The sequence below is a fragment of the Vreelandella sp. H-I2 genome, from assembly GCF_052959335.1.
The window spans coordinates 1-56942 of sequence record NZ_JBRAMC010000006.1 but is presented as its reverse complement, the minus strand read 5'-3'; the positions used below and the strand labels follow the sequence as shown (position 1 = coordinate 56942).

57 protein-coding genes and 1 pseudogene (1 of these 58 running past the window's edge) are annotated in these 56942 nt (G+C 52.1%); 19 read left to right on the top strand and 39 right to left on the bottom strand.

Annotation, left to right across the window (positions count from 1 at the left end; translation table 11 throughout):
* Positions 1–1934: the 5' portion of an adenosylcobalamin-dependent ribonucleoside-diphosphate reductase gene (locus ACUVOF_RS15385; protein ID WP_447045202.1), read on the bottom strand. 178 nt of this gene lie to the left of the window's left edge; 1934 of the gene's 2112 nt are visible here — the first part of the coding sequence; it begins with the start codon at positions 1932–1934; its stop codon lies beyond the left edge, outside the window.
* A gap of 209 nt (positions 1935–2143) precedes the next feature.
* On the opposite strand from ACUVOF_RS15385, the gene ACUVOF_RS15380 reads away from it, so the two are divergent.
* Positions 2144–2722, top strand: coding sequence for a hypothetical protein (locus ACUVOF_RS15380; protein WP_447045201.1), 579 nt, complete (start codon positions 2144–2146; stop codon positions 2720–2722).
* Positions 2723–2765: 43 nt separating this feature from the next.
* Here the strand turns inward: ACUVOF_RS15380 and ACUVOF_RS15375 are convergent, their stop codons facing one another.
* The 26 genes from ACUVOF_RS15375 to ACUVOF_RS15250 form a co-directional block, all read right to left on the bottom strand.
* Complete coding sequence (locus ACUVOF_RS15375; protein ID WP_447045200.1) at positions 2766–3443, bottom strand: OmpA/MotB family protein; 678 nt, start codon at positions 3441–3443, stop codon at positions 2766–2768.
* 5 nt (positions 3444–3448) lie between these two features.
* A complete protein-coding gene (locus ACUVOF_RS15370) occupies positions 3449–4270 on the bottom strand; it encodes a motility protein A (RefSeq protein ID WP_113271052.1) in 822 nt (273 codons plus the stop codon).
* A 40-nt stretch (positions 4271–4310) separates the two neighbouring features.
* Entirely contained in the window at positions 4311–5012 is a 702-nt protein-coding gene (locus ACUVOF_RS15365; RefSeq protein WP_447045199.1) for an RNA polymerase sigma factor FliA, read from the bottom strand.
* A 27-nt stretch (positions 5013–5039) separates the two neighbouring features.
* A complete protein-coding gene (locus tag ACUVOF_RS15360) occupies positions 5040–5468 on the bottom strand; it encodes a flagellar protein FlhE (RefSeq protein WP_447045198.1) in 429 nt (142 codons plus the stop codon).
* A gap of 25 nt (positions 5469–5493) precedes the next feature.
* Positions 5494–6060: a hypothetical protein gene (locus tag ACUVOF_RS15355; protein WP_447045197.1), complete on the bottom strand. Its 567-nt coding sequence runs from the start codon at positions 6058–6060 to the stop codon at positions 5494–5496.
* Positions 6057–8240, bottom strand: a complete 2184-nt coding sequence (flhF, locus tag ACUVOF_RS15350; RefSeq protein ID WP_447045196.1) for a flagellar biosynthesis protein FlhF — start codon at positions 8238–8240, stop codon at positions 6057–6059. The genes ACUVOF_RS15355 and flhF overlap by 4 nt, the downstream gene beginning before the upstream one ends.
* Positions 8241–8299: 59 nt before the next feature.
* Positions 8300–10387 (bottom strand): flagellar biosynthesis protein FlhA, encoded by a 2088-nt coding sequence (gene flhA / locus ACUVOF_RS15345; RefSeq protein WP_447045195.1) that lies wholly within the window; start codon positions 10385–10387, stop codon positions 8300–8302.
* Entirely contained in the window at positions 10384–11550 is a 1167-nt protein-coding gene (gene flhB, locus ACUVOF_RS15340) for a flagellar biosynthesis protein FlhB (protein ID WP_447045194.1), read from the bottom strand. The genes flhA and flhB overlap by 4 nt, the downstream gene beginning before the upstream one ends.
* A gap of 104 nt (positions 11551–11654) precedes the next feature.
* Positions 11655–12350, bottom strand: coding sequence for a protein phosphatase CheZ (cheZ, locus tag ACUVOF_RS15335; RefSeq protein ID WP_447045193.1), 696 nt, complete (start codon positions 12348–12350; stop codon positions 11655–11657).
* Between the two features lie 41 nt (positions 12351–12391).
* Positions 12392–12781, bottom strand: coding sequence for a chemotaxis response regulator CheY (gene cheY / locus ACUVOF_RS15330; protein ID WP_447045192.1), 390 nt, complete (start codon positions 12779–12781; stop codon positions 12392–12394).
* Positions 12782–12854: 73 nt separating this feature from the next.
* Positions 12855–14555, bottom strand: a complete 1701-nt coding sequence (locus ACUVOF_RS15325) for a methyl-accepting chemotaxis protein (RefSeq protein ID WP_447045191.1) — start codon at positions 14553–14555, stop codon at positions 12855–12857.
* Between the two features lie 81 nt (positions 14556–14636).
* Complete coding sequence (locus tag ACUVOF_RS15320) at positions 14637–15698, bottom strand: protein-glutamate methylesterase/protein-glutamine glutaminase (RefSeq protein ID WP_447045190.1); 1062 nt, start codon at positions 15696–15698, stop codon at positions 14637–14639.
* 91 nt (positions 15699–15789) lie between these two features.
* Positions 15790–16662, bottom strand: a complete 873-nt coding sequence (locus ACUVOF_RS15315; protein ID WP_447045189.1) for a CheR family methyltransferase — start codon at positions 16660–16662, stop codon at positions 15790–15792.
* Positions 16659–18830, bottom strand: a complete 2172-nt coding sequence (locus tag ACUVOF_RS15310) for a methyl-accepting chemotaxis protein (RefSeq protein WP_447045188.1) — start codon at positions 18828–18830, stop codon at positions 16659–16661. Before ACUVOF_RS15310 ends, ACUVOF_RS15315 begins: the two co-directional genes overlap by 4 nt.
* Before the next feature lie 57 nt (positions 18831–18887).
* On the bottom strand, positions 18888–20153 hold the full coding sequence (locus ACUVOF_RS15305) for a methyl-accepting chemotaxis protein (protein WP_447045187.1): 1266 nt from the start codon (positions 20151–20153) through the stop codon (positions 18888–18890).
* Between the two features lie 132 nt (positions 20154–20285).
* Positions 20286–20783 (bottom strand): chemotaxis protein CheW, encoded by a 498-nt coding sequence (cheW, locus tag ACUVOF_RS15300; RefSeq protein WP_113271039.1) that lies wholly within the window; start codon positions 20781–20783, stop codon positions 20286–20288.
* A complete protein-coding gene (gene cheA / locus ACUVOF_RS15295) occupies positions 20780–22867 on the bottom strand; it encodes a chemotaxis protein CheA (protein WP_447045186.1) in 2088 nt (695 codons plus the stop codon). The genes cheW and cheA overlap by 4 nt, the downstream gene beginning before the upstream one ends.
* Positions 22868–22909: 42 nt before the next feature.
* Positions 22910–23857 carry a flagellar motor protein MotB gene (gene motB / locus ACUVOF_RS15290; RefSeq protein ID WP_113271037.1) on the bottom strand — a complete coding sequence of 316 codons (948 nt, stop codon included), beginning with the start codon at positions 23855–23857 and terminating at the stop codon, positions 22910–22912.
* Positions 23854–24723, bottom strand: coding sequence for a flagellar motor stator protein MotA (motA, locus tag ACUVOF_RS15285; protein ID WP_113271036.1), 870 nt, complete (start codon positions 24721–24723; stop codon positions 23854–23856). The genes motB and motA overlap by 4 nt, the downstream gene beginning before the upstream one ends.
* Positions 24724–24975: 252 nt before the next feature.
* The gene (gene flhC / locus ACUVOF_RS15280; RefSeq protein WP_447045185.1) at positions 24976–25518 is read right to left on the bottom strand and encodes a flagellar transcriptional regulator FlhC; all 543 of its coding nucleotides are present in this window, start codon (positions 25516–25518) and stop codon (positions 24976–24978) included.
* Entirely contained in the window at positions 25515–25847 is a 333-nt protein-coding gene (flhD, locus tag ACUVOF_RS15275) for a flagellar transcriptional regulator FlhD (RefSeq protein ID WP_447045184.1), read from the bottom strand. Before flhD ends, flhC begins: the two co-directional genes overlap by 4 nt.
* Positions 25848–25953: 106 nt before the next feature.
* Positions 25954–26247 (bottom strand): EscU/YscU/HrcU family type III secretion system export apparatus switch protein, encoded by a 294-nt coding sequence (locus ACUVOF_RS15270; protein ID WP_447045183.1) that lies wholly within the window; start codon positions 26245–26247, stop codon positions 25954–25956.
* On the bottom strand, positions 26231–27520 hold the full coding sequence (gene fliK / locus ACUVOF_RS15265) for a flagellar hook-length control protein FliK (RefSeq protein ID WP_447045182.1): 1290 nt from the start codon (positions 27518–27520) through the stop codon (positions 26231–26233). Before fliK ends, ACUVOF_RS15270 begins: the two co-directional genes overlap by 17 nt.
* Complete coding sequence (locus ACUVOF_RS15260; protein WP_447045181.1) at positions 27517–27921, bottom strand: flagellar protein FliT; 405 nt, start codon at positions 27919–27921, stop codon at positions 27517–27519. The genes fliK and ACUVOF_RS15260 overlap by 4 nt, the downstream gene beginning before the upstream one ends.
* A 7-nt stretch (positions 27922–27928) precedes the next feature.
* The gene (fliS, locus tag ACUVOF_RS15255) at positions 27929–28345 is read right to left on the bottom strand and encodes a flagellar export chaperone FliS (protein ID WP_447045180.1); all 417 of its coding nucleotides are present in this window, start codon (positions 28343–28345) and stop codon (positions 27929–27931) included.
* 211 nt (positions 28346–28556) lie between these two features.
* Positions 28557–30248 carry an HD domain-containing phosphohydrolase gene (locus tag ACUVOF_RS15250; protein ID WP_447045179.1) on the bottom strand — a complete coding sequence of 564 codons (1692 nt, stop codon included), beginning with the start codon at positions 30246–30248 and terminating at the stop codon, positions 28557–28559.
* Positions 30249–30592: 344 nt separating this feature from the next.
* Between ACUVOF_RS15250 and ACUVOF_RS15245 the strand changes: the two genes are divergently transcribed.
* Positions 30593–30958: a flagellar protein FlaG gene (locus ACUVOF_RS15245; RefSeq protein ID WP_447045178.1), complete on the top strand. Its 366-nt coding sequence runs from the start codon at positions 30593–30595 to the stop codon at positions 30956–30958.
* A gap of 45 nt (positions 30959–31003) precedes the next feature.
* Here ACUVOF_RS15245 and fliE read toward each other — a convergent pair whose 3' ends face one another.
* Positions 31004–31336 (bottom strand): flagellar hook-basal body complex protein FliE, encoded by a 333-nt coding sequence (fliE, locus tag ACUVOF_RS15240; RefSeq protein ID WP_447045177.1) that lies wholly within the window; start codon positions 31334–31336, stop codon positions 31004–31006.
* A gap of 255 nt (positions 31337–31591) precedes the next feature.
* On the opposite strand from fliE, the pseudogene fliF reads away from it, so the two are divergent.
* The 13 genes and pseudogenes from fliF (at position 31592) to fliR (ending at position 42916) form a co-directional block, all read left to right on the top strand.
* Positions 31592–33362: pseudogene (gene fliF / locus ACUVOF_RS15235) on the top strand (flagellar basal-body MS-ring/collar protein FliF).
* Positions 33355–34362: a flagellar motor switch protein FliG gene (gene fliG, locus ACUVOF_RS15230; protein WP_447045176.1), complete on the top strand. Its 1008-nt coding sequence runs from the start codon at positions 33355–33357 to the stop codon at positions 34360–34362. Before fliF ends, fliG begins: the two are co-directional and overlap by 8 nt.
* Positions 34355–35128, top strand: a complete 774-nt coding sequence (locus ACUVOF_RS15225; RefSeq protein ID WP_447045175.1) for a flagellar assembly protein FliH — start codon at positions 34355–34357, stop codon at positions 35126–35128. The genes fliG and ACUVOF_RS15225 overlap by 8 nt, the downstream gene beginning before the upstream one ends.
* Before the next feature lie 11 nt (positions 35129–35139).
* Positions 35140–36534: a flagellar protein export ATPase FliI gene (fliI, locus tag ACUVOF_RS15220; protein ID WP_447045174.1), complete on the top strand. Its 1395-nt coding sequence runs from the start codon at positions 35140–35142 to the stop codon at positions 36532–36534.
* Entirely contained in the window at positions 36531–36983 is a 453-nt protein-coding gene (fliJ, locus tag ACUVOF_RS15215) for a flagellar export protein FliJ (RefSeq protein WP_113271024.1), read from the top strand. Before fliI ends, fliJ begins: the two co-directional genes overlap by 4 nt.
* A gap of 19 nt (positions 36984–37002) precedes the next feature.
* The gene (locus ACUVOF_RS15210; RefSeq protein ID WP_447045173.1) at positions 37003–38328 is read left to right on the top strand and encodes a flagellar hook-length control protein FliK; all 1326 of its coding nucleotides are present in this window, start codon (positions 37003–37005) and stop codon (positions 38326–38328) included.
* 161 nt (positions 38329–38489) lie between these two features.
* Complete coding sequence (gene fliL / locus ACUVOF_RS15205; protein WP_113271022.1) at positions 38490–38966, top strand: flagellar basal body-associated protein FliL; 477 nt, start codon at positions 38490–38492, stop codon at positions 38964–38966.
* 21 nt (positions 38967–38987) lie between these two features.
* Entirely contained in the window at positions 38988–40043 is a 1056-nt protein-coding gene (fliM, locus tag ACUVOF_RS15200; protein ID WP_113271021.1) for a flagellar motor switch protein FliM, read from the top strand.
* On the top strand, positions 40040–40561 hold the full coding sequence (gene fliN / locus ACUVOF_RS15195; protein ID WP_447045172.1) for a flagellar motor switch protein FliN: 522 nt from the start codon (positions 40040–40042) through the stop codon (positions 40559–40561). Before fliM ends, fliN begins: the two co-directional genes overlap by 4 nt.
* On the top strand, positions 40558–41001 hold the full coding sequence (gene fliO, locus ACUVOF_RS15190; RefSeq protein ID WP_447045171.1) for a flagellar biosynthetic protein FliO: 444 nt from the start codon (positions 40558–40560) through the stop codon (positions 40999–41001). The genes fliN and fliO overlap by 4 nt, the downstream gene beginning before the upstream one ends.
* 8 nt (positions 41002–41009) lie before the next feature.
* On the top strand, positions 41010–41780 hold the full coding sequence (gene fliP / locus ACUVOF_RS15185) for a flagellar type III secretion system pore protein FliP (RefSeq protein ID WP_447045170.1): 771 nt from the start codon (positions 41010–41012) through the stop codon (positions 41778–41780).
* Positions 41781–41850: 70 nt separating this feature from the next.
* Positions 41851–42120 carry a flagellar biosynthesis protein FliQ gene (gene fliQ / locus ACUVOF_RS15180; protein ID WP_447045169.1) on the top strand — a complete coding sequence of 90 codons (270 nt, stop codon included), beginning with the start codon at positions 41851–41853 and terminating at the stop codon, positions 42118–42120.
* 4 nt (positions 42121–42124) lie between these two features.
* The gene (gene fliR, locus ACUVOF_RS15175; RefSeq protein WP_447045168.1) at positions 42125–42916 is read left to right on the top strand and encodes a flagellar biosynthetic protein FliR; all 792 of its coding nucleotides are present in this window, start codon (positions 42125–42127) and stop codon (positions 42914–42916) included.
* A 63-nt stretch (positions 42917–42979) separates the two neighbouring features.
* Here fliR and flgL read toward each other — a convergent pair whose 3' ends face one another.
* From flgL to flgB, 11 genes are all read right to left on the bottom strand, one after another.
* On the bottom strand, positions 42980–44245 hold the full coding sequence (gene flgL, locus ACUVOF_RS15170; protein ID WP_447045167.1) for a flagellar hook-associated protein FlgL: 1266 nt from the start codon (positions 44243–44245) through the stop codon (positions 42980–42982).
* Positions 44246–44261: 16 nt separating this feature from the next.
* Positions 44262–46208: a flagellar hook-associated protein FlgK gene (flgK, locus tag ACUVOF_RS15165; protein WP_447045166.1), complete on the bottom strand. Its 1947-nt coding sequence runs from the start codon at positions 46206–46208 to the stop codon at positions 44262–44264.
* Positions 46209–46281: 73 nt separating this feature from the next.
* Positions 46282–47310 carry a flagellar assembly peptidoglycan hydrolase FlgJ gene (gene flgJ, locus ACUVOF_RS15160; protein WP_447045165.1) on the bottom strand — a complete coding sequence of 343 codons (1029 nt, stop codon included), beginning with the start codon at positions 47308–47310 and terminating at the stop codon, positions 46282–46284.
* Entirely contained in the window at positions 47310–48377 is a 1068-nt protein-coding gene (locus ACUVOF_RS15155) for a flagellar basal body P-ring protein FlgI (RefSeq protein ID WP_235975975.1), read from the bottom strand. The genes flgJ and ACUVOF_RS15155 overlap by 1 nt, the downstream gene beginning before the upstream one ends.
* A 168-nt stretch (positions 48378–48545) precedes the next feature.
* Positions 48546–49235, bottom strand: a complete 690-nt coding sequence (locus ACUVOF_RS15150; protein WP_447045164.1) for a flagellar basal body L-ring protein FlgH — start codon at positions 49233–49235, stop codon at positions 48546–48548.
* Positions 49236–49271: 36 nt separating this feature from the next.
* Positions 49272–50054: a flagellar basal-body rod protein FlgG gene (gene flgG / locus ACUVOF_RS15145; protein ID WP_113271012.1), complete on the bottom strand. Its 783-nt coding sequence runs from the start codon at positions 50052–50054 to the stop codon at positions 49272–49274.
* Between the two features lie 50 nt (positions 50055–50104).
* Positions 50105–50863, bottom strand: a complete 759-nt coding sequence (locus tag ACUVOF_RS15140) for a flagellar basal body rod protein FlgF (protein ID WP_447045163.1) — start codon at positions 50861–50863, stop codon at positions 50105–50107.
* A gap of 31 nt (positions 50864–50894) precedes the next feature.
* Entirely contained in the window at positions 50895–52598 is a 1704-nt protein-coding gene (locus ACUVOF_RS15135; RefSeq protein ID WP_447045162.1) for a flagellar hook protein FlgE, read from the bottom strand.
* Between the two features lie 52 nt (positions 52599–52650).
* Positions 52651–53340, bottom strand: coding sequence for a flagellar hook assembly protein FlgD (locus ACUVOF_RS15130; RefSeq protein WP_447045161.1), 690 nt, complete (start codon positions 53338–53340; stop codon positions 52651–52653).
* A 3-nt stretch (positions 53341–53343) separates the two neighbouring features.
* Positions 53344–53754, bottom strand: a complete 411-nt coding sequence (gene flgC / locus ACUVOF_RS15125) for a flagellar basal body rod protein FlgC (protein ID WP_447045160.1) — start codon at positions 53752–53754, stop codon at positions 53344–53346.
* A gap of 32 nt (positions 53755–53786) precedes the next feature.
* Positions 53787–54221 (bottom strand): flagellar basal body rod protein FlgB, encoded by a 435-nt coding sequence (gene flgB / locus ACUVOF_RS15120; protein ID WP_447045159.1) that lies wholly within the window; start codon positions 54219–54221, stop codon positions 53787–53789.
* Positions 54222–54497: 276 nt separating this feature from the next.
* Between flgB and flgA the strand changes: the two genes are divergently transcribed.
* The 4 genes from flgA to ACUVOF_RS15100 all read left to right on the top strand — a co-directional run bounded on the left by flgA (position 54498) and on the right by ACUVOF_RS15100 (position 56782).
* Complete coding sequence (gene flgA / locus ACUVOF_RS15115; RefSeq protein WP_447045158.1) at positions 54498–55139, top strand: flagellar basal body P-ring formation chaperone FlgA; 642 nt, start codon at positions 54498–54500, stop codon at positions 55137–55139.
* A 96-nt stretch (positions 55140–55235) separates the two neighbouring features.
* Positions 55236–55502 (top strand): flagellar biosynthesis anti-sigma factor FlgM, encoded by a 267-nt coding sequence (gene flgM, locus ACUVOF_RS15110; RefSeq protein WP_447045157.1) that lies wholly within the window; start codon positions 55236–55238, stop codon positions 55500–55502.
* Between the two features lie 13 nt (positions 55503–55515).
* The gene (locus tag ACUVOF_RS15105; protein ID WP_447045156.1) at positions 55516–55965 is read left to right on the top strand and encodes a flagella synthesis protein FlgN; all 450 of its coding nucleotides are present in this window, start codon (positions 55516–55518) and stop codon (positions 55963–55965) included.
* 76 nt (positions 55966–56041) lie between these two features.
* Entirely contained in the window at positions 56042–56782 is a 741-nt protein-coding gene (locus tag ACUVOF_RS15100; protein WP_447045155.1) for an SDR family NAD(P)-dependent oxidoreductase, read from the top strand.
* Positions 56783–56942 lie beyond the last annotated feature (160 nt).

The following is a 56942-nucleotide window of genomic DNA, read 5'->3' as shown; positions in this document are numbered from 1 at the left end:
GCTTCGGGGTTAAAGCGGAAGGTAGTGCAGCCTTTTAAGCGGCTTTCATAGGCTTGTAAATAGAGGTTTTGAAACTGCTCAAAGGGAAATTCAGTGGGCACGTTGACTGTTTTCGAGATCGCCGAATCGACCCAGTGTTGGGCAGCAGCCTGAACGGCGACGTGCTGCTCGGGCGAGATCGCATCAGCGGTGACAAAATAATCAGGCAGATCGCTGTCGACAGCATCAGCTGCAATAAAGTGACGATAAGCGGCTAGCTCGAAAGAGACGACTTCTACCTGCTCTTTGGTTTTCTTACCCGACTGAATAATATTGCGGAAGTAGCGGTGCGAGAAAGAGGGCTCAATACCGTTGGAGGCGTTGTTACCCATTGACAGGCTAATCGTGCCGGTCGGCGCAATAGAGCTGTGGTGGGTAAAGCGTGCGCCGTGCTCGGCCAGTTGGGCGACTAGCTCGGGCTCAAGCTCGGCCACTTGCGCCATGTACTGGCTGTAACGGGCATGCAGAATACGCCCCGGCACTTGATCACCCACTTCGTAGCCATCTTTGGCCAGCTGCGGGCGCTCACGCAGCATTTTGGGGGTAATAGTATGTTCCTGCTCCAGTACCGGCGCCATGCCCTTCTCTTGAGAAAGCTCCAGTGCCTGCTTCCAGCCCTCAATCGCCAAATGGCGGCTTACTTCATCGGTAAACACCAGCGACTGCTTGGAACCGTAGGGGATTTTAAGCATGGTAAGCGTCGACCCTAAGCCCAAAAAACCCATGCCGTGGCGACGCTTGGCTTCTATTTCACGCTGCTGCTGGGGCAGCGGCAGCCCAGCAATCTCAACCACGTTGTCGAGCATACGGGTAAAGATAGCGACCACTTTTCGATAGCGCTCCCAGTCAAAGCGCGGCTCGGCGCCAAAGGGATCGATCACAAACTTGGTCAAGTTGACGGAACCCAGCAGGCAAGCGCCTTCCGGCGGCAGCGGCTGTTCACCACAGGGGTTGGTGGCGCGGATATCTTCGCAGAACCAATTATTGTTCATGCGGTTGACTTGGTCGATTAGGATAAAGCCGGGTTCGGCGTAGTCGTAGGTGGAAGACATGATGGTGTCCCACAGTTCGCGCGCTTTGATCACTTCTACAATGCGACAGGCGACGCGCCCTTCGGCATCCACCGTGTAGCCCTCTTCGACCACCGGCCAGTCGCGGTAGATCAGGTCTTCCGCTTTTACGTCCTCTTTTTCACCGGGGTGCAGCGGGAAGGCCAACGGCCAATCAGTATTGTTTTTAACCGCTTCCATAAACTCATCGGTGATTAACAGCGACAGATTAAACTGACGCAGGCGACCCGCTTCGCGCTTAGCCTGGATAAATTCGCGCACATCCGGATGACCTACATCAAAGGTGCCCATCTGTGCACCGCGACGACCACCGGCAGAGGCCACGGTAAAACACATCTTGTCGTAGATATCCATAAACGCCAGCGGGCCGTTCGTGCCTGCGCCAGCGCCAAATACAAACGCCCCCTTATGGCGCAGCGTTGAGAAGTCGTAGCCGATACCGGCTCCCGACTTCAACGTCATGCCCGCATCGACCACCGAGTCGAGAATATCGCGCATGGAATCACGAATCGTGCGCGACACGGTGCAGTTGATCAGACTTACCGCCGGTTTGTAGGCCTCTGCACCCGCATTAGAAAGAATACGGCCTGCAGGAATGGCGCCGTTTTCAAGCGCCCAGCGGAATTTCGGTAACCATTCTTCCGCTTTGTCACCTTCCACCGCTGCGAGGGCGCGTGCAACACGTTCAAACGTAGCACCGACATCCTGATCGACTGGTTGGCTATGACGGTCCTTGAGACGATATTTGGCATCCCAGATTTCCTGCGAGGGGGCCTGCATCGGAACGTCATTAGAGGTCTTCATAGCCTTAGCAGCGGTACTCATGTCGCAAAACTCCTTCACAGCGGGGTGAATATAGCGCTCAAAGAGAGCGATTATACGTGCCATCGGCGTGAAGTATAGCCTTGACTTCACACTACATAAGGGCCTTTTTTCATTCTTTTCTACCATATATAGAAAAATCAGCGCGTTACTCTTTTGCTGGGCCTCCACACGCTATAGGCTAGTGTTTTTTTGGCTAACTGGCTTCAAGTATGCTCACAACTCACTCCCAACGCCTCGCCACGCTAACATGCATTGCCATGGTGACAGCCTTGTTGGCAGCCACCATGCCCGCGGCTAATGCGGCCACGTTCAATACGGACGAGATAGACACGCATGACCATTGGCAATCGTTAACGCTCTCGCTGGGCGGCGACCAGCACTATCGTGCGGTAGAAGTTCACAGTTATTCAGACGCCACGCTTAGCCTCAATGCGACTCAAGGCGTATGCGATTTACCCTGGCTGGAGATGCGCGTCACCCTTGAACAGCAGCAGGGTGAAAGCCGCGCAGTTAACCTAGTGCCCGCCCGGCTGCGTGTTGATGAGCAGCCGGTGATTGATACCATGGCAGAGTTTATTACCGAACGGGGTGACAATGGCTTTTATGCCCACTTCTACCTAAGCGACCTGGAATCCCTGATGGCCGACATGCGCCAAGGCGAGCAGCTGTTTCTCGGTTTTGACCAGGAAGAGCGCGAGCCGTGGTATATGACCTTTAGCCTGCAAGGCGCCGACGCTGCGATTTCACGGATGCTGGGGCAGTGTGAAAATAATGGGTCGGCGGCTTAGCAGCAAAAATAACGTATAGCGTAGAAACTCAGACGCGCCTTGGTTACCTATTCCCCTCGGCCTGCTGCCTTAGCAGTAGCTCGACGCGCCGATTTGCAGCGCGGCCATCTGCGGTTGCGTTCGGTTCCATGGGTTGGGTATCCGCATAGCCGACGGCTCGCATACGTGAAATATTGAACCCCTGGCGCTCTAAATGGCGCACGACAGCGATAGCCCGCGCTGATGAAAGTTCCCAATTAGAGGGGAAGCGCACTGTCGAAATGGGCACGCTGTCGGTATGGCCTTCTACCGAAATCTGCCCATCAAAACTGGCGAGTACATCCAAAAGGCTTTCAACCACCCCCTGCCCTCGAGGCGTTAACACCGCTTGGCCGCTGGGGAATAACAGGCTGGTATCAATCCGCAGCGTGACCCCTTCACGCCCCTGCGAAACGCTGACACCAGGAATATTGAGCCCAGCAAACTGGGGCTGCAACCCTTCATGGCGGGGCTGTATACCAGTGGCCAAAGAGGCTAACGGCAACGACGTTATAGCGCTTGCCGACTGCATGTAAGCAGTATCAGCCGCTTCTCCTCCACCCGGCGGCGTCAGAGAGAGCAGTAGTACAAAGAGCGTGATTAACAGCGTCAGTACATCTAAATAACTGGTTAGCCAACCATCATCGCCATCGCCTGGCGATGGCGTCATTTCCAGCGCATGGCGCGTATCACGGTCTAACATGCTGGCTATCCCTTGGCCGCCGAACTCACCGACGAATCAGGCCTTGGCTTGACACTATTGTCGCGAATTTCATCGTGGTAGTTTGCGACAAAAGAGTTGAGGGTCTCTTCAATAAACGACGGCAGGCGGCGCTTGGTAATCAGCGAAATACCTTCCAGTACCATGTTCATGGTAATTAAGCGCTCTTCAGTGCGGCGCTCTAACTTCACTGCAATCGGCTTAAACACTAAGTTGGCGAGTAAAATGCCATAGAAGGTGGTTAGCAGGGCGACTGCCATGCGTGGGCCAATCACCTGCAGGTCGCCCGCATCCATGACTTCCAGCATATTCACCAGCCCCACCAGGGTGCCGATCATGCCAAACGCTGGCGCGTAGGTAGCCATGGTACGAAATATTTGTGCTTCGGCATGCTCACGCGCTTTAAGACGAGCAATGCGCCAGCGCAGCATGTCAAAAATTTCGTCCTCTTTGGTATTGGCAATCACCAGTTGAATGCCGGTTCGTAAAAACGGATTACGCGTATGCTCCAGCTCGCGTTCTACCGCCCGCACGTCGCCTTTAAACCATAGCCGCGACATATCCACCAGTTCGCGGATATCGTCACGCATATAAGTATTTTCGCGCCGAAATACCAAGCCCACCAACCGCACAACACGCACGACTTCTTTCAGTGGGTAGCTGATAAAAGTTGCCGCCAAGGTACCGGTCACTACAATGGCCAGACCCGGCCAATTGATAAAGCTTTCGGGGGACTCTGCAGTGAAAAACAGCACACTGACCAACAGTAATATGCTGGCAAAGATGCCTATTAACGTCGAAGGATTCATCCACGGCTCCTTGCCGGTCACAAGTGAGTAAAAAGCGGTGTTATGCCGAGTCGTGTAAACGTGCGCGTAAACGACTTACGGCCTGACTGTGCAGTTGAGAAACGCGTGATTCCGTTACGCCCAATACAGCCCCTACTTCCTTGAGGTTGAGTTCTTCTTGGTAATACAGCGCCATTAGCAGCTTTTCACGTTCGGGTAGAGCCTCGATAGCTTCAATCAACGTTTGTCGCTGCTGACCATCTAGTAATTGCTCAAACGGCGAGCTGTTCAGCTCACTACTGACTGGCTCACCGCCCTCGGCAACCAGATCTTCATACGGTAACAACTGGCCGCTATTGGTATCATTGAGAAGTTGCTGATACTCATTCAACGGCATCTCAAGATGGAGAGCGATTTCGTGTTCTTCCGGTGCCCTCCCTAACTGTTGCTCCAGTTGGCGAACGGCACCGTCAACCGCACGCGCTGAGCGACGCACACTGCGCGGTAGCCAATCACGGGTGCGCAATTCATCCATCATTGCGCCCCGAATGCGCTGACTGGCAAACGTAGCGAAGGTTGCGCCTTGGGTAGCATCGAAACGTCCGAGTGCTTCCAACAGCCCCACCATGCCGGCCTGAATAAGGTCATCGAGCTCAATGCTGGCTGGCAAACGGACCTGAAGCGTCAAGGCCTGACGTCGCACCAGTGGCATGTATTGCGTCAACAGCTCGTTTTGTTTAATCCTGCCTTGTGCTGTGTACATCCTCTTCGCCTCGCGGCTATACAGCCTTCACTGATAGTTCACAATCATTTGCAACCCCTGCACACGAACAGGCCGCTGGCCTGGGCGTAAAGCGAAGCGAAAATGCAACGGCGCATTGGCTCTTTGTCCCGCTAGTGCGGTAGTAGAGCCACGCATACCTGTTAACGCAACGCACTGCTCAGGATGGCACAACCAGGCGTTTAACAGCGCACCAGGGGGAGATTGAAATTGCCACTGAATACGTCCGAGCTGACCTGATTGGAGGTTAATGCCGGCAGGCGGAGAAGCGTTCTGACTAGCACTTGCTCGATCACTCATGGCCACCATCATTCCAGGGATCTGGGCATTCCAACTGCCGGCTGCCGCCTGGGCACTTCCCGTTAACCCTATCAGTAGGCAGCCTACCAGCAGCAGCACAATTCGTAGCAATGTTCCTCTTACTACCCAGCTTAGCATGCTAAGCCTCCTCGGCGGAGTATGCTCATCGTGCAAGCACCAATAGTTCCATATTTAAGTAGTACTCAGCAGCTCCGCGCAAGTTATCGAGCAACCCCTGACGAGGCAAGTTTGGCTCGTGAAGCGCCAGCAAACGGCGTGGACCGCCCCGTTCATGCAGCTGACGCAAGGTACGGTACATAGCGGCAAAGGCGTCGGCGTCGCTATTGATCCACAGCGCCCAGCGGCTATATTGTTCACGTAATTGAGCCAGGTCGGCAGTTTCCGCCATGACGACACGAATATCCCAGTCATCAGGCGTACCCGCCCAGCTGCGTCCTTGCGTTGACCACTGCCCCAGTCGCGCTTTGACCTTGTTCACCTGGGCTGCACCATTGCCGGGTAGCCCCACCACAATAAGCGGAATTTTGGGTCTGGGCGGCGCTAATATCGTTGTCTCTTCAACCGTCTTTACCGTCGGCGATAATAAGGGGGAAGCGTGTTCGGAGACATGCTCTGCCGCCGCGACATCAACTGCATCCTCAGTCTGCTGCTGTTGGCGCTGCAGATTGGCCCACTTGCGTAACCCTGAGGCTTGGTCTTGACCACTCACGCCACACCCTCTCGACTAACACTGCCCATTTGACGAATCGCATCGCGGGCCATAAACGCGTATACCAGTGCATCAAGCATGCCGGTATCGCGACGACGACGGCTCGTGCCTGATAGGCTAAGTAGATCACCGCGCAGCGTTTGTGCCCCTTCATCATCAGCAACATCGAGGTGCCCGGCGACCGCCGCCACACCGCTGGCCATTAGCAGACGCACTTCGGCATTTAGATCACCACTGTCGGCTTCTTTTAACTGCTGCCAGGCGCGGCGCGTCAACGTTGATAAACCATCACTTTGTAGCTGTGTTAGCAATAGCGAGAGCACCTCTGTCCCTAATCGAGCCGGGGTAAGCCAATAGCGGCGCGTCACCACTTTCGCGCTTTCAGGGTCGCGAATTTCCCCATACCAAGCGAGCAGCGCATAGCCTGTCGCGTCTTCAACTTCAGCGTAGGCAGTCCAAAGTTGTACAGGTTGACCACGAAAGCGTACACCCACTTGGTGCGTCAGTACGCTGTCACTAAACAACTGACGAATGCTCTGGCGCTCATGATGAAAGAATACCCGATGACTGGGGGCCACTTGGCTGACCCAGGTCAAATGCTCGGCTTCCAGCCACGCCAACGCGTCGGGCTCGGGTAAACGTGGTAGTAAGTGTACCGCTACACCACTTGATTCAGTCAGCGCGGCTAAGCGCGGCTGCCAGCCCGCGGCATGGCGATGCTGTAGCCAGGGTAACGCCAGCCATGCGCCATCTATATCCAGGCCAATGTCGGGCATTGCCCAATCACAGCCGCGTTCGTTTCGCCGTGCTGACCACGCCATGCCCAAGGTAGTATTCGCCGCCGGATAACCGGCGAGCAAAGCATTCAAGCGCTCTTCCTGCACACGGCTCGGTAGTGAAGCCAAGTCCCAGATCGCCTCTAATTCTGAAAACCCAGCAATTCGTTGGCGTAACCGCGCCAGTAGCGACGACAAGCGACGCCCTTGCCCCAATACATCACGCGACCAGCGCGGCATTCCCATTGGCGCATCAACATGGTGGACGCGCTCACGGTTCGGCGTCGCCGTTTTCAGCGCTTGATCCACCAACGTATCAGCACTGGCAATCGCCATATCTTCCGGCACCTGCTGGCCATAAGACCCAAACAGCACGCGCATGCCATGGCGCATAACAATATCCAACACCGGCGCAAGGCGACCCGCCTCATCCTGCTTGGTGATAATACAATCGTCTAATTCTGCACCCGCGGCCCGCGCTGCCTGCCGATAACGTAACACGACCTCTTCGAGCGTCTCCGGCTGACTGGCCGCATTCAGCAGTAGTACTAGGCGCACTCGGGAGCGCCCCCCTTGAAGGTGGGCAATTTGCTCAATGACTCGCTGGTCACGCTGGCTCATGCCTACGGTATCAATAATCACCCACTGTTTGCCCTGCAAGCGACCCAGCAAATCGTCGATGGGCTGTTCGGCATCCAGTGCGTACATGGGCGTATCCAACAGTCGCGCATAGATGCGCAATTGCTCATGGGCGCCGATCCGGAAGCTATCGGTGGTAACCAGCGCCACTGGGCGCGTGCCGTGGCGCATCACAAAACGTGCCGCCAACTTAGCGGTAGTGGTGGTTTTCCCCACCCCTGTTGGCCCTACCAACGCGACGATGCCGGTTTGATCGAAGAAGCTTGGTTCATCGCTGAGCACGCAGAGACGTTCCATTAATTGTTGTCGCAGCCACTGCAGCGGCGCTTCACTATCCCCGCTTAACGCGGCTAGCGGTTCAGGCAATCCTGCAAGCAGTTCGTCAGCGAGCTCACTGCTAAAGCCAACGTTCCATAACAGCTGTCGCAGCCTTGCGGCCGTACCCGTTGGCGTTACCTGGCGTGCGACGGCGGCATTGGCTGACTGATTGGTTGCCAACAGCGCTCGCATATCCTGCATTTCACGCAGTAAGCGCTCACTCATTGCCTGCATCGGGTCTTGCGCCGGTGGGGAGACCGGCGATTCAGGAGGAGTAGGTTCAGGTGAAGGCTCAAAGTGGTCAATGGCTTCGTCCGCCATGGCCAAGATTTCAACGCCTCCTTCGGTACGCCGATTGGCCACAATCAGGGCATCTTCACCAAGCGTTTCGCGCACTTGGCGCATCACATCACGACTGTTGGCTCCCACGAAACGTCTAACACTCATGACTTACCCTTTGCCTATACTGGAAATGATCAACGCTAGCCTATCACGGCAGGGGGTTACTAACGTCCGCCCACCACGGTGGTCACTCTTAATGTACGATCATCAGGAATCTCTGCCTGGGACAGTACCGACATATGGCGTAGACGACGGCGTAAGAAGCGTGATAGCACCGCCCTTAACGAATGCTGCACGACCAGCACCGGTGGCTCGCCTGAGCTTTCGTGGCGCTCGAGCGCCTGTTGCGCCTGCGTCATAAGTGTCTCTGCCAGCCCAGGCTCCATCGCACCGTTGCCATTCATGGCCTGCACCAGCACCTGCTCCAACTGGGCATCCAGCCCCATCACATTGAGCGTCTCCTGGCCTGCAAACCACTGCTGGACAATCGCGCGGCCCAGGGCGACCCGCACCAGCGCCGTTAACTCATTAGGATCTTTTTGCTGCGCGGCAAACTCTGCCAGGGTATCCAGAATGGTGCGCATATCACGAATAGAGACATCTTCATCAAGCAGATTTTGCAGGATACGCTGCAATACCGTTAGCGAAATGGCTTTTGGAATCACTTCTTCGACCAGCGTTTTTTGATCATCGCCCAATTTATCGAGCAGCCTCTGAACTTCCTGGCGGCCCAACATTTCGGGTGAATGACGATGCAATAGATGGTTCAAGTGAGTGGCTATCACCGTACTGGCATCAACGACGGTGTAACCGTATACCTGGGCATGTTCACGCTGATTGGCGTCAATCCAAACAGCGGGCAAACCAAAGGCCGGATCCTGGGTTTGGGTGCCCTGCAGTTCGCCTGAGACCTGCCCCGGGTTAATCGCCAGCCATTTACCCGGCTGCGCCTCGGCACGGCCAATCTCAGCGCCTTTCATAGAGAGCACATAGGTGTTGGGCGGCAGCTCCAAATTATCGCGGATATGCACGACTGGCGGCAGGAAGCCCACTTCTTGCGCAAATTTTTTACGCACACTTTTAATCCGCCCGAGCAGCTCGCCTTTTTGACGCGAGTCGACCAGCGGTATTAAGCGATGGCCCACTTCCAGCCCAAGCGTATCGACCAGCTGCACATCTTCCCAACTCGCTTCGGGGGTTTCTTGTAAAGGTACAGGGGCCGCGTCAATTTCCTCTTTAACCAGTGCCTGATCTTTTTGGCGTATAATAAACCACGCCAAACCAGCCAATAGCGCAGTAAAAAGCAGAAATACCAAATTGGGCATGCCGGGCACCATGCCCAGTAGGCCCATCACTACGGCGGCTAATATTAGCACCTGAGGGTTAACGAACAGTTGGCTGAGCATTTGCTGGCCAATGTCTTCGTTCGTATCGGTACTCACCCGAGAGACCGTGACACCCGCTGCGGTTGAGATCACCAGGGCTGGAATTTGCGCCACCAGACCGTCACCGATCGCCAGCAGCATGTAGGTCTGCCCAGCCGCGGCAAAGCCCATATCATGCTGCAGCATGCCAATCATCAGCCCGCCGATGATATTGACCACCATAATCACCAAACCGGCAATGGCATCGCCACGGACAAACTTGCTTGCACCGTCCATCGAACCAAAGAAATCAGCCTCTTGAGCGACTTCTGCGCGGCGCTTTTTGGCGTCTTCTTCACCGATTAAGCCAGCATTCAGATCGGCGTCAATGGCCATCTGCTTACCGGGCATCGCATCCAGCGTAAAACGGGCACCTACCTCAGCAATACGGCCAGCACCTTTGGTGATAACCATAAAGTTGATAATGACCAAAATCAGGAAGACCACTAAGCCCACGGCGAAATTACCGCCGACCAAGAAGGCCCCAAACGCTTCAATGACTTTACCAGCCGACGCACCGCCTTGGTGTCCTTCCATTAGTACCACGCGGGTGGAGGCGACGTTGAGCGACAGGCGCAGCAGCGTTGTAAATAGCAAAACAGCGGGAAACGCCGCAAAGTCGAGCGGTTTTTGCGTAAACATGCTGACCATTAGCACCATAATGGCCAGAGCGATATTGAAGGTAAAAAGTAAATCCAGGGCGAAAGGGGGTAAGGGCACAATCATCATGCCCAAAATCATCAGGATGAGCAGAGGCCCGACTAGCAGCTTCATGCGCACATCACCCACCCAGCCGCGCTGACCTATTAGCTGACTTAAGCCTTTCATGGTTGCGCCTCATTACCACCGGCGCCATGCCCGGGGCTTTCCATATCCGGGGGAACCGGCAGATTATCGGGGGTTGGAGGCATCTCGCCTCCCTGGTGTGCTACTTGCTTGAGGCGGTAGGCCCAAGCCATTACTTCCGCCACTGCGGTATACAATTCGGCAGGCACCTCCGCCTCTAGGTCCACGTGATAATACAAGGCACGTGCCAATGGCGCAGCCTGCAATCTTGGCACCCCTGCCTCTTCGCCGATTTCACGAATGCGCGCGGCCACCGCATCGGCGCCTTTTGCTACCAGCCGCGGGGCACCCATGCTGCCTTCTTGGTAAGACAACGCTATCGCATAGTGAGTCGGGTTGGTAATAATGACATCTGCTTGAGGTACTTTACTCATCATCCTGCCACGCGCCATGGCCTGCTGCTGCTGGCGGATGCGCGCTTTCACTTGCGGGTCGCCTTCCGATTCTTTGTGCTCACGCTTGATCTCTTCCTGGCTCATGCGCAGCTTTTTGGCGTTGTCCCAGAGCTGGAAAGGAACGTCGATCAAAATGACCACAATCAGTACCAGCACCATCAGCCCGGCCGCTTGGGCAGCCATACGCAAAGCATTCGCCAATGCTTGCTGAATAGGCAGATCCATTAACGCCATAAATTTGCCAATGTTGTAATACAAAAAAATGGCAGCAACGCCCCCTACCAGCACCGACTTGGCAATCGCTTTTGCCAATTCAATCAATGCCTGGGTGGAGAGGATGCGTTTGACGCCCTTTATAGGATTTAACTTAGAAAACTTAGGCTGCATTGATTTCCCTGAGATCAGCCAACCTCCCAGCAGTCCGGGTGCCACTAACGCGATGACCGTTAACAGTAAAAAAAGTGGTGTCATGGCAAATAGCGTGCGCTGGCCAAGATCCAATGCATTGACCAGCATGGGCGTGCTTTCCATTGCCTGTCGACGCTCAAACAAAAACGCCTGCTCCATCACCGTGCCCAATTGGTCATAAAGCATGTTGCCCATACTCCACAGACCAATGACGCCGCCCAGCAGAAGTAAAAAGGTGTTTAACTCGCGGGAACGGGGCACCTGCCCCTCTTCACGGGCTTTTTCTTTCCGTCTGGGCGTGGCCTCTTCGGTCTTTTCCTGGTCGCTATCGTTATCTGCCATAGGGTCATCCGGCCAGGTAAGGCGAAGCTTATCACGTATTCAGCCGTCCATAGGGACGGCTGAATAGCGTGCTTGCATGCCCGTTGGGCGTTTAATAACGCGCTTTAAAAGCCTAATTCGTCCAATAAATCGTCTACCTGGTCTTGCCCGGAGACGGTATCGGGAACATTATCCTTCACTTGCGGCCCATTCAAAAGCTCTTCGTTACGCCGTGCACTGTCGCTTTTCCACTGATCCTCGGCCTTGCGCTGCAGTGTTTCTCGTGCATGCGCGCCCGGCGCGTTATCGATGAGCACCTGAACCAGTTGATGTTCGATCTCATGGATCACGTCCATCATCTTCTTAATCACCTGGCCGGTCAGGTCTTGAAAGTCCTGGGCCATCATGATTTCCATCAGCTCTTTGTTAGTCGCAGAAACCACATCGGGTACATCGCCGAGATAAGTGCGTGTCTCGACGACGAGCGCCTTGGCCTCATCCAGTTCTTTCGGCGCTTCAAACCATTCGGCCCAGCGCTTATCCAACGCTTCCGCCCGGTCTGACAACTGATCCTGCAGCGGCTGCGCACGATCTACGGCATTGAGCGCTCGATCTGCTGCCTGCTCCGTCATGGTGGCGACATAGTGCAAGCGGTCGCGTGCATCGGGGATGGCCTCGGCCGCCTTCTCAATCTCTTTATCAAGCCCCAGTTCACGCATGTTTTCGCGCAGCATGCGCGTCAACTTACCGATGCGATGAATTAAGTCTTCGGCGGCTTGTTCGGGCGATTGGGCAGAATCGGACTGCTCATTCTGGCTCATAATGTTGTCTCCTCGTTAACCAAGCACATAGGCCCAGTTGCTCACATACCCAGTTTGTCGAAGATCTTATTGAGCTTCTCTTCCAGGGTAGCGGCAGTGAACGGCTTGACGACATAGCCGTTAGCGCCCGCCTGAGCGGCCGCTATAATGTTCTCTTTCTTCGCTTCTGCGGTCACCATCAACACAGGAAGGTCTTTCAAGGCGTCATCCTGACGGATCTCCTTGAGCATCTCCAGGCCATCAAGGTTCGGCATGTTCCAATCGGAAACGACAAAGTCAAAATTGCCAGCACGCAGCTTATTAAGCGCATCCTGACCATCCTCTGCTTCATCCACGTTAGTGAAACCTAGTTCCTTAAGTAGACTACGTACGATCCGACGCATGGTGGGAAAGTCGTCTACAACCAGGAAACTCATGTTTTTATCTGCCATCGGTCATCCTCTATTCAGTACATAGCACAGGGGTAACTGGGAAATACACAGTCAGGGGGTTTAAAGCGTTTCTTTAAAACTCTTCCCACTCTTCTTGGTCGCTACGCTGCGGGGCAGGTCGACGGGCTTGCTGACCGGCCTTGGGCGCAGGCATCGCGTTGGTAGGTGTGTAAGTTGAGGACGCAGACGGTAGCGCCTGGTGTGCCGCAGCCTGCATACCCAACAGTTTGAACACGGCTACTGCCTGTTCCAATCGGTTAGCCTGTTCTTCAAGCGAGGCGGCGGCTGCAGAGGCTTCTTGCACCAATGCCGCGTTTTGCTGGGTGACTTGATCCATTTGGCCAACGGCCTGACTAACCTGCTCAATACCATCGCTCTGCTCTTGGGAGGCGGCGGAAATTTCATCCATGATATCGGTCACACGTCGAACGGCTGTGACCACATCCGACATCGTGGTGCCTGCCTGCTCGACCAGCGTAGAACCTTGCTGAATTTGCGTTACCGAGACATCAATCAGCGTTTTAATCTCTTTGGCAGCATCCGCACTGCGGCTGGCCAAATTACGCACTTCCCCAGCCACTACCGCAAAGCCTCGGCCTTGCTCGCCAGCGCGCGCGGCTTCTACCGAGGCGTTTAGCGCCAGAATATTGGTTTGAAAGGCAATTGAATCAATAACGCTGGTAATATCAGCTACTTTTTTCGAGCTGGTAGAAATGCCGTGCATGGTCTGAACCACTTGCGCGACCACTTCCCCGCCGCGCTCTGCCGTGGTTGAGGCATCTGCTGCCAATGTACTGGCTTGGCGGGCGTTATCGGCGTTCTGTTTTACCGTAGCGGTCATCTCTTCCATGCTAGCGGCGGTTTCTTGAATCGAAGCGGCCTGCTGTTCAGTGCGCGATGAAAGGTCGGCGTTACCGCTGGCAATTTCGCGGGTGCCGTGGTGAATTTCATTACTGCCTTCACGTACGCGGCTAACGATATTGGTAAGGTTCTGCTGCATGGTGCCCATGGCGCCAAACAGGCGGCCAATTTCATTTTTACCCGCTTCTGGTAGCGGATCGGTGAGATCGGCATCGGCAATCGCATCAAGGCGCTGAATGGCGCCTCTTAGCGGCGCAATCACGGTGCGGCGTAACCCTAGATAGATCACTAAGGTCATCAATAGCGCAAAGATCACCACTACCGCATTAATCATGGTAAACAGATCGCCGTCAGCTGCCGCGTCCTTACGAATAGCATCTACCCGCTGGAAACCGTAGTTCACAAACGCCGTCATGCTCGTCGCCAAACTGCTCAATGGCTCAACCAGCTCGTTGCGTAGGTCGTTGTAGGAGTCTAAATTCTTATTTTCAAACGTATTATACTGCTGTTTAACCAGCCCCATTACCATACGATAATCTTCAATCAGCGCGTTTGCCAACGGCTCGCCCTGCGGGGAGAAAGAGGCTGTGGCGAAGCGCTCAAACCGCCGCTCGGCACGCTCAATGCGATTATAAGCAACAGCAACCTGCTCATCAGATTGTTGGTACTCAAACACCATCAAGTAGTTTGAAGCGGTTTCCATCGCCAGCATCGCTTGGTTTAACAGCGAGTCGGCGCGGTTAATCTCGTTTAATTGTCTATCACTGATAAGACTGAGCGTCGCCAGATTATTTTGTGAATTACGATCGGCCACAACCGCCATGCCCGCAGTTAAAAAAATCAGGGCAACAAAACAGGCGAGCGCTGTGATCACAGCGGCGTGAATACTCAAATTACGCAGTAAACGGTTCATTGAAAATTCCCTTGCGAGCGTATTAGTTTTTATGTCAATTTTTTTATACAAACTTCGTATGTTAGTTCTTATAACTTTGCACTAAACACGTTGCGCACGACCGGAGGCTGCTATCAATGCCATCATGCGCGTGGGGATGTCATCTAATGCAACTACCTCTACTGCGCCCCCGACCGCGATGGCTTCACGGGGCATACCGAAGACCACACAAGATTGCTCATTCTGGGCAATGGTGGGCGCGCCCGCTTGGCGCATTTCAAGTAGCCCAACTGCGCCGTCTTTTCCCATGCCGGTAAGGATTACTCCGATGGAGTTCTTGCCTGCGTGTTGAGCCGCTGAATGAAACAGCACGTCTACCGAAGGGCGATGGCGGTTAACCGGTGGGCCGCTATCTAAACGAGCGACGTAGTTGGCGCCACTACGCGCTAACTTAAGGTGCTGATCGCCTGGGGCAATATAAGCGTGCCCGGGCAGAATTCGCTCGCCATCGGTCGCTTCTTTCACGGTAATCCGGCACAGCCGATCTAACCGTTCAGCAAATGAGCGGGTAAAACCACCGGGCATATGCTGGGTAATCAAAATCGCAGGGGCGTTAGCGGGCAAGGGTTCAAGCACCGCCCGTATCGCTTCGGTGCCACCGGTCGAGGCGCCAATAATAATCAGCTTCTCACTTGTTACTAACGGGGCTTTCAAAGCTGCAGGCGGCGGGGTGTTTTTATGCCGCGCCTGACGTGGTCGTGAACGCGCTGCGGCGCGCAGTTTTTCAGCAATCTCGCTCGCGTACTCCATCATGCCATTACGAATGCCAAGGCTCGGTTTGGCGACGAAATCCAGCGCGCCAAGCTCAAGCGCACGCAGGGTGATTTCTGAACCACTTTGGGTTAACGACGAAACCATTAACACCGGCATGGGACGCAAGCGCATCAAACGCTCAAGAAAGTCCAAACCATCCATACGCGGCATTTCGACGTCTAAAGTCAACACATCAGGGTTGTGCTGCTTGATCAAATCCCTGGCCGCAATTGGATCAGGCGCGACGGCGACGACTTCCATATCAGGCTGGGAGTTAATAATTTCTGTTAACAAATCGCGAATCAGCGCCGAATCATCGACACACAAAACTTTGATCTTGGCTGCGCTCAAAGCACGCCTCCTATTGCTATAGACGCCTGATGTGTGATTGCAACCGCCGGAGCAACAGCGCTTAAAGCGATCATAAAGACACGACATTTATTCATTTTTTAGCCAGGGTATAGACGGTCTGGCCACGCAGCTTGAACGCATCACTGATATACGAAAAATTTTCTGAGTGGCCTGCAAACAGCAACCCATCGGGCTTCATCAGTGGCGCAAATCGCTTAAGGATTTTGGACTGAGTATCTTTATCAAAATAAATCATGATATTCCGGCAGAAAACCGCATCAAAAGGGCCTTTAATCGGCCATTGCGGCGCCAGCAGGTTAAGCGGCATAAACTCGACTAAGGCTGACACTTCTGGCCGCACCCGAGCAAAGCCCGAATGGTTACCGGTACCTTTCTGAAAAAAACGTTTTACCCGCGCCTCATCGAGCTTGCGTACCTGTTCTAGGGGGTAGACGCCCGCGCGGGCCTTTGCCAAGGCATCAGTATCAATATCGGTCGCAATCACCTTGGCTTGCGACGCTTTAGCACCCAGCGTTTCCAGCAGCGTCATCGCCAGTGAGTAAGGCTCCTCACCCGTCGAAGCTGCCGAGCACCAGATAGTGACCGGGTCTTGCTTGTTTTTTATATGCTCAGCTAACAACGGAAAATGGTGTGCTTCGCGAAAAAAAGCCGTGAGATTGGTCGTTAGCGCATTAGTAAACGCCTCCCACTCCTTGGCCTCTGGCTGTCGCTCTAAGCGCACTAAATAATCCGTAAAGCGCGTCATGCCATGGTGGCGCAGCCGCTTTGCTAAGCGGCTGTAGACCATTTCACGTTTATGCTCAGCCAGCACAATACCGGCACGCTGATAGATCAACTCGCGGATACGCGCAAAATCCGCATCGGTGAGTACCAGATCACGCTCAATCTGATTACTGGATGCCCACTGGCCTGCTTCTACAACCCGTTCACGTTGTTCGGTCAAAACGCTTCCCACTCCTCTACTGAGGCTGCTTGCCGTTTAACGGGCGGATTCGGCGACGCTGCGCCAGGTTGTTGAGCAGTAAGCACGTTGGGCATCTGTGCCACTTGTTTGACTGCTGTCACCGCAGGCGGACGTAATCCCGCTTTACTATTTAATCGAAATGCTTCTACCGATAGTGCTAATAGCCCCGCCTGTTTCTCTAGGGAAACCGCCGCACGCGCCGTCTCTTGCACACGTAGCGCATTGCGCTGGGTAGCTTGGTCCATTTCTGCTACCGCTTGGTTAACCTGAGCAATCCCATGGCTCTGCTCCTCAGAAGCGGCCGAAATCTCGTGCATGATTTGCGTCACACTACGTGCGGCTTCTGCCACTTCGCTGATCGCTGCTTCGGCTTTAGTTACCAAACTGGCCCCCGCGCTTACCTCGCGATTAGAGCCATCAATCAGTCCACGGATTTCCTGAGCAGCGCCTGCGCTGCGGCCAGCTAGATTACGGACTTCTTCGGCCACCACGGCAAAACCACGTCCATGTTCTCCTGCACGTGCTGCTTCTACCGACGCATTTAGCGCGAGGATATTGGTCTGAAACGCTATTGAGTCGATCACATTGATAATATCGGCCATTTGCTGGGAGCTTTGGGTAATACGCTGCATGTTATCGACCAACTGCGCCATTAACTCGCCTGTATTCGTTACCTGGATAGCATTGCTATCGGCTAGGCGGCGAGCTTCTTGAGCGTTTTCGCTGTTTTGCCGCACGGTAGACGTCATTTCTTCCATGCTGGAAGCAGTCTGCTGCAGAGAAGCTGCCTGCTGTTCAGTGCGCGACGATAACTCTTCGTTACCAGTGGCGATGCCCTGGGCAGCTGGAGTAACAACATCAATGCCTCCCTTTACATCGGCAATAATGCTACTGAGGCTTTTGCGCATGGTATTCAGCGAGTCCATCAGTTGCCCCACTTCATCGCGCCGCTGAGGAGGTACTTTAGCTGCCAAGTTACCGCCCGCTATTTGCAGCGTAAAACGCGCTGCACTTTTTAATGGACGAACAATCGAACGCAAGGTAACCACCCCAATCAAAATCAGCAATAATAAGCCAACCCCAAGCACGATGGCTTGCGCACCCAACATGGTGGTTTGGTCTTGTTGCGCGTCAAGCGCCATAGCTTCAGCTGCTTGTTGTTTTTGGGCAATCAATTGGTTGACCATGCCTGACAAGGCGCGGCCATCGCTGTTCATCACGCTGATGACTGCATCCAAGCCGGTGAAAGCTTGGTAGGTCTCTTCCGCCTGAAGCACGCTCGCCGCTTGACCCATGCCATTTTGCAAAAAAGTCTGTAGCTGTTGATCAAACTCGGTGGCAAGCTCGGTTTTATTGACATCACGAGAGTAGTATTCCTGCCATGCGGCTGTGACTTCCTCTGTGCTTTCCTCAATACTTTCGCCCATTTCAAAACGCATATTGATCAGTTCCATACGTTCAGGCTCGATCATCATTTGACGGGTCTGGGCGATGGTTTGATCAATCTGCTGTAAGCGTATAACGTCACGTAAGCCATCATTATTCAGCTGCCCCAAGCGCTCGCCCGATGCATTTAATCCATACAACCCTAGGCCACCGCTAACTAACAACAGCAACCCTGCCACAACAATCATGCCTGTCAATTTCGCCCGGATGGTGTCGTAACGCACCCGAGATAAACGGTTGAACAACCCTTTTTGACGTAGACGGCCATTATCTAAATAAAGCCGCTTATTGCGGCCTTCACGAATTTCAGCGTATGCCCGCTCTGCCCGCTCAATGGCATCCCGCGCGGCTTGAACACGCACCGAGGTGTAGCCCACCACTTGCTCGTCTTCAATGATCGGTGTCACGCTGGCATCCACCCAGTAGTGATCACCATTTTTACAGCGGTTTTTAACCAGCCCGCGCCACGTTTCCCCTGTCTGCACGGTTTGCCAGAGGTTTGCAAAGGCGGCCGGCGGCATATCCGGATGACGTATCAAGTTATGCGGCGCCCCCATCAGCTCTGCGTGCTCAAAACCGCTAATATTGACAAACGCAGGATTCGCGTAGGTGATGTGCCCTTTGGTATCGGTGCGCGAAACTAAAAAATCATCTTCTTTTAGTTCGATTTCACGCTGAGAAACTGGCTGATTATTACGCATGGAATACCTTTTTTAGTGTTTTTTGTTAATAGGAGCGTACCGACCCTACTCGGCAGCTTAAAACGATGCCCACTCTTCGGTATGTGCCTCTGGCTGCCTACGGCCAGCTAATACCGCAGGCAAAGCAAACGCAGAAAAGGAAGAAGGGGCGTTTTGATTTGATCCGCCAGCAACACGGAAGCGCTCCACCGCTTCTCGTAAGCGAGCGGCTTCGCTTTCAAGCTCATTGGCATTTTTTGCCGCCTGCTGAACCAGCTGGGCATTCTGCTGCACAACCTGATCCATTTGTGCAACAGCTTGATTCACTTGCCCAATTCCACTGCTCTGCTGTTCAGAAGCTGCCGCAATTTCGTCCATGATATCGCTGACACGCTGGACAGCAGCCACCAAGCCCTGCATCGTTTCCCCCGCGTGATTGACCCGCTGGGTGCCACTATCAACTTTACTGAGCGAGGCCTCAATCAGCGTGCGTATCTCCTTTGCCGCCGATGCACTACGACTGGCCAAGCTACGAACTTCCTGAGCGACCACGGCGAACCCTTTACCATGCTCGCCAGCACGGGCAGCCTCCACAGAAGCATTCAGTGCCAAGATATTGGTTTGAAATGCAATATTATCGATAACGGTAATAATATCAGCGACCTGATGAGAGCTTGCGCTGATATCCTGCATAGTGTTAACAATTTCTCCGACTTCTTCACCACTGCGGCGTGCCGTCAGAGTCGCGCTTCCGGCCAGCTGACTGGCTTGGCGGGCATTCTCAGCGTTATGGCCCACCGTAGAGGCCAATTGCTCCATGCTGGAAGCTGTCTCTTCCAGTGAAGATGCCTGCTGCTCCGTTCGCGAGGAGAGATCATTATTACCACTGGCAATTTGTTGTGAGCGCTCGAAAATCGATGTGCCGCTAGTCCGTACGGTGCCTACCGTTTGCGATAGAGCGCTCTGCATATGCGCCATAGCGCTATAAAGACGCCCTATCTCATTGTTACCCGGCGAGGTGATAGATTGGCTTAAGTCACCCTGGGCCATGCGCTCAAAATGACTTACTAAATTATCTAGCGGACGCAATACATTGGCAGTTACACCCCAGATAACTACGATAACCGTGGCAATTGTCATGACCACGATACCGAGGAGCACCCAACGAATTGTGGCTGCAAAAGCGCTGAAGAGGGCTTGTTGGGTTTGCACATCGTTAGATGCCTGCACGATTGCCGCGCCATGATGCAAAGCATAAAGGCCGATACCACTGGCAATTAAGACAAGTACCGAAAGAGTTGCTAATACTAGCCCCCAACTTAAGCGAACTGTCATATTATTCATTAATTGCCGCATTCGCTGTGTCACGCCTTGTACTCCACGCATAACCGGCACTCGCAAGCACTTTCCATAGCGCGAGAATGCGTCATTAGGTAGAACGGAGGGGCACACTCCCTGTGCCGTGCTTGATTCGTCTTAGTGGTTGCTGGTGCTTTCAACTAACGCCATTTCGTCGCTGGTTAACAGCTTATCAATGTCTACTAATACCAACATGCGATCGTCTAGGCTGCCCAATCCGCTCAGGAAATCAGACGAGAGCGTGACACCAAATTCTGGCGCCGGTTTAATCTGTTCAGGGGTCAGTGTCATTACGTCGGAAACACCATCGACCACGATACCAACCACGCGATCTGCAACATTGACCACAATCACGACCGTCTGGCCACCGTACTCGACCTTGTCGAAGTGAAACTTAATGCGTAGATCCACGATGGGTACAATGACGCCGCGTAGATTGGTAACCCCTTTAATAAAGTCGGGTGCGTTAGCAATTCGCGTTACGTTTTCGTAACCACGAATTTCCTGCACTTTCAAAATATCAATGGCGTACTCTTCATCGCCTAGTGAGAACACTAAAAATTCACGGTTTTCGGCTTCTGCGGCTAGTACCGCACCATTGTTGGCTTGACTCATGACGGCTCAGCCTCCTTAAAAGATGATAGGTTTTGATTGTTTACTACTTTTTTGCCTGCCTCTTTTTTATATCGGCTCAGGCGGTGTAAACCAGTAATATCCAGAATCAACGCAACGCTACCGTCGCCTAAAATGGTCGCGGCCGAGATCCCGGGTACTTTGCGATAATTGTCTTCCAGATTTTTAACTACGACTTGCTGCTGTCCGATCAGCTCATCGACCAACATGGCGTAACGGCGACCTTCGCCCTGCACAATAACGGCGATGCTTTTGGTAGGGTCAGTAATCGCATTTTCGACATTCAGCACTTCGTGAATAGCGATCACTGGCAGGTATTCGTCACGTACCTTGATCACCACGTCGTCTCCGGCCATGGCGTACATATCGTCTTTAGAGGGTTGAAGCGACTCAAGCACGGTAGACAGCGGAAGAATAAATGTCTCGCCGCCGACCTTAATGGACATACCGTCCAAGATAGCCAGCGTAAGCGGTAACACGATACGCGTGTTGGTGCCTTCGCCTAGCTTCGACTGAATTTCAACCCGACCGCCCATGCTCTGAATATTCCGCTTCACCACATCCATGCCCACGCCACGACCGGATACGTCGGTCACTTCTTTAGCGGTTGAGAAACCGGGGGCAAAAATGAGCTGAAAGACCTCTTCATCGGTCATGGTGTCAGATACGTTAATGCCGTTTTCACGTGCCTTGGCTAGCAGACGATCACGATCCATACCGGCGCCATCATCGCGCACTTCTATCAAAATATTGCCACCTTGATGGCGCGCCGATAGTGTTAATTTGCCTGTACGCGGCTTACCAATAGCTTCGCGTACATCCGGCATCTCCACACCGTGATCAAGGCTATTACGCACTAAGTGCGTTAATGGATCGGTAATTCTTTCAACCAGACTTTTGTCCAGCTCGGTCGATTTGCCTTCGGTAATCAGTTCGATCTCTTTGCCTAATTTACCGGCGGTGTCACGTACCACCCTGGGAAAGCGACTGAAGACAAACTCCATTGGGATCATACGAATCGACATGACCGCCTCTTGGAGGTCACGCGCATTGCGCTGTAAAAGGCTCATGCCATTTTGCAATGAGCTGTTACCCACGGACTGGTCTTCTAAATCACTCACTGTTTGATCAAGCATCGACTGGGTGATAATTAACTCACCCACCAAGTTGATAATTTGGTCGACTTTATCCACAGACACCCGGATTGAAGACGATTCAGCGGCGGCTTTTTTAGGTTTCTCTTTGGCAACTGCCTTTGCTGGTTCTGCCGTAGCTGATGGTTTTTCCGTCGATACTTGCGGCGCAGGGGCTATAGCCACCGGCGCTTCTGGCTCATGGGTTGCTGACACAGAGCTGGCTGGCTCAGCAGCGCCCTCAATGGCCATAATCTCAATTTGATCCGGTTCGATAATAAAACACATGACCGCTTCAATATCGTCAGCACTGTCGCTGCTTTTGAGGATTACCTCATAGCGCTTTGCGTCGCCTGATTGGGACTGTACTTCGCCGAGCTGCTCTAACTCCTCAACCAGCAACACTCGATCTTTATCGTTAACATTAAGCAGCGCGACTAACAGATGGCCGTCGGCTAGCTTCTCTTTCGCCTCAGTGCTGGGCGCAGGTGCTGATGGCGCTTGTGGTTCAGCGGCTGGCGTCGCTGGCCCATCTAACTGTTGGCCTATTTCATCCAGGGCAATTTGTTGCAGCGTTTGGCAAATGCGCTCAAATGCCTCTTGATTTGGCTCCTCTTCGCTGCGGTAGGCATCGAGTTGCTCATGCATGATGTCTTTAGCCTCTAAAAAGGTGTCGACGAGGTCGGCTCGCAGCGTCAGTTCGCCCTTACGTGCGTAATCGAGAAGGTTTTCCAAAATATGTGTGGTTTTCTGCAACACGGTAAAACCAAAGGTTCCGGCCCCTCCTTTGATCGAGTGGGCGGCACGGAAAATAGCATTGAGCTGCTCACTGTCTGGATCATCGACATCCAGCTCTAACAAATGCTGCTCCATATCCGACAGCAGCTCTTCTGCCTCTTCAAAAAAGGTGTCAAAAAAATCCGCTATATCCATGCACCGCTCCACCTTAACGTCGTATTTTATGACGGGCTCTGGTCACTCGGGATCTTGCGCCTGAGGCTCGTCTTGTTGTGTTGATTCAATTTGCGCTTCGGCTGAAGCTTCTAGCGCATCGATTGAAGCTTCCGGCGATACACTTTCCGGCCCCATGATGGTTGGATTACGGATGGCATCGGCTATCTCAGGTAGCAGCACTACCAGTTCTATACGGCGGTTGATAGGGTCGGTTGGCTCAGTCTCGGGCAACAGCACCCGGTCTGCAAAGCCTGACACACGTAGCAATTGACCAGGATCAAACCCACCAGAAATAAGCTCGCGGCGTGAAGCATTGGCACGATCATTGGAAAGTTCCCAATTACTGTAGCCGCGATAGCCGCCTGCATAGGGCACGCTATCGGTATGTCCACTAATACTTAACTCGTTGGGGAGTTCATTAAGTAGCGGTGCAATAGTGCGCAGCAAACTGCGCATATAGGGCGCGACTTGATCACTACCCAACTCAAACATGGGTCGCTGATCAGTATCTAATAGCTGTATGCGCAGCCCCTCACGGGTTAAGTCAAAGCGCATTTGTGAGCGTAACTGGCGCAGTTCTGGATCAAGCTCAATGGCGCGCTCAATCCGCTCTTGCACGTCCCTGAAAAAACGCCGCTCCTGCATACTTGGACGAGTACGCTGAAGGGTATCAATGCGCGCCCGCTCCCCATCGCTGTGTGTTGGGTCTGGCCCGCCGCCTGGGATCACGCTGGTACTACCTGAGCTGTCCCCACCGGTGATAGCGGTTACCAGCGGGGTGCTAAAGTACTCAGCGACTCCCTTCCGCTCTTCTTCGCTGGCGATACTGAGAATCCATAACACTAAAAAAAAAGCCATCAGGGCGGTCATAAAATCCGCTAAGGCAATTTTCCAAGCGCCACCGTGGTGGGCATGAACCACTTTTTTGCGCCGAATGACGATCGGACGCTTGTCACCACCCTTACTCATGCGTTACCGGCCTTTTTCGCATCCCTTACGTACTCTTCAAGCTCCGTAAAGCTCGGCCTCTCAGCGGCGAAAAGGGCTTTGCGGCCAAATTCAACAGCTAACTGCGGCGCGTAACCGTGCAAGCTTGCGAGTAGCGTAATGCGAATGCACTGAAGCATTTTTTCTGCTTCTTTAGCCTGTCGTTCGATGTAGCTTGCAAGTGGGCTGACAAAACCATAGCCCAACAAAATACCCAGAAAGGTGCCCACTAGCGCATGGGCAATCATTTCACCCATCTGACTGGGTGAAGCGTCAGCATATGTAAGCGTTTTAACAACCCCCATGACCGCTGCGACAATGCCAAAGGCAGGCATCGCATCGCCCACTTTGGCAATCGCATCAATGGGGACATGGGCCTCCTGTTCAAAGACTTCAATTTCATGCAGCATTAGCTCATCGATTTCCATTGGCTCCATGCCGCCGCTTACCATTAAGCGCAGATAGTCCGTCAGGAAATTCATGATATGAGGATCGGCGAGTACCGTAGGATGCTCTTGAAACAACGGGCTCTCTTGCGGATTATCAATATCCCGCTCAATGCCTAACATCCCTTCACGGCGAATTTTAGACAGTAACTTGTACTGCAACGCCATAAGCTCCATATAGAGTGCTTTGTTATATTTTTTAGCACGCTTGAGCCGCGGTAGGATTTTGAACGTTGCTTTAATCGCCTTGCCATTGTTCGCTGCGATGAATGCACCAACACCCGCGCCCCCAATAATAAGCAACTCAAGCGGTTGGTACAGGGGGCCTAAGCTGCCACCTGCCAGCACATAGCCACCAAACACAGACAGCAATACGATTACATAGCCTAGAGGTATCAGCACAAGCAGAGTCCTTGCGGTATTCAGTATTAAGTAAGGGAACCAAAACCTAACCGTCGGTTCTGATGGTTAAGTAGCGTTCCGTCTCAAGCATAAATTAGCTTTATCATACTAGGGCTAAACTGTTTTTTAATGGGAAAGCACCACCGAATTTTGCAGCTATCTAGGCCGATACACTCATCTTTTATCACTACACGCTTATTATTACTTCTTATACCCTAATTCCAGCCATTCGTGGAAACGTCACGGAATTTGTTACATTTTTTCACTATTATCCTGCTGCACTTTGCGCGTTTTTCCCGCCCGTGAAGGGGGCTGACAGATTCCGCACACATATTGCTGAGCAGGGCTATGGGCATGAGCCACAAACTGGCCGTTGCAACGCGTACATTCATTGAGTTGCAGCAAATCACTCTCAAAAAAGCGCACTAATGTCCAAGCACGTGTCAGTCCAAGCACCGACTCCATATTGTCAAGCGACATTTGCTCATCATAGAGACGATACGCCTTAACAAAGGCATCAATACGCTCACAGCTCGCCCTCTCCCTTAAGCTTATGTATATGTTATAAAACAGCGACGAATGAACATTTGGCAGCCAGGTAATAAACCAATCGGTGGAGAAAGGCAGCATCCCTTTTGGCGGCGACATGCCGCGCACTTCTTTATACAGCTTAATTAACCGCGTGCGGCTTAATGCTGTCTCTGTTTCAAGCACCTGTAAGCGCGCACCAAGCTCGATCAATTCGATGGCCAGTTGCACTTGATGCATCTCATCGACCAAGCTTTTCTGGCTCACTTTGTCTCTCCCGGCGGCATTGGCTCAAACGGCTCACTGGCCAACATCAGCGACGCATGCAAACCGGCCAAGCCTTGATCACGCGGATTGTCAGTGAGCTGGCGCAAGCGTTCAGCACTCGTTTGGCTGAAGCGGCACAGCAGCTGACTGGTTCGTGCAAGCTTAGTCAGTTGGCGAGCGTTAAGTGACACAATAAGCTCGGCAACATCGCTATCTATTTTTAAGCGAAACATGGCAGCCTCACGATCTTCATCAAGCAAGCGCTGCGCCAGAAGCAAATAAGCTAAGTTTATTTCCTGAATTTCATCGAGAAAGTTGGTTTGACTCATGATGTTCCATTAAATGACTCAGGCGCGACATTGTGTCCATTATACTAGCGCCGTTAATGACTTTTAATTACCAGCCATCATGGTTGCATACAACGTCTATAATTGGCTACTCAGTCGTTTTGCGAGGACTTAGCCCTGCTTCTGATAGTTCGAACACCCACACAAGGAGTTCTGCGACGATTTGGTAGAGACCTGCAGGGATTTCTGCGTCCAGATCTAGCTGCATTAAAAGCGCCACAAGCTCAGGTGCATCATGCACATAAATTCCCTGTCGTTGAGCTTCTGCCATGATGCGCTCGGCCAGATCTCCATAGCCTTTCGCCACGACTCGGGGCGCACGGTCATTCTCTTGATAAGCCAGAGCAACGGCTTGTCGGCGGCGCTCACCCGGGGTGGCCATGGGCACTCTCCACTTCAATCAAGCGTGCGCGCAGCTGCACTTTTTGTAAGTCCAAGGCACTTAGCCGCTTCTCTAACATGGGCAACCCAGCATCAATGCGCTCATACGCCTGCGTACTTTCGGTGGTGAAATCGATACTTAACACATCTCGATAGAGCCACAGCGACGCGTTGAACGCCCCCAAATTGGGGACATCTAACTGCATGTCAGAGCGCCACCCGCCTTCCGGCTCGCCCTCATGCGCCCCATCCTCTTGCCCTTTCTCTCGGGCGGGCAGATGGATCACTAAGGCCATAAAGATGCCTGCCCAGACATCCCCCTCCCAGCGGATAGTTGGCATAACCAGCATCTCAAGCTGCTGGCGTACCAAACTCTGCAGGCTTTCATGCACAATCTCGCGCGCTGGGCGGCTAGCAACCAGTTCTGTCATTTCTCTAGCATGGCTTAACTCTACTTTAGCCTGGCTACTCTCACGCCCCTCTCCAGCCATAGGCACGGGGTTTGCCTGGGCAGGAGCAGCGGAAGCCTGGGGAGAGGCAGCAGAAGCTGCCGTCAAACCAGTGGATAAAGAGGACGTCGCGCCACCCAACCGAGCAGACAAGGCTTGATCATCCGTGGCAGGCACTAACGGTACATTGGGCAAAATTGCCATTCCCCCCTGCCCCACTGGCTGTGCCACTAGAGGCGCCAACCTCGCACTCATCAACGCCTGTGTTGCATTCAGACCAGTGGGCAAAAAGGAGGCTAGCGGACGGGCCCCAGACTTCATTTGCGGTTCATTCATTAGCTGCTGGCGAGTGCCTTCGCCCTGAAACCAGCGCTTTAGATGCGATTCATAAAACAGACCACTATCTCGAATACTGGCTTCTAAGCGCGTCGCTACCGCACTGGCCCCGGGTGTTTCTTGGCTGGTAATAAGGGCCACATCTGGCCGCATTACAGAGGGCGGCGCGGGGAAACGTAGCAGCACATCGGCAATCGTTCGCGCAGCAGGACTAAAATGCGTCTGCGTTGACCCGGGTGAGGAAGGCAGCGCCTCACCACGTGGCAACGTTCGTCCTCCATCCAGCGGAAGAGGCAAACGTTTTAGATCATTTAGCGGCGATGTCGATGAACGTCCATCCAAATTTGAATCACCCATCACCGCACGCGGCCCTTCGCTATACGAAATAGGCTTCACCGGCTGATCCAGCGCTCGCTTCAAAGACACCTCACCTTGTCGCCCCAGCACTTGGTGCAAGAGCGTATCAATGAGCGGTGTAATACCGCTCACGTCGACCTCGTCGCATCATCTTCTGTATATGGCCCCGCAGTGCCTTGCTGCGGTGCATAAGCACGGTGCAAGTCTCGCTGACGTTGCGATACTTCAATTAGCTTACCGAGCTCATCACGACGCGCCACTAAGCGACGCCGAATATCAACGTCGTGCTCAAGAATACGCTCAAGCAGTTCTGATTTACGCTGCTGGGCAGTGGCATCAAGAGATACGGTTAAATCCAGCTCGCGCAGCTGTTCTACCAACACCACATAGCTTGTACGCTGATCAATTAGTTCCGCCCACTGCTCGGCATTGGCCAGCTCATGCATGTGTACAACCCTGCTCAATAGCGTTTCATAGCTAGTGAGCAGCGTCTCTTGAGCCCGTTTATCATGAGCGGATGGGGAAGCTGACATTATTGCCTCACGCACTCTGCCGTTGACCAATATCACGCCAGGCTGAGGCGATATCTTCAAGCAAGCGCTCGGCCTGATTTAAGCTCTCTTCATCGTTGCGCAGGTTAGCTGCCAACAATAGGCGCGCAATATAGTCATAAAGCGATGCCAAACGCTCGGCAATCTCTCCGCCTTTCTCTCTATCAAGCGCAGCTGCAAGGCCGTTATTAACTATATCAATCGCTTTCGATATCGACTTGCCTTTCTCAGCCGTATTGCCTGCCTGCATATGAATTCGCGCAGCACGAATAGCGGCCTGAGCGCCGTCAAATAATAGTACGATAAGCTGGTGAGGATCTGCCGACATCACTCCGCTTTCTACGCCGACGCGCGCATAAGCATTAGCCCCCCGTCCATAGACGGCGCCACCGCGAGAGTAAGTCATAAGCGGAACTCCTGTACGTGATTTTAATACCCCTTTAGCGCAGGCTAATCACGAATATTAAATGTTTAATTAAATAGCAATCTTCATTCTGCTACTGCTTTATATCGGCGCAAGTGGGATAGACTTTAACGACAGCATGGCTTTTATGTAGAAAACTTATTGCTGACACAAAAAGCCAATCATTTCCGTATGCCTAACACGCTTTACCCTTTCAGGTAGAGACAGCTATCTCGCTCACAGTTCGTCCAAGTCGTTCAGTGATGTTGTCCCGCACCACCGCCCCCACACTGTCACGCATGGGCGGCTCTACGGTGGGGGCAAGCAACACCTCGAGAGGATTGCCCTTGTCATCTATGCGCAAAACCCACCCCTGCTGCTGACTGGAGAAACACGCCAGCGACCCCACGGGCAGGGCCTTGAAATGCTCGATATAGCGCTTAATCCAGCGCATATCAAAGTGGTGCGGATGTTGGAGCAAATGCCGATAAATTTGTTGCGCTGTTTTAGCCGGACGATCAGCACGATCACGCCGCATCGCCTCGACCACATCGACGACGGCACTGGCTTTCGCCAGCTCACTAAGCTCAGCCTTGTCCGCGCCTTCAGGATATCCACTGCCATCCATACGCTCATTAATTCCCCTAATAACGGCCTGTGCAATACCCGACGATAGCCACTGGCAGTTATGCAAGCGATCAAACAACAGCTGGACATGCTCACTGACCGCCTCTCGGTGACTCGCTTCAAAGTGCGGCGCCTTGAATAAGACCTGGGGAACCAGTGCTTTACCAAGATCATGGATAAGGCCACTGGCCACAATTGCTTTGCGCAATTCACGCGGCATGCTGGCACCCACAAAATCAAGCAAATGAATAGCCACCGCGATACAGTGGCGTACTAACAAGGGCTCAGGAGATAGGCAGCGAGAGGCAAATAGCAACGCGTCACGATCCTCTTCGTGAAGCTCCAATATTCGATCAGCATAGCGAGAGAGCTGGCGACCATCGATATCACTACCTTGCTTTAACGACAGCAGCTGCGCATCCAGGTAGGCCGCTACTTTTACTAACCGACGCGCCATCGGCGTAGCGTAGCGCTTGATGTCCCGCCGTCCAAGCATTTCACCCGCGTCAGAGCGCTTATTGGGCAGCGCAAATAATGGAGAAGGCTGACGCTCGCTCTGTTCTTCTTTTTTATAACGGGCCGCCTCGCGCTCTATTTCACATACAAAATACCAAATCTGCCGTTCTTGTTCTGCGCTGCACTCAACGAAGTTGAAGCCAACACGCAGCAGATGGCGCTCAGCGTCTGTTTTTTGATGACGGGCATTCCCAAGCACTTCAAAATAAGTACCATCGGGAAAAGTGAACGCGAGTGTTAGAGGTCTCACCGCTGCCGCCAGCAGACCACTGGCCGCTAACGGCAATTCAAGCTGGCAGCCGTCTTGGGAAAGGTCTCGCAACTCGCCTTCTACCACATCCGCATCGCTACCATACAGGCCTGCCGTCACCACCATCCCCATGCGCAATTCAGCGCGGAATGACTCGCGTCGCTGCAAAATAGCCAACGTAGCAGGATAGTCACAGCAACACAGAAAACGCCCACCTGCCTGGCGCGTTTCCGTCAAATGCAGTAGTGGCGTCTGGACTACTTTGCCCTGCGCCTGCGCGCGTAAGTAGAAAGCTGCCCCGTCTTGAAGGTGGTGAAGTAAGTAACTGACAGATGAAAGATCCATCACCAGTGTTTGCCCGGGGTGCTGCTCCATTAAGACAATGGGCTCAGGGCGGGCACCAGCCGCATCAAGGCAAAGTGAAACACCGCCGCCTTCGATTAACGTGCCCAGCAGAGACTCGATCGCTGTTATGTTTGCTATTGTTTCAAACTCATCCTGCTGCGCTACCATTTTCGCCTCACTTGCTCTCATGCGTTAATTAGCTCACCGCAAAGCGACGAAGCATATCAGATGCGACCAGCTTGGCGTATGTACAAAAAGAGCATCATTCGCATGCTTATTAAGCGGGGTATAGCAAGCAGTGCAGCAAGCAAAGACAGGCGGTTATATATATGTAGCGCTCTCAGAAGTAAGCAAACACTACTAAACACTGAGGAGGGTAAAGTTTTTTAAAGTCCTGTCGATAATGATCATGTGGCGTATAACTAGAAATAAAAATCCGAGCTATGGCTGCCGTTTCTCATTACTGCACCACGACTGGCTGCCGGAGCTGACTTTAAAGAGGAACGTGCCCTATGAGCTCACTACCCACCGAAGCAACAACACTGCTGTCATCGACGCTTGCCAACTTAAACCCAAGCCAGCGGTTAGAAAAAACGCTGGCTCAACTTGCACCAACGAACAGCCCACTTAAAAACGCAGACAAGGACGAGCGAAAAATATCTGGCGGCGAACTGATCGAACCCATTCAACGCATTAACGAAGCAATGCGTCCACGCGGTTTAGAATTTGAGCTAAGCGAAGATACTTCACGCGTGATTACGCGAGTAGTAGACCGAGAGTCGGGAGAAGTAATACGCCAGATCCCAGCGGAAGAAATATTAAAAATTGCTGAGCGGCTAGAAGAGATGCAAGGCCAGATAATCTCTCTGGAAGCCTAACGCACGACGCAACAAGCCTAGGGCCATCAGCAAGGGTAATAATTACTACACTTGCATGTTCATAACATCTCGATATGCAGATACTAAGCGGTTGCGAACCTGAAGCCCCATTTGAAAAGCAACGCTGGATTTCTGCATGTCGACCATCACATCATTAAGCTGCAGATTAGGGTCACCCGCCTGAAAAGCCATCGCCTGACTATTAGCTGTCTGCTGAAGTCGGTTAATACGCTGAATCGAGGCCTGTAGCTCACCACCAAAACCGCCGTTCCCCACCGCTGCTGACGCCTGAGCACCACTGAGAGGCTGCGTGGATGCCGCCTGAGTGGCCAGACCTTGCATCTGTTGTAGCGCAGCCTGTATTGCGGGAGTGCTCATACGCCTACCTCAATTCGCAAAAAAGAACTAATGCAAAAAGCCTAACATCGAAGCACTCTAACTCATACGGACAAATGCGCATAAAAAGCGAAGCTTATCTTTCCTTTAGGCGTGACTAGCCACCGGATAATGGCATCCATCACAATTCCGCCTCATCTTTTTGGCGGATAACCGCGATTGACGGATATAGCCTATGCCCTCTTTGGTGATGCGCCTTGGCCGACGCCAGTTTTGCCTGCCCCTTTGGAGGGACGCATGAGCGAAACCGGTGCAACGGCAGGCCGTCAAAACAGCACGAATCAAGCTGCTCCCCGTAGTGGAAATACAGCGAGTGGAAATACCGAACGCGATCCCACCAGCGGCTCAGCCATTGAGCGAACGCTGAAGCAGTTGCGCAGCAATCCGCTCATCGCGCTGCTTATCGCCGGTGCCGCCTCGATCGCTATCGTGGCGGTTCTCTTCATGTGGGCTAGCAGCCCAGAGTATCGCGTGCTCTACAGCAATCTGAGCGAAGCTGATGGCGGCAGCATCATTAACGAGCTCGATACGCGTGGCATTCCTTATCAATTCAGCGAAGGCGGCCAAGCACTAATGGTGCCCAGCGATCAGGTGCACACCCTGCGCCTGCAGTTAGCGGAACAGGGATTACCCCGTGGCGGTAACCTTGGCCTGGAGTTAATGGATAGCCAAGCATTCGGGATTAGCCAATTTGCTGAGCAAATTAATTATCAGCGTGGCCTGGAAGGCGAACTTGCGCGTTCAATTGAGTCGCTTGGGCCAGTGGAAGGCGTAAGAGTCCACCTTTCCATGGCAAAACCATCGGTGTTTATTCGTGATCGCGAACCCGCGAAAGCATCCGTAGTGCTAACGCTATTACCCGGCCGCATCCTGGGTGAGGGTCAGGTTAGCGCCATCGTTCATATGGTGTCTGGAAGCGTTCCAGAACTGGCCGCTGAAGACGTCACAGTGGTTAACCAGGATGGCCGTTTGTTGTCTGCTGAGACAAGCAATGGCAATGATTTGGATGGTTCGCAGCTTGAGTATATTGCTGAGGTGGAGCGCTCTTACCAACAGCGTATCGAACATATTTTAACACCCATTTTGGGGCGCGATAACGTACGCGCCCAAGTTGCCGCACAAATAGACTTTTCACGGCGCGAGCAGACCTCTGAACGCTACGGCCCCAATCAGCCGCCCAACGAAGCAGCGGTGCGTAGCCGCCAACTTAGCCTCGCGTATGATGGTGAAGACCCCTTGGCTACAGGCATTCCAGGCGCACTAAGCAATACACCGCCAGGTACGCTGCCCTCTCCCATCAACCAGCCCGAAGGCGAGGAAGCGGAAGCCGACCAGCAAGAAGACGCGCCCCGAGGCGCTGCGTAATTTACGTCAAGACGACGTTATCAACTACGAAGTCGATCGTAGCATTGAGCATGTCCAGCACCGCCTCGGCCAGATAGAGCGGCTTTCCGCTGCGGTGGTAGTCAATTATCGCAGCGAAATGAACGAAGAGGATGAATGGGTTGACGTTGCCCTAACGGACAATGAAGTGGCTCAAATTGAGCGCTTGGTTCGTCAAGCGATGGGGTTCTCGCAATTACGCGGCGATGAAGTTGAGGTCGTCAATTCACCCTTCGCGCGCAGTGTCGAAGAAACGGCGGAGATCGAATGGTGGAAGGACCCCACTATTCTATCGATGGCTTCTAAAGCGGGCCGTTACCTTCTCGTTGCGTTGGCTATTTTATTGCTCTACCTGCTGATTTTGCGCCCCTTAATCAAGCGCTACACTCAGCCACCGGTCATGGCGGCAGCGACGCCTGGCGGTACGCTGACCGCTAGCGTGGGCGACGGTGATGATGAAGGTGAAGAGACACCTGATGAGACCGACGAGACTTATGCCAAGCCGAAACGTCGGCGTAAAACCTCTCTCTATGAGCATAACCTCAACGACTTGCGTGAAATGGCGCAGGAAGATCCCCGCATGGTCGCGATGATCATTCGTAGCTGGATGAATGCTAATGAGTAGTTCAATTGCTGAAATGAGCGGCGCCCGTAAGAGCGCCATTCTATTGCTTGCACTCGAGGAAGATAGTGCCGCCGAAGTGTTTAAATACCTCGGCGCGACCGAAGTGCAAACAATTAGTATGGAAATGGCCCGCCTCACTCAAGTCTCTCATGATGACATGAAAGCGGTGCTCGAAGCGTTCCATAAAGAGAACGAAGAGTTTGTAGCGCTTAACCTGAACTCCAGTGACCACATTCGTTCGGTATTGACCAAAGCGCTGGGCAGCGAGCGTGCGTCTAGCTTGATTGAAGATATCCTTGAGACGACAGGCAATAATTCAGGGATCGACGCCCTTAACCTCATGGAAGCATCCATGGTGTCTGAGCTCATCCGCGACGAGCACCCACAAATTATTGCGACCATTCTGGTTCATCTGGATCGTCATCAAGCGTCCGATATTCTCGAACTATTTGAGGAAAAACTACGCAATGATGTGGTACTTCGTATCGCCACTTTCAGCGGCGTTCAACCCGCCGCGTTACAGGAATTGACCGAAGTACTTACCGGCATGCTGGATGGCCAGAATCTCAAGCGCAGCAAAATGGGCGGCGTAAGAACAGCTGCCGAAATCCTCAATTTGATGAACTCTTCTCAAGAAGAGACTGCGATCGAGACCGTACGTGCTCACAGCGAAGATTTAGCCCAGAAGATTATCGACGAAATGTTCCTGTTCGAGAATCTGCTCGATCTCGACAACCGTGCCATTCAAATGGTGCTTCAGGAAGTCGACACCAACTCGCTGGTGGTGGCACTTAAAGGTGCACAGGAGGCGCTGGTGGACAAGTTCCTGCGCAATATGTCGCAGCGCGCAGCCGATTTAGTTCGTGAAGATATGGAAGCCCGGGGCCCTATCCGCGTCTCGCAAGTCGAAACCGAACAGAAAACTATTTTGCAAGTTGTACGGCGACTAGCGGACTCGGGTGAAATCGTCCTGGCAGGCGGAGACGATGAGTATGTCTAATACACACTCCCCTCAATTTGACCGCCACAGTGATTGGCGACGCTGGCAAATGGATGAGCTGGCCTCATCCAAGAGCGGCCAAGCATCAGACGGTGAGGTGCCAACGGCTCATCAGCGTAAAGTACTAGCGGCACAAAAAGCAGCCGAATTGGCCCGTCAGCGTGAAGAAAGTGAACGCCAGGAACTGTATGAGCGCATTCGTCAGCAAGCCGAAGAGGATGGCTATAAAGCAGGCCTTGAGCAGGGCTACAAAGAGGGGATGGAAAAAGGATTAGCAGCAGCAACTGAACAGGCACAGACCGAATTAAAAGAGCAAATTCGGCTTACCGTTACGCCGCTAAAAACGCTGGGCAAGCAATTTTCAGATGCACTAGAGCGCATTGACGATACCATCGCCCATGATCTTGTTGAGCTGGCGCTGGCAACCGGCAAGCAGCTTGCCAGTGATGCCCTTCAGGACACGCCTGAACAAATTTTAGTGATTGTGCGTGAGCTTCTGCACACCGAGCCGCCCTTGGTAGGTCAACAACGCCTTTGGCTCAACCCCAATGACCACGACTTGGTAGTAGAGCACTTAGGCAATGAGCTTATGGCCGCTAACTGGAAGCTGCAACCCGATGATCAACTTGCCCGTGGCGGCTGCCGGGTAACCAGTGCACAGGGTGAAATTGACGCTACTTTCGAAAGCCGCTGGCAGGCCATTCAAGCTCAATCACGCAAACGCGGTCTCAATTCACCACCATCCTCTACCGATACTTCATCCTAGGCGGATACGCTATGGCAGATACCACCTGTCCCCATCGACATCGCTGGAATAAGGCATTGCGACGCACGCAGCAGCGCGTCAGCCATTTGCCGCGTTACCGCAATAGCGGCCGCGTCATTCGTGCGACAGGCATGGTGATTGAGGTGGTCGGGTTGCGGGTCGCGGTCGGCAGCGCATGCCGAATTGAGTTGCCGGGCAGTGATGGCCGCTTAGCCGACAGCAATAAGCACGCCGAAGCCGAAGTAGTCGGCTTTGCTGGCGAAAAGCTATTCCTGATGCCTCTCGAAGAAGTCACTGGCCTGATGCCTGGCGCTCGCGTTGCGCCATTGGATGAAGGTAGTGGCAATAGTGCTCGTCGCTTCCCTATGGGTAATGATTTATTAGGTCGCGTACTGGATGGCAACGGCAACCCGCTTGATGACCGCGAGAATCTTGAAGAGATACCACGCGCAACACTCAGTACGCCCTCGCTCAACCCGCTTTCACGCGCGCCTATTGAAGAGCAAATTGATGTCGGCATCCGCGCTATTAATGCGCTGCTAAGTGTTGGGCGGGGCCAGCGGATGGGTTTATTTGCAGGCTCGGGGGTAGGTAAGTCGGTGCTGCTAGGTATGATGGCTCGTTACACCAAGGCCGATGTCATCGTGGTGGGTTTGATTGGTGAGCGGGGGCGTGAAGTACAAGATTTTATCGATAATATTCTGGGCCCTGAGGGTCGGCGGCGTGCCGTTGTAGTTGCTGCGCCCGCTGATACGTCACCCCTTCAACGCTTACAAGGTGCCGCTTATGCGACGCGCTTAGCGGAAGGTTTCCGCGATGAAGGCCGCAATGTACTGCTGATTATGGATTCGCTAACCCGCTATGCCATGGCTCAACGGGAAATTGCACTGGCCATCGGTGAACCACCCGCCACCAAAGGCTATCCGCCCTCTGTGTTTGCCAAACTGCCCGGCTTAGTAGAGCGTGCAGGCAATGCGGAGCGTGGCGGCGGTTCCATTACGGCATTCTATACCGTGCTAACGGAAGGCGATGATCAACAGGATCCGATTGCCGACTCTGCTCGCGCCATTCTTGACGGTCACATTGTGCTATCGAGAACATTAGCAGAAGCAGGGCACTATCCCGCAATCGATATCGAAGCCTCTATCAGCAGGGCCATGACCTCGATTACCTCGCCTGAACAGCTTCAAGAAGCGCGCGTTTTCAAGCAACTGTTTTCGCGCTACCAGCGCAACCGGGATCTTATCAGTGTAGGCGCCTACAGCCCTGGCCACGATCCACAACTAGACGAGGCAGTCAACCGCTTTCCATCGTTGGAACGTTTTCTACAACAAAGCATTAATGAGTGTGCAACGCTTGAAGATTCACGCCAAGCACTGCATGCGCTGGTTGGAGGACGCACATGAGTACATCACAGCTCGCAATGCTAACCGGCTTAGCCAAAGACGCCCGTGACCAAGCGGGCAAAGTACTGGCCCAAGAGCGACAAACAGAGCAGCAAACCACTGCTCAGCTACAGTCGCTACTGAGTTACCGAGCAGAGTATGCTGAGCGTTTACAAAAGGCGATGCGTGATGGCATTGATCCTGCCACTATGTACAACTATCAACAATTTCTGGCTTCTTTGGACGCAGCTCTCAGCCGTGCTCGCCAAGCGCTAGCAGCACAGCAAGCAAGCGTTCAGCAGAGCCAAAAGAACTGGCAACAGGAACAGCGCAAGCTCTCTTCCTACGATACACTGGCGTCGCGTCGGCTGTTAGAAGAGCACCGCCGGAGTGAGCGCCATGAACAAAAAACTAATGATGATTTGGTGACTAGCCGCTTGGCTCGTCAGCATAACGACACTCCGCATTAGCGGTGTCAAGGAACTGAATATGAATATTCACCAGTTGCTTTCGGCCAGCCAGAGTTCGCCTCAGACACAGTCCCAAGGCGCATTCAGCCAGCAAGACTCACCCAACGGTTTTTTCCAGCAGGCGCTTTCACAAGCGTCTGACGCTCAACGCTTGTCGGCACCTACACTAAGTGAGGCCGACTCGTTACAGTTAACTCCCCATCAAGCGCAACTAAGTGCACTTGGCGGCCTCTTGTCAGATGCGCTAGAAATAGATATTGAGGATTTAAGCGCAGCTCTTGAAGCACTCGGGCTTGATGTCAATGAAAGGGACTTATCTGGACTACTTGCTCAACTTCAACAATCAAATCCAGACATTAACTTAGATACCCTAACGCTTGATAGCGCGCAGACCTCAACGCCATTAGAGGAAATTGCCGCTCGCCTTACCTTAATGGCATCTTTTACCGAAGGCACGCCTAAAGTACAGCCTGGATCGTCGATCGACCCGGCGGTGCTGAAAGCTGTCACCGAACATCTAAATATTAATCAAACAGAAGCAGCGCAGTTGGTATCCGCGTTAAACAGCTTGGTTACCCAACGCCAGAATAGTCAGGGCGAACAACCTTTACCTGTTGATACGGCTCGCTTAACCAATGCCAGCCTGCCCGCTATTGAAACTCAGGCAGCGTCAAGAACGCAGCCTCATACTTTCTTTACTCAAATGAGCGCTGACGGTGCAGCGTCGCAAATCAGCAGCGAAGCCCTAATGGGCGCTCTATTAACGTCAGGAGGCGTGCCAAAAGGGAATTCTTCAAGTGAGCACTTACTGACCAGCTTCACATCCCATGCTGGCAACCCCCTACTAGCCTCAGCACAACCATCAGCACAAGGGTTTGCACCGACTGTCCCATCTGCACAGGCCGTACTAACAACGCCTGTTACGAGCCCAGCTTGGCCACAACAGCTAAGCCAACAATTAGTGCAGATTTCACAGCGTGGTGGCGAACAGCATGTCCAAATGCAGTTGAATCCGGCGGAGCTAGGGCCACTTTCTATTTCATTAAAATTTGGCGAACAGGGGGCACAAGCACACTTTTTGTCAGGCCATGCCCAGGTGCGGCAGGTGCTTGAACAAGCCATTCCCCAACTAAGGGAAGCCCTGGCAGAACAAGGTATATCGCTAGGTGAGACGTCCGTTGGCGATCAGCGCGATCCCAATGCTCAGGCTTTTGCCCAATCAGGCGGTAAACAAGGTGCTGAGGTTGGCAGTGACGGCGTCGACATTGGCGCGGATGAAATGCTCTCCCGAAGCGCTGAAAGCAACCCTCTTATAGTGAACGGACGAGTCGACCTCTACGCTTAAACAGTGGCAACTGAATTTGCATGGCATCTGTAGTGCTGCGCATATTAGCTAACTAAACCAAAAGATAGGCTTGCCAAACGAGCCTGTTCATTTCATCACAAGCATGCGCTTTAGGCATAATACTTTGCTAGTGATACGCATGGAATTCACAGGAATCTCAAATGGCAGAAACAAGCGGTGGGTCTAAAAAGCTGCTTTGGATAATGATTATTCTAGTGTTGCTATCGTCAATAGGCGCAGCGACAGCTATTTATATGGTAATTGACCAGCAAGATAACGGTACGGAAAATGCAGAAATGCAGCAAGCGATGGAGCGTGAGTCGCCCGTCTTCATGCGCATTGAGCCTTTTACCGTCAATCTTGCCGATGATCGCCATGGGTCACGCTTACTCTATACGGGCGTGACGCTTCGCGTGGGTAACGAAGAAAGTAAAGTTATTCTTGAAGAACATATGCCTCAAGTGCGTAGTCGACTGCTGATGCTGCTATCCGGCAAGCAAGCTGATGAGCTTACCTCCTCGGAAGGCAAGCAGCAGCTTGCGCAAGAGATCGTTAATAGGCTAAACGTACCGCTTGCAGAAAATCAGCCACCGCTTGATTTGCGTGAAGTTTTATTCACCGAATTTATTGTGCAATAACCTCGGGAACTGGAGCCGTTCATGTCTCAGGACGATCTACTGTCCCAGGAAGAAATTGATGCTCTGTTAAAGGGCGTTAGCGGAGACGATGAGCCATCGGCTACATCGTCACAAGCGCAAGAAGAACTGCGCATTCGACCTTACGACCCCTCGACCCAACATCGCGTGATTCGTGAGCGTTTGCATGCGCTGGATTTCATTAATGAGCGTTTTGCGCGCTATTTTCGTAATGGTTTATTTAACCTATTGCGGCGTAGTGCGGATATCACGGTAGAGTCGGTACGCTATCAAAGCTTTAGTGAGTTCTCACGTAATGTTCCCGTGCCAACTAACCTGAACATCGTGTCGATGAAGCCGCTGCGTGGGTCCGCACTGGTGGTATTTCCACCTAACCTGGTTTTTATGGTGGTCGATAACCTTTTCGGTGGTGATGGCCGCTTTGTCACCAAATCGGATGGACGAGAATTTACCAATACTGAGCAGCGTATTATTCAGCGCCTGCTTAATCTCGCCATTGATGCTTATCAAGAAGCCTGGAAAGTCGTTTATCCGTTGGATGTCAGCTTTTTACGTTCTGAAGTGCAATCGAAATTTGCCAACATCACTAACTCACCTAATGAAATTGTGGTGAATACCAAGTTCAATATTGAAGTTGGCAACCTATCTAGCAATTTCCAGATATGCATGCCTTACGCCATGATCGAGCCGTTGCGTGATTTACTGGCCAATCCGATCAATGATAGCAACCACGACCAAGATGGCAGTTGGTCCCGCCGGATGGCGAGCGAGCTGCGTCATTCAGAAGTCGAGTTAGTCGCTGAATTTGCGCAAATATCTAGTCGTATCGCCCATGTCATGGGATTGAAAAAAGGCGATGTGTTACCGCTAGACATTCCGAGCACCATCACCGCCAGTGTGGATGGTGTGCCCGTGATGGAGTGTGAGTATGGTAGCCAACGGCAACAGCATGCACTGCGTATATTACATATGATCGACCATGCCGCTATGAACAATGTATCGTCCAAAGACTTTATTAAAGTGTCTACGCGACAGCAAGCCAAGGAATCCAAAGCATGACTGATCCCAATAAGCCTGATCAGAACGTCTCTGACGACGATTGGGCCGATGCCATGTCTCAGCAAGAAGAGACTACCTCCAGTGCTGATGCTGCTAGCGAAGAGGATGACCCCTGGGCAGCCGCGATGGCCGAGCAAGAAGCCGCAGAAGAGAGCGAAGAACTATCCGCGCCCCCTAAGCCTGAAGCACCGACTGCAAAATCTGCAAGTGATGATGTCTTCCGCCCGTTGAGCCCGGACAGTGGCTCTTCACAGGCGCGTGAGTTAGAAATGATCATGGATATCCCGGTGAAGCTTACCGTGGAGTTGGGGCGTACCAAGCTCACCATTAAGCAGTTGCTGGAGTTAGCACAAGGCTCTGTCATTGAGCTTGAAGGTCTCGCCGGTGAACCGATGGATATCTTGATTAATGGCTATTTAATCGCTCAAGGGGAAGTTGTCGTCATTGAAGATAAATACGGTATTCGTATTACTGAAATCATCACGCCTTCTGAACGTATTCACAAACTGAACCGATGAGTGTTGCGACAACTTCGACGCAGAACGGCTCGCTCGATGCGCTAGGTAACGGTGGCGAGACATTGATAGGCATGGCTGTTTTAGGCAAGACAGCCGCTGCCTTAGCATTAGTCATTGCGATCATTCTAATTTGCACGGCGCTTTTAAAGCGCTGGAATAATCATAACACTCGCCATGGCGCTCACCTTCGCATCGTAGGCAGCACTGCTGTGGGCAATCGTGAGCGAATTGTGATTGTTGAAGTGGAAGATACTTGGTTAGTCGTTGGTGTTGGTGGTGGCCGAATAACTAAGTTACACGAGCGTCCCGCCCCAGAAGAACGCCCGCCAGCAGCATCTGTACCAGCTTCTTCACGTTTCTCGCGACGCCTAGCCAAAGCGCTAGCCGCTAGCCGTCGCCGCGACTCATCCGCGCCCTCCGACCCACATCAGACGCCATGAGGCTCCGGATGCACCTTTCTAGGCTCTATGAGCAACGTTGGCTATGGCTGCTGGCATTGCCCCTTGTTGTTTGCTTTATAGCCAGTCCTGCGCATGCTCAACAAATACCTGGCATTATTTCTCAGCCATTAGAAGACGGCGGCCAGCAGTGGTCACTCTCGCTACAAACGCTGCTCTTTCTCAGTTCGCTCGCGTTTTTACCTTCTATGCTGCTGATGATGACGAGTTTCACCCGCATCATCATCGTGCTAAGCCTATTACGCACAGCCATGGGCACCCAAGCAACACCGCCGAACCAAGTGCTTTTGGGGATTGCTCTATTTTTAACCTTTTTTATCATGTCGCCGGTGTTAGCGCAGGTTTATGACAATGCCTGGGTGCCCCTGAGCAACGAAACGATCAATTTCGAAGAATTTTTGCTACTGGCCCAAGATCCGTTTCGCGAATTCATGCTTGCCCAAACCCGTGAGCCCGACCTGGCACTGTTTGTTCGCTTGGCAGATGTAGGGCCGATGCAAGGGCCGGAAGAGTTACCCATGCGCGTATTGTTACCCGCTTATGTCACTAGCGAGTTAAAAACGGCGTTTCAAATTGGCTTTACTATTTTTATTCCGTTTTTAATCATCGACCTCGTTGTCGCCAGTACGCTGATGGCGCTGGGTATGATGATGGTTCCGCCCATCACTATCTCGTTACCCTTTAAGCTCATGTTGTTCATTTTAGTGGACGGCTGGCAGCTTATTATTGGCTCGATGGCCGAAAGCTTTTACATGATATAGCGCGTTGTTGAAATAGGTTCTTTACATAAAATAGGCAGTGCCGTTTTATACGGCGCAAAGGATTTCCGCGATGACCCCTGAAATGGTGATGAGCATTGCTTATCAAGGTATGCGTGTAACGCTACTCCTCGGTGGACCCGTGCTACTGGCGGCGCTCTTCACTGGCCTTATCATCAGCTTGTTTCAAGCCGCAACTCAGATTAACGAAATGACGCTGACGTTTATCCCTAAGATCCTGGCTGTGTTTGCAGTATTGGTATTTGCAGGCCCTTGGCTAATTGGATTGATTACCGATTTTACCCATCGGTTATTTACTAATATCCCCAATATGGTGATGTAAGCTAATGGTTGAAGTCACTTTCGCACAGCTACAAGGGTGGTTAGTGGCTTTTTTATGGCCGTTTACACGCATCACGGCTTTCATGGCTGCTTCCCCTCTATGGGGGCACTCGAGCGTTCCCAATCAAGCCAAAGTCGGCCTTGCTGCTCTTATTTCCATTGTGATCGCGCCGATTCTGCCGGCCATGCCGGATATCGCTGTTATGTCCTGGGCTGGGGTCGGGATTATGATCGAACAGATCCTGATCGGCTTGGCGATGGGTCTCGTCATGCATATCATTTTTGCCGTCGTACAAGCGGCGGGTGATTTTATTGGCCTACAAATGGGCTTAGCGTTCGCGAGCTTCTTTGATACTGCGAGTGGTACCAATATTATGGTGCTCTCCCGCATTCTCTATATGATCACCTTACTCATGTTTTTGGCGATGAATGGGCATCTGATGGTGCTTGAAACCTTGATTATGAGCTTTCAAACATTGCCCATTGGCATTGGGACATTCAACCCAGATGCGTTTATTTTACTGGCTCGCTATGCGGGGACGATTTTTGCCTCAGGTATGCTATTGGCGCTACCGCTAGTGGGCTCCCTGCTAACGATCAACCTGGCACTGGGCATACTGAACCGTTCAGCCCCCCAGCTCACCGTCTTCAATATCGGCTTTCCCACCTCCCTCATCGTGGGTCTCATATTGATGATGGTATTAATGACCGATATTAGCCGCTTTCTACAGCGGCTATTTACTCAAGGTTTAGGGTTTCTGCAGAGTTTAATCGAAACAATGGCACCCTTAACCTAAAATCCCCGTGCTTTATAAAAAAGTACAGGGATTTCAGTCAACCTTGTAAGAACTGGAAACTCATTACATATAGTTAAATAGCGATAAGCCTTTAATATCAACAAACGCTTTTTGCGCCGCTTGCATGCCTACTTGGCGCAAGCTGTATTCAGAAATTGCTTCGGCGTAATCAAGATCGACTAAATCTGACAGCGTTTGCTCGTAGTTCAGCATCCTATTACTGCCTACGGCATCGATAACATCAAGCTCATTCAAGCGAGCCCCAGCAGAGGCACGTACAGTCAGGACGTTATCTAGGCTATTATCCAGATCGCGCATGGCAGTGTTCAAGGTATTGCGCAGATCGGCTTTTCCCGCGTCGGTCTCAACGGGATTATTCAAGACGCGAATGGCTTCTTCCATGGTACGAAAAAGATCGGCACCACGCGAGTCGCCACCAGCCTGCGCGACCAAAATAGAGTCGTCTTCAGCAGGTTCTCCTTGAAGCGTAATTGAGATGCCGCCAAAACTTATCTGCTGAGTAGCATCGCTCTCACCACCGGTGTAAGCAACATTTGTAAGAGCAGGGTCAACCGGTGACCAAATCGCAGTAGTCTTATCAAACGTTTCGACATCGAATGTATCAGCAGGATTATTAAAAGTTATACGGAAATCTGTTCCATAATCAGTATCATTAACATTGCGTATTTGCGGCCCGCTAAAAGTGACATTGCCTTGATTAAGAGTGCCATCTTCACGTTTAGCTTCGGCCACATAGCCAGCTCCGCTAGGAACGCTTTTAAAGATAGTCTCACCATTATCGTTAACTGGCATCAGCCGCGAGGCGTCCACACGCTGTTCGCGTACATTGCTATCGCCCTGGTACTCCACACTGCCATCGGCTGACTTAGCAAACGGCGGTGCGTTATCTTTATAGCCCCCAAATAAATACCGGCCATTTCCATCGGTGGCGTTAGCCTGACCCAGCATTGTTTCGTAAATACCTTTTAGCTCGCTGGCGATTGACTCACGATCGACGTCACTCAAGGTGTCACTTGATGCTTGAATCAACAACGTTTTGGCACTTGTCACCGCATCGCTAACGCTATTTAAAATGCTTTCTGTCTGCGATAGTGAATTGCGAGCTGATACGCGCGCATCAGAATATTGCTCGGTAACAGCTTTAGCTTGATCGACCCCTACTGCACGGGAGGCCGCCTGCGGATCATCGGATGGATTCACTACCCGTCGTCCACTAGCAATTTGCTGGCTGACTTTCATCAGGTCGCTTTGCTGACGGTTCATAGACGCCGTGCTTTGCTCAAACATAGTAACGGTACTAATACGCATCACTTAAGCTCCCGAATTAGCCGCGCAGGTTCAAGATGGTATCCATCAGCGCGCCTGCGGTGTCAATCACACGCGCATTGGCCTGATAGTATTGCTGATAACGGATCAAGTTAGCGGCTTCTTCGTCCAAATTGACCCCAGATTCTGATTGCTGAACAGCGTGCAATTGATCGGTCAAGCCTTGGCGAGCATCGAGGTTGACTTCCGTAATGTTGGTGCGGTTACCGACATCGCTGACTATGGATGCATAGGCGCCAGAAACGGTTGCGCTAGCACCGACGATGGATTTAGATTGTAGGTTTTGTAGCGCTAGGGCGTTTCGGTTATCACCAGTAGCGAAAACAGTCTGGTTAACGGTTAATGACGACGTTTCGCCTGCCTCCGGGAGCTCAACCGTAAAGCTGATACCGTCAACTTCAATCTCATCCCCATCCTTCAGCGTGTTGGTAGACGTATTAAAGGGATTATCGTTGACCGTTATCGTTGCCGACGGCTTCACTGTCAGCGTGCCCTCCGTACCCGTACCGTCCGACTCCACGTCAAATTGATATTTTCTGTTATCGGCGAAGGCGCCAGAAGATATACCTAAATCACTAACGTTTAAATCACCCTCACGTTCAAACGAGTTACCCGTATTATTTCCTACATTAATAAAACCTGCGTCACCTGCAGCAATCTTATCCACATCAGCAATATTGGTATCCATGCCATTGGCTGCGCGGCGTACCGGCTGGACCTCAAAGCGATCACCATTGTTGGGTGTGCCGCTGAAAGTGAGCGTTATCCCGCCAAAAGTGAGCTCTCCTGCACCAGCGTCCCACTCAACGGCTTCACCTTCTAACGCCACACCATTGTCGTTACGTGTGACCGTAGGCATGCCACCTTCAAAACGCACTGTGTAATCTGTCGCGCGAAGCTGGTCTATCGTTTCAGTATCAAACTTCGCCGACTTAATGGCGGCCGTACCGCCATTGTTTTCATTGCTATAAGCCTGAGGCGAGCGCACTGCGAAAAAATCTCCCCCCTGCTCTCCGTTAAGATCTACACCTTGCTTATGCTGCTCATTGAAAGCAGTCGCCAACGACACAGCCAGTTGACCAATTTGGTTCTGCGTTTTATCCAGTGTTTCTGAACGGAAGGTCATTAATCCACCTAATGCCCCACCTGTAATGGTTGATTCATCTAGTTTGACTAAATTTCCGCCACCATCGCGATAGCCCACGACGGTACGTTGAGGGTCGTAATCGGCCTGAACAGCCTCCAATTTAAAGGAGTCAGTACCCGTAACTAGTGGCTGGCCATTAGGCAAACTAATATTATAGGTTTTGCCATCCTGTATATTCAGGCGCAAATCCATACGCTCGTTAAGTTCGGAAACCATGAGATCGCGCTGGTTGAGCAAACTATTGGGCGCCTCACCGGTTCGTGCACGAGCAAGGGAAATTTCTTTATTTAAACCAGCAATCTGCTCGGTGGTGTTATTAATCTGGGTAATTTCATCCTTGATCTGACCATTAATATTGCCCTGCATATCTTGCAGGTAGCCATCAAAGGAGCGGAACTGTGAACTCAGCGTATTAGCTTGGCCAAGCACGCCCTGGCGAGCCGCTGGGTCAGAGGGTGAGGCCGCTAGGTCTTCTAGCGATGAGAAAAAATTCTGCATAAGAGGGGCTAAGCCTGCCGCGCGATCAGCCAGCAGGTTATCGATTTGCGTTACCTGACTATAGTAAGTGTTTAAGGCACTTGACTGAGTTTTGGCACTGTTTAATTGGTCAGCCACGTAAGTATTGAACTGACGTTCGATATCATTAACACGAACGCCGCCTCCCACACGCCCCTCTCCTAACTGAGCCAACTCTCGGTTATAGCCAGGTGTATAGACGTTACTAATATTATTACTGCTTGTATTCAGGGCATTCTGCGCGGCATTGAGGCCGCTTAAGCCGATCGAAAACATGCTCATGGTTCAGTTCCTTAGGCTAATACCTATATATGCTATAAGTATCGGCACTACGCAGAAAAACTTGAGGAGTGGGCTAGCGGGAATCAGCCAGAAAATTACCGCCCGGATTAAGTGGCCCCATCGACTTCATTACCGCTACTAGCTTGTCTGCATAGCGCGGGTCGGTGGCATAACCACCGCGCTGTAACTCTTGTGCAGCCTGTTCTGCACTAGGCGCCTGGACGACACCGGCATAACGCGGGTTATTACTAATCAGGCTGGCATAATCGGTAAAGGCGTGTTCAAACGAGTCATAGACGCGGAAAGTATCGACCACCTGCGTCCTTCGCCCATTGATATATTCGTGCGTCACAATGTCGGTTGTTTTGCCCTGCCAATGGCTGCCGGCTTTGATACCAAACAAGTTGTGGCTATTATTGCCATTGCGAGTCGCGATTTCGTGCCGGCCCCAACCAGTTTCAAGTGCCGCTTGGGCCAAGATTAATTCGGCAGGTACCCCCGTGGTGGCACTGGCCGCCTGGGCTGGAGCTGCTAACGTTTGGATAAATTGGTCGACGTGACCCGAAGCCGTCTGCTCTCGCTGATTCAGCACGGACTCATTTACCGCATTCCCCTTCTCCATACCTTGGCGAATGGCCTCGAGCTCGGCTAAGAACCGACCGCTGCCCTGGGGGATTGCTTCAGCAATAGAATCTTGATTTGCTGAGAAAGATTCATCCAGCATACGAGGCGTACCCCGAGGGATACCGGCGATCAATGCTTGCAGCTCTTGATCCGCTTCTGGCTGCGCTTTTGAGATCGCCCCCTGACGCTCCAACTGCTCAACGAGGACTTCAGCAAGGCCCATTCCACGCGAAGCCATCACCTGTGACCACTGTTGATCAAGCATTGATTGATATGTATCCGTCGCGCTGCTGTTCATCAGCCCTGAGCTGGGCGTCGCGTCGCGCATACTCTTCATCATCATCTGAATAAAGAGCGCTTCAAACTGTTGGGCTGCGCCATTTACACCCGCTTCGGGGTCGACCCTTGCAGTGTGTTGAAGCCGCTGAAAGCCGTTCATGTCCAGGGCGAATTGGCTGGTCATATCACTCGTACTCATTAAATGACCTCCAATTCAGCACGTAATGACCCCGACGCTTTCAACGCTTCTAGTATCGACATTAAGTCCTGAGGCGTCGCGCCTAACGCATTCAATGCATTGACTACTTCGTTGAGCTGCGCGCCCTCTACGATCTGTAGATATGCCTCTTGCTGCTCAATATCAATATCTGCGTCGGGCACCACAACTGTCTCGCCCTCGCCAAACGGATTCGGCTGGCTAACGCCAAATTGGGTATCAATCATGATCGACAGACTGCCGTGAGCTACGGCTGCTTCCCGCAGTGTGACGGCACTGTTCATCACTACCGACCCTGTACGTGAGTTCAGCACAACGCGTGCCGGAGCCTCCGTTGGTGTGACCTGAACGTTTTCAATGCGCGCCATAAAGTTGACCCGCGCATTATCATCGGTAGGACCGTCAAGGGCGATGACTCGACCATTACGTGCATAAGCCACCGACTGGCCAAACTCGTTATTAATAGCCGTTACCATGCGCTGAACGGTGCCAAAATCAGAGTCGTTAAGCTGTAATTCAAGCATGCCACCATTGCCACCTAGGTTAAGCGGCACTTCCCTCTCAACCAGTGCGCCATTGGGAATACGCCCCGATGCCTGCTGATTGATTTGTACACTACTGCCACCCGCTTGGGCGCCAGCGCCGCCCACGAGCATATTGCCTTGGGCAATGGCATAGGTATCACCATCGGCACCCTTTAGAGGTGTCATCAACAGCGTGCCGCCGCGCAAGCTGCGCGCGTTGGCTATCGACGAAACGACTATATCTAGACGCTGACCTGGCCTTGAGAACGGCGGGAGATCAGCGGTCACCATCACCGCAGCTACGTTGCGCAGTTGCAAGTTCGTGCCTGCAGGCACGGTCACCCCAAGCTGGGACAACATGTTGGTCAGGCTTTGGCTTGTAAAGGGCGCCTGGGTAGTTTGGTCGCCGGTACTGTCGAGGCCGACGACCAAGCCGTAGCCTACCAACTGGTTATCTCGAACGCCGGCAAAGCTCGCCAGTTCCCGAACACTTTCCGCCTGAGCAGGCAAAGCCAGCGCGCACATTAGCACTAAGGTGGTAAGTTGAATAAGCCAAGCTTTGATGGCTTGCCGACAATTAATCCACACATTTCTTAACCGCATCACGATAACCCGCTGTCCCGCGTTCAGTGATCGACCGGCCATTGAAGGGCCTGTCTGTCGTAGCTCTGTCATTGATGGCTCCCCATAGAGCTAGAACGGCGAGACGTTTAAGAAGAAGCGTTGTAGCCATCCCATGTGCTGCGCTTCGTTGATATAACCATCACCCACATACTCGATTCGAGCATCCGCTACCTGTGTAGAAGGCACGGTATTTTGTGCGGTAATCGTGCGCGGGTTAACCACACCAGAAAATCGGATGAATTCTGTTCCCTGATTGATGGCAATTTGCTTCTCGCCGCGTACGCGTAAATTACCGTTATTCATCACCTCTAATACCGATACCGTAATCGTACCGGTAAAGGAGTTATTGGCTTGAGAGCCTCCACTGCCGGTAAAATCATTTGCGCCAGAAACATCGAAGCCATATTCCGCAAGCGTATCAAGCACATCAGGTAGCTGTGCAAGCTCAAGGGTGGCACTACCACTACGCCCCGCATTGGATTGCGAATTTTTGCTTGCGCTGACTTCTTCATCCAGGACAATCGTCAAAATATCGCCAATCGAACGCGGGCGACGATCTTCAAAGAGCGGTTGATACCCTTGCCTGGCCTGATAAATAGAGCCATTCGGGATGGGAGGTGGACGATCAACAATACTAATTTGCTCTTGCTCGCCCACGACCGAGGCTCTTGGAATTTGAGCGCACCCGGCAACAACAAGCATTAATAGCGCAAGACACGCTAGCGCAATACGACGTGACATGTGGTGCAGCTCCAGCATAATGCAACCTATAGTAAGCCCAATGAGCAATATCCGTTACAGCTGGCTTAACCGTGCCAACATTTCATCGCTGGTGGATACCGCTTTACTATTTATTTCATAGGCACGCTGGGTCTGAATCATATTGACCATCTCTTCAACCACATTCACATTCGACGTTTCTACATAACCCTGGAACAATCGTCCTGCTCCGTTCATACCGGGCATATTTTCATTAGGTGCACCAGAGGCACCCGTCTCGAGATAAAGGTTACCGCCAATACTCTGTAAGCCGGCTGGGTTAATAAAGGTACTGACAGTGATTTGCCCCACCTCATTATCCAGCGCGACACCTGGCTGACGCACGCTTACCGTGCCATCTTCGCCGATATTCACCGACAAAGCGTTTGCAGGCAGAAATATTGCAGGCTCAACAGGGTAACCATTGGCGGTCACCATCTGGCCATTTTCATTTAACTGAAAACTACCATCACGGGTATAACCCGACGTTCCATCGGGCAACAGAACTTGAAAAAAACCTTCGCCATTAATGGCTAGATCACGCGAATTCTCAGTCTGCTCTAGCCCACCTTGGGTATGCAAGCGCTCAGTTGCTACGGCGCGCACACCGGTTCCCACCTGCATGCCAGAAGGTAGGCGATCCTGAATATTGTTCTGAGCACCTGGCTGGCGCATGTTCTGATACAACAGATCTTCAAACACTGGGCGTGAGCGTTTGAACCCATTGGTACTCACGTTAGCCAGGTTATTTGAAATGACGTCTAGCTTGGTTTGTTGAGATTCCAGGCCTGTTTTAGCTGTCCACAACGACTTAATCATAATTACGCTCCCTTGACCAACTAACGAACTTCAGCGTTGAATGGCCAACATTAACCTTGAATAGAAAGAATGCCGTTGGCGCGCTGGGCATTTTCGTCAGCGGTACTTAGCACTTTCATCTGCATATCGTAACGGCGTGCAACATCGATCATCGAGACCATGGCATCAACAGCGCTAACGTTGCTGCCCTCAAGCGCGCCGCTCACCAGCTTGGCATCTTCATCAGCAGGCAAGGCCCCAGGTCCACCTTCCTCATTCGGTGGCGCACGAAAAAGGCCGTCTTCACCGCGTGTTAACGCCCCCTCTTCAGGCGTCACCAGCTTAATTCGGCCTACCTCGACCAGCGCCTCTGGCCCTACACCTTCGGGAATGGCACTAATCGTCCCATCGGCACCAATCGATACCTGCGCCCCTTGCGGAATAGCAATGGGACCACCTTCACCCATTACCGGTCGCCCAACGCTGAGCAACACACCGTCACTGTCTATCTGCAAGTCGCCACGCCGTGTATAGGTTTCAGTACCGTCATTCGCTTGCACTGCCATCCATGCGCCGTCCTGCATAGCGACATCAAGCGTGCGCCCGGTATACTCGACCGGGCCCTGGGAGAAATCACTGCCAGGTGTGGTGGTCACCGCTGAAGTGCGCGTTGCCAGTAACGCTTCACCCTGAACGGGCACCGCTCGGGCAGCCTGTAGCTGCCCACGAAAACCGGTGGTGCTCACATTCGACAGGTTGTTACTCACTACCGACTGCTGATCCATAGTGTGCTTAGCACCACTCATGGCGGTATAAAGCATTCGATCCACGGTACTTACTCCTTAACTTAGTGACCGATCATTAAAGGTTAATGATGGTCTGCAGGAGCTCGTCCTGGGTACTGATAGTTTGCGAATTAGCCTGATAAGCGCGCTGCGCAACGATCATATCGACTAGCTCGCGAGCCATATCGACATTGGATGTTTCAACTGCACTTGGCTCAATTAAACCACGCAAACCCGTACCCGGCGCGCCGACCAACTCTTGACCTGAAGAAGCGGTAGCGGTCCATAAGTTATCGCCATTTGGCTTTAAACCTTCGGGGTTACGGAAGCTTACGAGGGCTATCTGGCCTGCTGCTAACGACTGCTCGTTAGAGTAGTTACGCATAATAGTGCCATCATCTTCGATGGTGATACCCACCAAGGCACCCGAAGTATACCCGTCTTGCGTTACATCAGTCGCGGTTGAATCGTTACCAAATTGCGTTGTGCCGGCGAGGTCATAATCAAATGCAAGAGGTGAGGCCGCGCCACTATTAATGTTTAATGAAATTTCAGTCTGGCTGTCTTGGGCGGGCAGCGCATTGAACGCTGCTAAGAACGATGCTTCAGTCAGTTCCACATTTTCAATACTATCATTATAACCAGTAACATTAGCTGGCACATCACCCGCAGGGCCTGCAGGATCAGCTAAGCTGCCGTTAAATTCTACGCTATTGAATTCCGGATCAGTAACATCATCACTCGCATCAGTGAGCGCCGTTAAGCTAGTAGAAAAATCAGTCACTTCGCTTCCATTTGATACGGCTAATTCTGCTGCATCTAAGCCTGACTCAACATTGCCGATGGCAGTTTGTAAGGCTGCTATTTCAGGATCACTGACATCTACGTCACCTGAATCAATTAAATCACTTAAATAAGATTTAGCAGATTCAAATTGCTCGCGTATTTGCCCAATTTGGCTGCTTAGTACGGTTTGGGAGGCGTTAAAATCTTCCTGTGCAATATTTAAATTATCTGCTGCAGTCAAATATTGAGCAGTTATTTCTCGCACAGCAGTTAGTGTGCCATTTTCACTAAACTCGACTAAAAAATTATTCTCTGGGTTGTACTCATTCCCAGCTACCACTTTTGCCTCCCAGACATTTTGATTAGTGCCATCCGGGCTGCCAACTTTTTCATAGTAAACTGTATTATTAAAAGGATTACCTAACGAGTCATAGACGGTAAAATTTGTCGAGAAATGGAAATCGATCTGTTCACCATTCACTTCCACCCTACTGAGATCTTCGCCTACTTGCTCGCGAGAATCCAAATTAAGCACATTATCGACGCCCGTTGTTGCTCGGGCAGGTAGTGCCTCTGAGTCAACATTTAGCGCTTCTACCTGCCCCCCCGCCTGGACATTTCCTGCTGCGTCAGCGGCGTAGCCCATAATACGGGCTCCCTGAGCATTAACCAGGTCACCATCAGCTGTCATAGTCAGCTGACCGTTACGCGAATAACCTACTTCGCCGTTGGGCTGTTGAAAACGGAAGAAGCCTTCACCTGCAATGGCTAGGTCCATATTGCGGTTGGTGGATTCGACATTACCTTGACTAAAATTCTGCAGTACGGTTGAAGTGCGAACCCCAAGCCCTATGCGAGACTCTGCATATACATCAGCGAACTGTACGTTAGAACTTTTAAAACCCACTGTTTGCGAGTTGGCAATATTGTTACCCACCGCGCCTAATTTTTGCTGCTGAGCGCTTAGACCACTGAGTGCTTGTGAAAAACTCATGATGTTCCCCTAAGAAAGCTGTGTTTAATCAAATACTGTGATTAATTAATAGTTAAAGAATTTGTTTAACGTCATTCAGACTGATTTGGCCGTAAATAGCGCCTAAATCCAACCGAACGTTGCCACTGCTATCATTAGGCGTCACGCTGTTGACTACCGCGTACTGCAAGGCTGTGGATTCGATTTTTTCACCTTCAGCGTTGGTCACTTCTAATTGAACCGAGTATCGACCGCTGGCCGCTGATTCTTTCTGCTCATTGAGACCGTCCCACTGGAAGGATTGAACACCTGAATCTAGCGCCCCGAGGTCAAGAACTCTAATAACTTGACCACCTTCCCCGACAATTGTCGCTTTAACATTCGCCGCTGGCTCGGCCAGCTCTATGCCGAAGGGCGTGGTGTAAGAGTTTCCTTCGCCATCCTGCTCTACTAATACATCCTTACCGGACACCATAACGCCTTTGCCGATTAGGCCGCTCGCCTGCAGTGCCTGATTGGCATCCATTTGGCTGGTGATGCCTTCAAGCGTGCTATTTAACTCTTCAATGCCGCTGACCGTGTTAATTTGCGCTAACTGCGAGGTCATCTCCGAATTTTCCATCGGCTTAAGCGGGTCTTGATTTTGGAGCTGAGTGATCAGCAATGTCATAAAGCTTTCGCGCAATTCATCGGATTGGCGTGCAGAAAGCCCATTGGCCCCACCACCATTCACGTTACTCAATACACTCGTATCGATATTCATGGTTTAGCCCTCACCCAGCGACAGTGTCTGCATCAGCATTTGCTTACTGGTATTAAATACTTCGACGTTGGCTTGATAAGAGCGCGAGGCAGAAATCATATTGACCATTTCATGCACGGGCTCAACGTTGGGTTTGGCCACATAGCCTTCTTCATCCGCTGCCGGGTGGTTGGGCATGTACTCCATGCGCAGTGGGGAGTCATCTTCCACCACCTCGGTAACACGCACACCACCAACCCCATAGCGATTGCCTTGTGCCTGAGTCTCAAACATGACCTGTTTCGCTCGATAGGTTTCGCCATCAGGCCCTGCAACGCTGTCGGCATTGGCCATATTGCTAGCGGTTACATTCATACGCTGGGACTGAGCGCTCATTGCCGAGCTGGCAATATCAAACGCAGAAAACATCGACATCGTGGATTAACTCCTCACTAATCTGGCCTGGTTTATTCGGGCTGCATGGCATTTTTCAGCCCTTGAATACGGCTGTTGAGCATCGTGAGACCGACTTGATAACGAACAGCGTTATCGGCAAACTGCGTGCGCTCACGGTCCATATCAACCGTATTTCCATCCAAACTAGGCTGGTCGGGAATGCGGTAAAGTAAATCGGCGTTACCCGCTCCACGCCATGCGGGGCCTTCTCCAGCAATATGCGACCCCGCGGTGCGCGTCAATGTCAGGCCGCCGCCGGTATTACTAGATGCACTCTGAGTACCGTCTACTGCTTTTTTCAGCTCACTAGCAAAATCGATGTCACGCGCCTTATAGTTAGGCGTATCGGCATTGGCAATGTTTGCCGCCAACACTTCATGGCGTGCTTGGCGTAAACTCACTGCTTGCTGATGAAAATTAAAGGCAGATTCCAGTTGATCAATCATGCCGACCCTCGCGTTGAGGCAAGAAATAAAATGGATTTTGTTGATGGTGAAGAATACGTCTGGAACTGTCAGCCTAAAGCATGGAACAGCTGTCGTTTCTACCAGCATTTCACGTGATACGACTACTACCTTTTCTCTACACTGAATGGTGAGTTCTTCTCGTTACTCTCCTCCCCTAGCTCCTTAGTAAGCGACTTCCCCATGCCACAACAACGCTTTCCTCAGCTCATCATCCATCATTACTGGAAAGTCTTCGTCATACTGGCAGGCGTATGCATGAGCATTACACCGAATGCCTATGCAGATGACGACCAGCTCATGCAGCAAGTACATGAATTTTTATATGAAGAAACCCAAGCGCTCGGGGAAGAAGTGGTAATCGAGCTACGCCCCCCATCACCGCATCTACCAAAATGCATTCAACCTGAGCCTTTTTTACCCAACGCCAACCAAGCCCCATTAGGCCGTGTTTCCGTTGGGGTACGTTGTGGTGAAAACGGTCGACAAGTCCGCTACTTACAGGCCCAAATAGATGTCATTGGTAATTATATGGTGGCCGCCAGAGATATCGATCGAGGCACACTAATTACATCCGCCATGCTCAGCGAACGCGGTGGTAATCTAGGCGATCTATCAGCTCAAGCGTTGACCGCTGAAGAAGACATCGTTGGTAAAATAGCCCAGCGTCCCATTCGCAGTGGTAGCGCCTTTTTAGCCCATTATTTACAAGCGCCTCATTTAGTTGAACGTGGGCAGCGCGTTACTGTCATAGCGCAAGGTTCCGCCTTCCGAGTTTCACGAGAAGGCGAAGCACTCGAAAATGGTGCTCTTGGTGAGCAAGTTAGAGTTCGTTTTGGCTCACGAGAAATCATGACTGCTCGTGTCGCCGAGCGTGGTATTTTGGTAGTGGATTTTTAATTCGCAGCCTAAAGTTAGGTCCAATGCTGCCGATATTCTGTTATACAAGCTACACTAAGCGCCAAGCGCATCGACGTTGACGATGAGGCAGACAACGTGAAAATTGATAACATTAATTCGCTATTACGCTCAAGCCAAGCCCAGCAGCGTGATGAAACGCAAAAGACTGATAGCGTATCACCCGTCGCACCAGGCGGCGCAGCTCGCGAATCGACTCAACTGAGTCAATCGAGTACTGATGAATCTCAGGATATTGATGCCGCCAAGGTGGAAGAGATTCGGGACGCTATTCGCGAAGGGCGCCTTGAAATGCGCGCCGACCGTATCGCCGAGGGCTTAATTGCAAATCTTAAAGATTTATAAGGGGACGCTTTAAATGAGCCTTGCATCCTTGCTTACCGATCAACAACGACGCCTTGACGCGCTCATTTCGTTGTTGTCTAGCGAGCAAAACTTACTGACGCAAGGGGACATTGATGGTGATGCGCTATCCCAAGTGGCACTAGAAAAGCAATCGCTGCTGGCCGAGCTAGAGCGTATTGAGACTGGGCGCTGCAATGTGCAAAAACGCCTTGGATATCCCGAAGGGGCTAGCGGTGCCAGAGAAGCAGCTAAAGATGCTGGCTGCCAAGCAGCCTGGGAAAGTTTGCTTGAAAAAAGTGAGCGGGCTGCACGTATGAACGATTTAACGGGCCAGATGCTGTCAGTACGTATGAAGCATAATCAAGCAATGCTGGATTATATTCGTCAGATCGCTGAAAAAACGCTCTATAAGCCAGATGGTCGTAACAGCGCCCAGCCGGGTAGAATCAACGCTTCCGCCTGATATATTCCCTCAACAAGCGCCCTGCATGACGCTTCAGTGAAAGGCCTCCTTCCTAGCCGGATTTCAAAGGCTTTCCATGTTCCATTTACTGCCTCATCATTATACAGCGCTGGTTGTTAGCGCATCGGGAGGAATCGGTGCTGCCATCATTAAGCAGCTACTTACCTCCTCCCAGGTCGGCCACATTATTGCGGTAAGCCGCCAACCATCGCAAATTAACAATCCCCGCCTTACCCATCTGGTACTTGATGTTTCCCAAGAGCAGGATAGGCAGGCGCTTCAAAAAGAATTGGCTGCCCGGCCGGTTCACTTCTTTTTCAACGCTATCGGCATTCTTCATGATGAAACGACACAACTGATTCCTGAGAAGCGCCTTGATCAACTTAGCTATGAAAATCTAGCGCAGACGATGAATATTAATGCCTTTACACCGATCTTACTGATAGCGGCTCTGCAAGACTCTTTTAAAGGATCACATCCTATGATTATCGCCAGCCTTTCTGCTCGGGTTGGCTCCATTGAGGATAATCGGTTGGGCGGGTGGTATAGCTATCGTGCCAGCAAAGCAGCTCATAACATGTTGCTTAAGACAGCATCGATAGAGCTGAAGCGCCTCAACAAGCAGTCAGTCGTGCTCTGCTTACATCCAGGTACCACCGACACATCGCTTTCTAAACCTTTTCAAGCAAGAGTGCCTGACGAGAAGCTATTCACGTCTTTATTTGTAGCCGAGCAACTCCTTGCTGTCATAGCTCAGCGCACGCCTGACGATAGTGGTAGCTTTTGGGATTGGAACGGGCAATCTATTGAATGGTGAGTGTGAGTTTTCCTACTCACGATTCACGACTTTCCCTTCACGCAAAAAAAATCCCCCAAGGCATCAGCCCTGGGGGGATTTTTCATTATAAGTGCCTGACGATGACCTACTCTCGCATGGGGAGACCCCACACTACCATCGGCGCTAAGCGGTTTCACTG

What these genes read in the sequence shown, in the direction of transcription:
- ACUVOF_RS15310 (WP_447045188.1), bottom strand. Translation starts at nt 18,830, where the DNA reads ATGCGTAATAATCAGCCAGTTTCTCAGCGTGAAATCGAACTAAAAGAA.
- ACUVOF_RS15305 (WP_447045187.1), bottom strand. Translation starts at nt 20,153, where the DNA reads ATGAATAATATGACAGTTCGCTTAAGTTGGGGGCTAGTATTAGCAACT.
- fliR (WP_447045168.1), top strand. Translation starts at nt 42,125, where the DNA reads ATGGTTGAAGTCACTTTCGCACAGCTACAAGGGTGGTTAGTGGCTTTT.
- fliG (WP_447045176.1), top strand. Translation starts at nt 33,355, where the DNA reads ATGAGTAGTTCAATTGCTGAAATGAGCGGCGCCCGTAAGAGCGCCATT.
- cheW (WP_113271039.1), bottom strand. Translation starts at nt 20,783, where the DNA reads ATGAGTCAAGCCAACAATGGTGCGGTACTAGCCGCAGAAGCCGAAAAC.
- fliP (WP_447045170.1), top strand. Translation starts at nt 41,010, where the DNA reads ATGCACCTTTCTAGGCTCTATGAGCAACGTTGGCTATGGCTGCTGGCA.
- ACUVOF_RS15210 (WP_447045173.1), top strand. Translation starts at nt 37,003, where the DNA reads ATGAATATTCACCAGTTGCTTTCGGCCAGCCAGAGTTCGCCTCAGACA.
- flgJ (WP_447045165.1), bottom strand. Translation starts at nt 47,310, where the DNA reads ATGAGTACGAGTGATATGACCAGCCAATTCGCCCTGGACATGAACGGC.
- cheZ (WP_447045193.1), bottom strand. Translation starts at nt 12,350, where the DNA reads ATGAGCCAGAATGAGCAGTCCGATTCTGCCCAATCGCCCGAACAAGCC.
- flgB (WP_447045159.1), bottom strand. Translation starts at nt 54,221, where the DNA reads ATGATTGATCAACTGGAATCTGCCTTTAATTTTCATCAGCAAGCAGTG.
- ACUVOF_RS15250 (WP_447045179.1), bottom strand. Translation starts at nt 30,248, where the DNA reads ATGGTAGCGCAGCAGGATGAGTTTGAAACAATAGCAAACATAACAGCG.
- ACUVOF_RS15370 (WP_113271052.1), bottom strand. Translation starts at nt 4,270, where the DNA reads ATGAATCCTTCGACGTTAATAGGCATCTTTGCCAGCATATTACTGTTG.
- ACUVOF_RS15225 (WP_447045175.1), top strand. Translation starts at nt 34,355, where the DNA reads ATGTCTAATACACACTCCCCTCAATTTGACCGCCACAGTGATTGGCGA.
- flgA (WP_447045158.1), top strand. Translation starts at nt 54,498, where the DNA reads ATGAGCATTACACCGAATGCCTATGCAGATGACGACCAGCTCATGCAG.
- ACUVOF_RS15270 (WP_447045183.1), bottom strand. Translation starts at nt 26,247, where the DNA reads ATGGCCACCCCGGGTGAGCGCCGCCGACAAGCCGTTGCTCTGGCTTAT.
- flhA (WP_447045195.1), bottom strand. Translation starts at nt 10,387, where the DNA reads ATGAAAGGCTTAAGTCAGCTAATAGGTCAGCGCGGCTGGGTGGGTGAT.
- fliJ (WP_113271024.1), top strand. Translation starts at nt 36,531, where the DNA reads ATGAGTACATCACAGCTCGCAATGCTAACCGGCTTAGCCAAAGACGCC.
- flgK (WP_447045166.1), bottom strand. Translation starts at nt 46,208, where the DNA reads ATGAGCATGTTTTCGATCGGCTTAAGCGGCCTCAATGCCGCGCAGAAT.
- fliS (WP_447045180.1), bottom strand. Translation starts at nt 28,345, where the DNA reads ATGACTTACTCTCGCGGTGGCGCCGTCTATGGACGGGGGGCTAATGCT.
- flhD (WP_447045184.1), bottom strand. Translation starts at nt 25,847, where the DNA reads ATGAGTCAAACCAACTTTCTCGATGAAATTCAGGAAATAAACTTAGCT.
- fliO (WP_447045171.1), top strand. Translation starts at nt 40,558, where the DNA reads ATGAGTGTTGCGACAACTTCGACGCAGAACGGCTCGCTCGATGCGCTA.
- flgG (WP_113271012.1), bottom strand. Translation starts at nt 50,054, where the DNA reads ATGATTAAGTCGTTGTGGACAGCTAAAACAGGCCTGGAATCTCAACAA.
- ACUVOF_RS15105 (WP_447045156.1), top strand. Translation starts at nt 55,516, where the DNA reads ATGAGCCTTGCATCCTTGCTTACCGATCAACAACGACGCCTTGACGCG.
- flgL (WP_447045167.1), bottom strand. Translation starts at nt 44,245, where the DNA reads ATGCGTATTAGTACCGTTACTATGTTTGAGCAAAGCACGGCGTCTATG.
- ACUVOF_RS15100 (WP_447045155.1), top strand. Translation starts at nt 56,042, where the DNA reads ATGTTCCATTTACTGCCTCATCATTATACAGCGCTGGTTGTTAGCGCA.
- ACUVOF_RS15155 (WP_235975975.1), bottom strand. Translation starts at nt 48,377, where the DNA reads ATGTGCGCGCTGGCTTTGCCTGCTCAGGCGGAAAGTGTTCGGGAACTG.
- flhB (WP_447045194.1), bottom strand. Translation starts at nt 11,550, where the DNA reads ATGGCAGATAACGATAGCGACCAGGAAAAGACCGAAGAGGCCACGCCC.
- cheA (WP_447045186.1), bottom strand. Translation starts at nt 22,867, where the DNA reads ATGGATATAGCGGATTTTTTTGACACCTTTTTTGAAGAGGCAGAAGAG.
- fliE (WP_447045177.1), bottom strand. Translation starts at nt 31,336, where the DNA reads ATGAGCACTCCCGCAATACAGGCTGCGCTACAACAGATGCAAGGTCTG.
- ACUVOF_RS15130 (WP_447045161.1), bottom strand. Translation starts at nt 53,340, where the DNA reads ATGAATATCGATACGAGTGTATTGAGTAACGTGAATGGTGGTGGGGCC.
- ACUVOF_RS15260 (WP_447045181.1), bottom strand. Translation starts at nt 27,921, where the DNA reads ATGTCAGCTTCCCCATCCGCTCATGATAAACGGGCTCAAGAGACGCTG.
- ACUVOF_RS15325 (WP_447045191.1), bottom strand. Translation starts at nt 14,555, where the DNA reads ATGAACCGTTTACTGCGTAATTTGAGTATTCACGCCGCTGTGATCACA.
- fliL (WP_113271022.1), top strand. Translation starts at nt 38,490, where the DNA reads ATGGCAGAAACAAGCGGTGGGTCTAAAAAGCTGCTTTGGATAATGATT.
- cheY (WP_447045192.1), bottom strand. Translation starts at nt 12,781, where the DNA reads ATGGCAGATAAAAACATGAGTTTCCTGGTTGTAGACGACTTTCCCACC.
- ACUVOF_RS15245 (WP_447045178.1), top strand. Translation starts at nt 30,593, where the DNA reads ATGAGCTCACTACCCACCGAAGCAACAACACTGCTGTCATCGACGCTT.
- ACUVOF_RS15375 (WP_447045200.1), bottom strand. Translation starts at nt 3,443, where the DNA reads ATGTTAGACCGTGATACGCGCCATGCGCTGGAAATGACGCCATCGCCA.
- flhF (WP_447045196.1), bottom strand. Translation starts at nt 8,240, where the DNA reads ATGAGTGTTAGACGTTTCGTGGGAGCCAACAGTCGTGATGTGATGCGC.
- fliQ (WP_447045169.1), top strand. Translation starts at nt 41,851, where the DNA reads ATGACCCCTGAAATGGTGATGAGCATTGCTTATCAAGGTATGCGTGTA.
- fliN (WP_447045172.1), top strand. Translation starts at nt 40,040, where the DNA reads ATGACTGATCCCAATAAGCCTGATCAGAACGTCTCTGACGACGATTGG.
- motB (WP_113271037.1), bottom strand. Translation starts at nt 23,857, where the DNA reads ATGAGTAAGGGTGGTGACAAGCGTCCGATCGTCATTCGGCGCAAAAAA.
- fliI (WP_447045174.1), top strand. Translation starts at nt 35,140, where the DNA reads ATGGCAGATACCACCTGTCCCCATCGACATCGCTGGAATAAGGCATTG.
- fliM (WP_113271021.1), top strand. Translation starts at nt 38,988, where the DNA reads ATGTCTCAGGACGATCTACTGTCCCAGGAAGAAATTGATGCTCTGTTA.
- ACUVOF_RS15150 (WP_447045164.1), bottom strand. Translation starts at nt 49,235, where the DNA reads ATGCTGGAGCTGCACCACATGTCACGTCGTATTGCGCTAGCGTGTCTT.
- ACUVOF_RS15380 (WP_447045201.1), top strand. Translation starts at nt 2,144, where the DNA reads ATGCTCACAACTCACTCCCAACGCCTCGCCACGCTAACATGCATTGCC.
- flgC (WP_447045160.1), bottom strand. Translation starts at nt 53,754, where the DNA reads ATGTCGATGTTTTCTGCGTTTGATATTGCCAGCTCGGCAATGAGCGCT.
- ACUVOF_RS15135 (WP_447045162.1), bottom strand. Translation starts at nt 52,598, where the DNA reads ATGAGTTTTTCACAAGCACTCAGTGGTCTAAGCGCTCAGCAGCAAAAA.
- ACUVOF_RS15365 (WP_447045199.1), bottom strand. Translation starts at nt 5,012, where the DNA reads ATGTACACAGCACAAGGCAGGATTAAACAAAACGAGCTGTTGACGCAA.
- ACUVOF_RS15360 (WP_447045198.1), bottom strand. Translation starts at nt 5,468, where the DNA reads ATGCTAAGCTGGGTAGTAAGAGGAACATTGCTACGAATTGTGCTGCTG.